The following is a 41,020-nucleotide window of genomic DNA, read 5'->3' as shown; positions in this document are numbered from 1 at the left end:
GAGACGCTGGCGCACAACGAGAAACACGGCCGCACCTGCCCCGCCATACGCGAAGGCCTGACCGCCTGGATCCACCATCTGCAAGGCCACAACGGACCCGTCGACGACCCCCTCGCCGACAAACTCTCCCGCGCCGCCAAAAGCGCCGATCCCATGACCGCGCTGTTCGGTGAAGGCGGGCCGATGGCGGGAGTCTGGACGTTCAAGCCGTGACGGGACCCGGTCAGCGGTAGAATTCGTCCTCGATGCGGGCGAGGGTTTCGAACCCGTCGCCGATGTGCTGGCGCATGGCGCGTTCGGCACCATCGGCGTCCCCGGCGAGAATCAGTGTAAGCATGGCCTGATGATCGGCGTTGGCGGTCTTCAGGCGCTCCTCGTCGTAGAAGCTTTCGAAAAGAAGGCGATGGATCGGCACGTTCAGCCGCTGGAGGTGATCGGCGATGACCTTGTTGCCCGATCCTTCGACGATCAGGCGATGCCATTCATTGTTGAGCCTGCCGAACCGGTCCGGCGCGCGTTCGCGCACGCAGGCGTCAAGCTGGTCCTGCAAGGCCTTGAGCCGGCCCAGCATGACGGCATCGGCATTCACGGTGAAATCGTGCGCCGCCATGCCTTCGAGCGCCATGCGCGCCCGATAGATCTGGCGCACCTCGTCAAGCGTGGAGCTGCGGACCGACGCGCCGCGAAATTCCTCGATCTCGACAAGGCCTTCGCCTTCGAGCCGCTTGAGCGCCTCGCGCACCTTCGACCGGCTCGCCCCGGTCTGGCGGATGATATCGACTTCGACCAGTCGCTGGCCCGGCACGAAGCGGCCGGTCCGGATGCGTTGACGGACCCAATCGGCGATTTCCTGCCCCGAAGGGGCGCGATCAATGGCTGCATCCTGGACCATGCGCAACCTTATCGCTGGTTATGGACGAAATTGTCAACAATATCGTTGTCCATTTTTCAGTTGTAAGCGCTTGCGGGATAGGTGATCACAGGGTTGCAAGAGCGGCGGATCGATCCGTCCGGGAGAGCATCGTGAAGGGAATCCGCAATCTTACGGGCGCCATCGTGGCGCTGGCAAGCGTGGCCACGTTCGTCGCTGGGCCCGTTGCTGCCGCCGCGGACGGCTATCCAGATGTCGTGCGCCAGTCGATCTACGTGCCGGTGCGCGATGGCACGAGGCTGGCGGTGAACATCTACCGGCCCGCCAGTGGTGCCACGGTTGCGCCTGAGCGTCTGCCGGTGATCTTCTCGTTCACGCCCTATCGAGCGCGCTTCAGGGACAAGGATGGCAAGGTCGTCGAACTTGCGCTTGATGATCGCCTCGCCATGCGCTCGCTGATCCGGGCGGGTTACGTTGTGGCCACCGCCGACATTCGCGGCAAGGGCGCTTCCTTCGGACACCGTCGGGGATTTCAGGATCGTACCGAGGCCTATGACGGTTACGATCTGGTCGAGTGGCTGGCGCGCCAGCCGTTCTCCACCGGCAAGGTGGGCATGATCGGATGTTCCTACCTCGGCGGATCGACGTTCCATACTGCCACGACAACCCCGCCGTCGCTCAAGGCCGTGTTCATCGGCGCTTCCGACCTCGACAAGTATGCCTTCGTGCGGCGCGGCGGCATCCCTGCGCAGTTCAACACCCGGCCTGACGAGCCTGCCGAAGTCGACCTCGCCAGCGTCCCGGTTGACGCCGACACGGATGGAGCGATGCTGAAGGCCGCCGTGGCCGAGCATGCCGCCAACACGCCGATGGCCCCGCTGTGGTACGGCATGCCTTATCGCGACAGCGTTTCGGCCTTCACCGGAAACGAGTTCTGGAACGAGGTCGGCACGTTCAACTACCTGGACCGCATCCGTGCCGCAGGCATCGCCACCTACTTCTGGAGCAACTGGCAGGACGAGCCGACAGCGCAGGCCCTGATCAGCGCCGCCAACATGCCGGGCTCAAGGTTCCTTGCCGGGCCCGGAAGCCATTGCGTGCCGCCGCCGGGGTTCGACTTTACCGGTGAGGTCACGCGCTATTTCGACCACGCTCTGAAAGGCGCGGCCAATGGCATGGAGTCTGCCCCGCGCGCGACCTACTGGCTCGAAGGCAAGGACGGGAAGGGGGGGTATGTTCGCTCCAACCTGCTGCCGGGCGAGGGGGCCAAGCCGGTGTCCTGGTTCCTTGAAGAGGGGAAGAGCGGCACGGCGCGATCGGTGAATGATGGTCTCCTCCGCGCCTCGGCGGGCGCACGCGGCGCGGATCGCTTCACGGTCAATTACGATCTTCCAGACCCCGAGTACTTCGCGTTCTGGGCCCAGCCGATGGACGCCAATGGCCTGTCCTATACCACGCCCGCGCTGACTGCGCCGGTGAAGCTGGTGGGCTTCCCCGTGGCGCGGCTGGCGGTTTCGACCGACAAGACTGACGCAAACGTCTTCGTCTACCTCGATCAGGTCGATGCCAGCGGCAAGGCCGAGGTCGTGGCGTTCGGGCGGCTCGCGCTTTCGCACCGCAAGGAGGGCAAGGCCCCCTACGACACGATGGGCTTGCCGTGGCATTCGGGAATGATGGCCGATGTCGTGCCGGTTCGGCCCGGTCAGGTCGTGCGCGTCAACATCGACATGACGCCGGTGTCGCGCGTGGTGCCAGCAGGCGCGCGGCTGCGGCTGACCGTGGCGGGGGCCGATCCGCGCCAGCGCAATCTCAAGGACATTCGCCAGAACCCGGCGCCGGTCATCACCGTGCATCGCGGCGGCGCCAATGCATCCCGGCTCGATCTGCCGGTAAACGACTGAGTTCTTTTTGAAATGCAAAGCCGCATCGACGGCTCAGGGAAGGAGTAGGGGATTATGAAGGGCAAGAGGATCGGGGCCTCGCGGGCCATGCTGAAGCTGGGGTGCTGCGCGCTGGCGATCACGCTTTCGGGTGCGGCCTTCGCGCAGGAGGCGGCGCAGGATACACCTGAAGAGGGCGCGGCCAGCAACGCCGAGATCATCGTCACCGGCAGCCGCGTGCGCGGCGAGGCGCCGGTCGGCTCCACCGTCACGACGCTGGGTCGCAAGGAGATCGAGGCTTCGAGCCAGGTCACCGTCGACCGCATGATCAAGGAGATCCCGCAGGTCTTCGACCTCGGCGTGTCCGAGAACTCGCGCGGACAATCGGGCGGCAGCGGCAACATCACCTATGGCAACTCGGTCAACCTGCGCGGCATCGGACCTTATGCCACGCTGGTGCTGGTCGATGGCCACCGCGTGACCAACAACAGCCGCTCGATCGATCCTTCGGTCATTCCTTCGCTGGGCATCGAGCGCGTGGAAGTGGTCGCCGATGGCGCTTCGGCGATCTACGGGTCCGACGCGGTGGCGGGCGTGGTCAACCTGATCCCGCGCCGCTCGCTCGATGGTGGCGAAGTGTTTGCCCGCACCGGCATCTCCAGCCGGGGCGACTTCCATGAATATACCTTGGGCGCAGCGCTGGGCAAAGTGTTCGAACGCGGCCAGATCATGGTCGCCTACGAGCATGTCGAACGCTCAAACCTTTCGGGCGACGACCGTGATTTCTTCACCAGCGACCAGCGTCGCTTTGGCGGCGGCGATTATCGCATCGTCCGCTGCGCGCCGGGCAATATCAACGCCAACGGCACGACTTATGCGATTCCCTCCAGCGGGGTGACGCAGGCCACCGCAGGAAGCCTCACTGCCGGTTCGCTCAACAAGTGCGACGAGCTCGACAATCAGGACCTGATCCCGCGCCAGAAGTATGACTCGGTCAACAGCACTGGCCGCTACGAACTGACCGACTGGCTCGACGTGTTCTACGACGGGTTCTATTCCAAGCGCTCGTTCTATCGCATCTCGGCCTATTCGAATGCGCGCCTGACGGTGCCGCAGACCAATGCCTTCTTCGTGCGGCCCGATGGCTTTACCGGCTCGAGCTACACGCTCGACTACAACTTCCGGAACGACCTGCCGACCAACGATTCCTATGGCTACGCCCGTTCTTGGCAGATCACGCCGGGGATCAAGGCAAAGCTGCCCGGAGGCTGGGAAGCCGAGGCCCTGTTTGGTTATGGCAAGACCAATGATTTCTCGGGCTCCTACTTCGGCGTGAACAATGCAGCCCTCAACGCCGCGCTCGCCAGCAGCAATCCCGCGACGGCGTTCGATCCCTATGGCCTCGGTCGCACCAGCCAGGCCGTGCTTGATGGCATCGCCAACCAGATCTTTCTTGCGCCGACAAATGGCCGCCTGCGTACGTACGAAGCGCGGCTCAACGGCGGGCTCTTCGCGCTGCCGGGCGGCGAAGTGAAGCTGGCGACGGGGTATGAGCGGCAGGACTTCAAGGTCGCGCTCGGCTCCGCACGCGGCGCGCCGACGAATCCGATCACCTTCCGCAACTTCGGCCGCAAGGTTGATTCGTTCTATGGCGAGCTGTTCATTCCCGTGTTCGGGCCGGACAATGCCATGCCCGGGTTCCAGCGGCTCGAGATCAATGCCGCGGTCCGTCATGACAAGTACAGCGATGTCGGCAGCACGACCAATCCCAAGTTCGGCGTGAACTGGGTGCCGGTCGACGGGATCAAGCTGCGCGGCAGCTATGGCACATCGTTCCGCGCGCCGACGATCCCCGAGATCTACGGCAATTCCAACAACCTGTTCGGCCAGTCCTACCAGAACCCGGCGGGCGGCGCGCCGTTGCAGGGCTATGCCCTTTCGGGCCCGAACCTCGATCTGAAGCCCGAGACGGCGACGTCATGGTCGGTCGGTGCGGACTTCGAACCGACCCGCAATCTGCGCTTCTCGGTCACCTACTGGGACGTGAACTACAAGAACCAGGTGCTGGCGAACCTCTCCAACCTCGCCATCCTTGGCACCGAGGCGCAGTATGCAGGAACGGGCATCATCCTGCGCGGCACCGATGCCGCGACGCGCGTGCAGCAGCTGCTGGCGCAAGGCGTGACGCTGGCGGGCGGGTCTTTCCCCGGTGGCAACCCGGCCAACGTGACCCTGTTCGTCGACGGGCGCAGCCAGAACCTTGGCGTCTCGATCACCCGTGGCATCGATTTCACCGCCACGTGGCGCGCCGAACTGGGCAGCGAGGATGCGCTGACCTTCAACGCTTCGGGCACTTACCTCACCAAGTACCGCGTGGCGCTGACGCCCAAGGCGCCGCTGATCGATCGGCTGGACTTCATCTTCAACCCGCTCAAGTTCAAGGCGCGGGGCAGCGTGACCTGGGATCACGGTCCGTTCAGCGCGCGTGTGCAGGCGATCCATGTCGGTGGCTACTTCAACAACCTGACGGTCGGCGGCCAGAACGTGAAGAGCTACACCCCGGTTGACCTCAACCTCACGTTCCGCATCGGCGACCAGCAGGCAAGTGGGTTCTTCGAGAAGGGGATGACGCTCGGCCTCGAAGTGCGGAACGTGTTCGACACCGATCCGCCTTACGTGAACCTTGCGCCAAGCGGCAACGGCAGCGGCGGTTATGATGCCACCGCCAGCGATCCCATCGGGCGGCTGTTTGCGGTAAGCCTGCGCAAGTCGTTCTGAGAACTGAAGGGTCGCAAGTGCGCAAGGCGATTACCATGGTGCTGGCGGGGGACCTCGTGCTCGACGAGCCCGATGCCCCCTACTGGCTGGCAGGAATTGCCCCGGCGCTGAAGGAGGCCGACCTTGCGGTGGGCCACCTCGAGGTGCCGCACACCGGGCGGGGACAGGAGCTGCAAGGCGACGTTCCCGCGCCGGGCGCGCCGCCTTCGAATGTTGCCGCCATCGCTGCGGCGGGGTTTCACATGCTGAGCCTTGCCGGAAACCACATTGCCGATTGCGGGGCAGAAGGAATCGCTGACACGCTGTCCCTCATGGCCGAGGCAGGTCTCGTCGGATCGGGCGCAGGACTGTCGCTGGTCGAGGCGCGCAAGCCGGCGATGGTCGAGCGCTGCGGCATGCGCATTGCCCTGCTCAGCTACAACTGCGTCGGGCCTGAAAACAGCTGGGCTGGCGATGCCCAGGCAGGTTGCGCCTATCTGCGGATCGAAACTGCAGATGGTGGACCGATCGCCCCTGCCGCCGATCTTGTCGTTGTGACGGATCAGGCGCTCGAAGTGCTCCGCAAGGATATCGCGGCGGTGCGCGAAAGCGCGGACGTGATCATGGTCGCGCTACACAAGGGGGTGGTCCACACGCCCGCCCGCCTGGCCCCCTACGAGCGTGCGATCAGCCACGCAGCCATCGAGGCCGGGGCGGACGTCGTCATCGGGCATCACGCGCATATCGTTCGCGGGATCGAATTCCATCAGGGCAAGCTGATCTTCCATGGCCTTGGCAATGGTTGCGTCGTGACGAGTGCGCTGAGCCCGGCGCAGGACCACCCGGCGCGGCGCGAATGGGCCGAACGGCGCAAGGCACTGTTCGGTTTCGAACCGGACCCGGCCTTTACCCTCGCGCCGTTTCATCCGGAGGCGGTCAATGCCATGCTCGGGCGGCTGACAATCCATGAAGATGGCCGGATCGAAGCCGGGATCATCCCGGTGGACGTTCTGGCACCCGGAAGGCCCGTTCTGGCCGAAGGCGAGAGGAAATCCGAGATCGCCCGCTATATCGAAGACATCACGCGGAAGGCCGGTCTGCCGCCGATCACCATCGCCGCTGACGGCACGGTGCGCGCATGATCGGGGTGCGCAACGCCATCACCCTGCTCGGCGGGGTCGCGCTGCTGGGAGCAACAGCAACGGATACTGTTGCGGTGATCGGCCGCCATGTCGGCCTGCCGCTGCGGGGCTCCATCGAACTGGTCCAGTTCTTTGTCCTCGTTGACGGATCGCTGGCCTTGCTGGTGGCAACTGCGGAGCGGGCGCACGCCAAGGTGCATCTGGTGGTGGACCGCATGGGCGATGCCGGGAAGGCCGCCATGGCGCGGCTTTCGGGCCTGCTGGGCGCGGTGTTCTTTGCCGGGCTTCTCGCCGGGTCGTTGTGGCTCATGGCCGATCTGTGGAGCGGGCACGAGGAGAGCGAACTGCTCGGCATCTCGTGGCGCTGGATGCGGCTGTTCGCCAACCTGGCATTGCTGGCGACGACCGCAGTGCTGCTCGCGCAAGCCGTCAGGGGGCGCAAGTGATGTTTGCGACGCCCGCGACCGGCGTGATCGGTGTCCTGATCCTCTTTGCGCTGCTGTTGTCGGGCCTGCCGATCGGCGTGGCGCTGGGCCTCGTCGGGCTTGGCGGGCTGTGCCTTGTGCTCGGCCTTGAACCCGCACTGATCAAGGGCGGGGTAGTGCTGGTCGATACGCTGACCCGTTATGAACTGGGCACGCTGCCGCTGTTCATGTTCATGGCGCACCTGTTCTTCTCTTCCAACGCCAGCCGCGATCTGTTCGATGCGGCGGCGAAGCTGGTCGGCCATCGGCGCGGCGGGCTGGCCTATGCCTCGGTCGGCGGGTGCGCAGGCTTCGGTGCGATCAACGGATCGAGCCTGGCCACGGCAGCGACCATCGGCCTTGTTGCCCTGCCAGAAATGCGCAAGCGCGGCTATTCGGACGCACTGGCGACCGGGACTGTCGCGGCGGGCGGCACGCTGGGCCAGATGATCCCGCCTTCGGGCGCGCTGATCGTGTTCGGGATCATTGCCGAACAGTCCATCGGCAAACTGTTTACCGCAGCAATCGTGCCGGGGCTGACGCAGGCGCTGCTCTATTGCGCGGTCATCTGGATCGCCGTGCGCCTGCGCCCGCATATTGCCCCGGCCAGCGACCGCGCATCGTGGGCAGAGCGGTGGCAGGCCATCGGCAGGATCGCCGATATGATCTTGCTGATCGCGCTGGTCATCGGCGGCATTGCGCTCGGCTGGTTCAGCCCGTCCGAGGCCGCGTCGATCGGTGCAGCGGGCGCGCTCGCCATCGCGGCGTGGCGCAAGCGCCTCAATCGCGCCATGCTGATGCAGGCCTTCGAGGAAACGCTGCGCACGAGCGGGCTGATCCTCATGGTCATCATTGGCGCCCTGGTCTTCTCGGTCTTCGTTTCGGTTACAGGGCTGACCGACGCCATCGGCGCCTGGGTCACCGGCCTTGGCCTCGGCACGATACCCACGCTGATCCTTGTTGCGGTGATCCTGCTGCTGCTGGGTTCGGTGCTCGATGGCCTTGCGCTGATGCTTCTGACCACGCCGATCCTGCTGCCGGTGGTCGAAGGCGTGGGCATGTCTGCCATCTGGTTCGGCATCTTCCTGTGCCGCGCGATGGAAATCGGCTTCGTTCATCCGCCCTTGGGCATGAACCTGTTCGTGATCCAGGGCGTGGCCAAGGACGTTTCGATCAACCGCATCTTCAAGGGCGTGCTGCCGTTCCTGGCGAGCGACCTTTTGCACCTGCTCATCCTGATCCTGTTCCCCGCGTTGGCGCTGGGGCTGCCCGAATTGCTTGGAAACTGACGATGTTTGCTTATGCCGGACCAAACTTGCCGCATGACCTGTTGGAGGCGACCAGGCGCAATGCCGGACCGCTGACGTGGAACGTGGATCGCGCCATGCCCGCGGCGGACCGCTGGCTGGAAAGCAAGTTCGCGCCGTGGACCCGGTCGGTGCTGCAGGACTGGGCCGACGGCGCGCTCGACCATCTCGAGGCGGTCGTGTTCTCGCGCGCCGACGATAGTGCGCAGCGCCTATATTACTACCTGTGCGAGTTGCGCCGATCCGGCGCGATCAAGGGCCCGGAACCGCTGGTGCTGGATATTGCCAAAAGCCAGAGGCCTAGCAGTATCGCCCGCGACGAGGTGGCGCTGCGCAAGCTGGCGGAGCGGCTGGGCGTGGGCGAGGCGGCGCTGTCTGCGGCCATCGTTGCCGGCAACGCAGCCCGCGCAAAGCCGGGCATTCCGTCCGCCGAGGGCAAGGTATGCCTGATTGCCGGGAGTCCGCTGCCCGATGAGCGCATGCATCGCATGATCGAGCGCGAGGGCTGGACCGCAACCGGTCGCACGCTGGCCGACGAGTGGCAGGACGCAGGGCTGCTGGTGGAAGAGATCGGAAATCCCTTTGCCGCGGTTGCCCGCCAGCTTCATGCCCTTCGCCTCGACACGCGCGGCTTTTTCGATCGCTCCGGTGCGCTCACCGAAAGGGCTCTGGCGGTTGGCGCAAAAGCGGCTGTGCTGTGGCTGATCGAGGAGGACGACACGACCGTGTGGCACCTGCCTGCGATGCGCGCAGCGCTGGCGGCGCAGGGCCTGCCAGTCATGGTCGCCACCCGGCGCGACTGGTCGTGCCGTGACGGGATCGATGCCGAAATCACTGCCTTTCTCGCAGGAGTGGCCGCATGAAGCTGCTCAGCGGACACCGCGTTGCCGTACTCGGCGGCATGGCGGATCGCGCGCTCGCACGCTTCCTGGCATCGCTTGGTGCGGAACTGGGCGGGCCGGTCGAAGGCGCGTCGTTCGTGATCGATGACCTTGGACTGGAAGGGCTTGAGGGCGTCAACATTCCGGAGACGGTGGTGCATGTTTCGGTCACGCCGTTCGGTTCGGGCGGGCCACGCTCGGCCTGGAAGGGCGGCGAACTGGTCGCCTCGGCGATGGGCGGGGCCTTGCGGGTCACAGGCGAACCCGGCCTGCCCCCGGTCAAGGAGGCGGGCGACGCCTGCACCTTCCACGCCGACATGGTGGCCGCCTCGGGCGCGTTGGCGGCGCACTATGCACGTGGAAGCCACGGGAAGGGCCAGCACGTCGATGTTTCGATCCAGCAAGTCGCCTTCAGCCGCAATTTCAACGGCGTACTGGTCTGGCAGTTTGACGAGCGCAAGCTGGTCCGCGTTGGCGGCGCACTCGCCTATGGCAAGGCGACGGTGCGGGCGATCTGGCGGCTCGCCGATGGCTGGTGCTTCCATTCGCTGATGACCGGGCGCCTCGGCGCGCCCGCCAACCAGGCGCTGTCAGACTGGATCGACGAAGCGGGCATGCCCAATCCCATGGCTGGGACGGACTGGCTTTCCTACAACCGCTCCACTCTCCCTGCTGAAACCCGCAGCCTGTGGGAAGCGGCCATCGCCGCATTTTTCCTCTCGCGCACCAAGCACGAGATCGCGACCGAAGGCTTGCGGCGCGGGATCAACGCCTGCGTTGCCAACGAACCGGCAGACGTGCTGGCGGACCCGCATCTTGCCGCGCGGGGCTTCTTCGACACGGCGGATGGCCTGCCCGAACGCTTCGCTGCGTTCCGTGAAGGCAGCGCGCAAGTTGCCGCGCCCGCCATCCACACCGGCACCCGTCCGGGGCCGCTTTCGGGCGTGAAGGTGCTCGATTTCGCGTGGGCGCTGGTCGGTTCGATCACCACCAAGACACTGGGCGACCTTGGCGCGGAAATCGTCAAGATCGAGACGCGGACCAGGCCCGATCTGGCCCGTCTGGACGTGCAAGTCTCGGCCTCGAAGCCCGGCAACTGGGACGACAAGCCGTGGTTTTCGCACCTCAACACCTCCAAGCGCAGCCTTTCGCTCAACATGAAGAAGGCCGAGGCCCGCGAGCTGATCGATCCCCTGATCGACTGGGCCGACGTGGTGGTCGAGAACTTCTCGCCCGGCACGATGGCCAAGCTGGGTCTGGATTACGACAGCCTTGCGGCGCGCAACCCCGGGATCGTGATGGTCTCGGGCAGCGTGTTCGGCCAGACCGGGCCGATGGCGCAGGAATGGGGCGTCGATGGCACCGGCGGGGCGCTCTCGGGCCGCACTTACCTGACCGGCTGGCCGGATCGCGATCCGGTTATCCCCGGCGCGGTCCCGTTCGGCGACGTGATCGTGCCCTATGTCATGGCGGCAGGGGTCGCCGGCGCGCTGCAATATCGGCGCGAGACCGGGCGCGGCTGCCATATCGATGCTTCGATGTACGAGATCTGCGTCCAGCAGATGCGCGATTATCTTGAACAGGCCAAGCGGGGCGAGCGGCCGCAGCGCATGGGCAATGCCGATGCGCGGGTGTTCTGGCAGGACGTGCTCCCCGCGGCGGGCGAGGACCGCTGGGTGGCGGTCTCCTGCCCGACCGCGGCTGACCATGCGAAGCTTCTGGCGATCACTGGCGCCGATCCCGCCGCATGGACGGCATTTCGCGAGGACCACGCCATCGCCGCCGAGCTTCAGGCCCACGGCATCGCCTGCGGCGTGGTGCAGGATTGCGAGGACATGATCGAGCGCGACGCCCAGTTGATCGGGCGCGGCGCGCTGGTCACGCTCGACCATCCCCTGCTCGGTCCCTTCGGCCACATCGCCACGCCGCTGCGCTTCTCGCGCGATCGGTTCCAACCCTTCCGCGCGCCCGGCATGGGCGAGCATGTCCATGAAATCGCGCGCGATCTGTGCGGCCTGTCAGAGGCCCGGATTGCCGAACTCGAACAGGCAGGAGTCTTCCAGTGAGCGCCGAACCCATCACGAAACCCTCGGGCCAGCGCAGCCGCAAGGACCTTGCCTGCACCGCCGCTGCGAGCGCCTACCAGAAGCAGTTCGGAGCAGACCTCAGGCGCCGCGTCGTCGACGAGGGCGAGCCTTTTGCCATCGTCCAGGCCGATACGCCGCACGAAATATTCCACGTGATGGACATACCGATCATCACCAACCAGTGGTGGTCGGCCTACATCTCGGCCAAGCAGCTCTCGAACCATTATTTCGAGGTGATGGCGCAGGCCGGTTACCCGAAGAACAGCTGCAAGTACTGCTCGCTCGGCCTTGCCTGCACGCTGGCTAACGACCCCAGGACCGCGCCATGGGGCGGCTTGCCAAAGCCCACGGTGCTTGTCGCGCGGATGACCTGCGATTGCATCCAGCACGTGTTCGGGCAGTGGGCCGATGCGCTGGGCAGCGAATTCTTCCCGATGGAAGCCCCCGCGTGGGAGCACAAGGATCCGCGCTGGTTCGCCCATTCGAAGGACCAGTGGGAACAGGTCTATGACGCGGATCGCATCGCGCTGGCCGTTTCGGAAATGCGCGACCTGATTGCGCTGCTGGAGAACCGCACCGGTCGCAAGTTCGATGAGGAAAAGCTCCACTACCTGATGGAGCGCATCAACGAGCAGGAAGGCTATATCTGGCAAGCGGCGCAGGCCATCGGCAAGGCACGGCCGTGCCCGGTCTCGATCGCAGAGCAGATGCCCAACACGATGATTCCGCAGTGGCATCGCGGCTCCGACTGGGCGGTGGGGCATGCCAAGCGCTTTCGCGACGAGGTGATGGAGCGCATTGCCGCGGGCGAGGGCACCGCTGCGAATGAGAAGATTCGCCTGATGTGGATCGGCGCGGGCGTGTGGCACGATCCCGGCTTCTATCAGGCGCTGGAAGAGCGCATGGGCGCGGTCTTCGTCTGGTCGATGTACATGCCCTTTGCAGGTCCGCAGTACATCCGCGAAGTGCAGGGTCGCCCGATGGAGGCGCTGGCCAGCCGCATCTGCTCGATGAACGAGGTGCTGCACCTGCCGCCATGGATGAACGGCTGGATGACTAGCGAAGCAGAGCGCTGCGGCATCGATGCTTGCGTTGTCCTGCTGCCACCGGAGAACCGCCTGTCGCAATCCGGCACCAAGATCACCGCCGAGGCGCTGGAAAAGGCAGGCGTGCCGGTGCTGATGATCGACGCCGACATGGTCGATGCCGCCAATTGGGATCATGACAGGATGGTCGGCATGGTGGCGGAGTTCCTGCAGAAGCGAGAGCTCGCGTGAGGCTCTTCGCCGCCCTGCTGATCCTGCTCCTGGCGGCCTGCGCGCGCCCGGTCGATCCGGGCGTGACCGAACTGACTTATGCCTCGCCCTACAGCCCCAACCATCCGTTTTCCAAGGCCGACCAGGAATGGATGGCCTTTGTCGAAAAGCGCTCGGACGGGCGCATCCGGATCAGGCCGGTATGGTCGGGCGCGCTGCTTTCATCGGACATGTCGATGGAGGAACTGCGCCACGGCGTGGCCGATATCGGCCTGATCACGCCGATCTACGTGCGCGGCGGCACGCACCTCATCCGCATCCAGTCGGGCTTCTATCAGGGCGCGGACAGCGTGGAATCGCAGGTTGCGCTCTATGGGTGCATCGCCAGCGCCAATCCGCAGGTCGGGCATGAACTGGCAGGGCTCAAGGTGCTTGCGGTGCAGGGCGGCACGCTGCCCGGTCTCGTTACGGCCAACCGGCAGGTGCGCAGTCTGGATGACATCAAGGGCCTGCGCATCCGTGCGCCGACCGAACTCCTGAGCGTGCTGGACTCCCTCGGTGCGGACCCCGTCAACATGCCGATGGGCGAAGTCTACTCTGCCATGGCCAAGGGCGTGATCGACGGCGTGATCGCGCCGGAAGACACCTTCAAGTCGCTGCACTTTGCCGAAATCTCGAAGCACTTCTACCAGATCGCCGTGCCCCGAGGTGCCTATCCAGCGCGCGCGATGAGCGAGAAGCGCTGGAACGCCTTGTCCGAGGCTGATCGTCAGGTCCTGACCGATGGCATCGTCGTGTGGGAAGCGGCGCTGGCTCGCCAGGTTCGCGCCGCGGTCGAGAAGGGCAAGGCCGAAGCCGTGGCGGCCAAGGTCACCTTCAACCCTGCCAGCGTGGCAGACCAGCAGCGCTTCGACGCAATCTACCTGCGCGATTCAGAAGCCAATGCGCGCGGCCTTGCCGCCTATGGCATCGATGGCGAGGCTGCATTCCGTTCCGCCCGCGCAGCGGTGAAGGGACGGGACCGGATTACCTGCGGGAGTGGCACATGAAGAAGATGACATCCTTCCTGCTGGGCCTCGCGCTCGGCATCGCCCCGCTCACAGCAGAGGCGCAGAGTGCCCGGACGATCGGTATGCCTGCTGGTTCCGGCGGAATGCCTGCCATTGCGCAAGGCCGCGCCGATGCGCCGGGTTACACCATCTACCGCCCCGCAAAGTGGCCGAGCAAGCGCTTGCCACTGGTGCTGTGGGGCAATGGCGGCTGCCGCGACAACGGCCTGTCGGCCAGCCATTTCCTGCGTGAGATAGCCAGCCACGGCTATCTGGTCGTTGCCAATGGCACCCCGCGCGAGGAGCGGCCGGTGCTTGCCGCACTTCCTCCCGCAAACGGCCCGCGCCCGACAGGGGCTCCGCCGGCCCGCGCAACGCCGGACGAAACGCAGGTGAGCCAGTTGCTCGGCGCGATCGACTGGGTCAGGGGCAGCGATCTCGCGCCCCATGCCGATCTTTCACGCATTGCCGTCATGGGGCACTCCTGCGGCGGCCTGCAAGCCCTTGCAGCCGGTGCCGATCCACGCATCGGCGCGGTCGTCGCCTTCAACAGCGGAGTCTATGTGCGCGCAGGCTCGGGCCTGAGCGGCGTTGGCATTACCAAGGACGATCTCGCCAGGCTGCACACGCCCGTTGCCTACATCCTCGGCGGGCCTGACGACATTGCCTACCCCAACGGGTCTGACGATGTGTCGCGCATTGCCCATGTGCCGGTGTTCTTCGCCAACTCGGCCATCGGCCATGGCGGCACCTTCGGCCTTGCCAATGGTGGCGATTATGGCCGCATCGGCGCGGCCTGGCTCGATTGGCAATTGAAACGCAAGGCCAAGGCGGGCGCGATGTTTACCGGCCCCGACTGCGGGCTGTGCAAGGACAAGCAATGGACCGTGGTCCGCAAGCAATTTCCGGAGAAGCCATGATTTCGCCTCCAGCCACCGGCCCGCTCTCCGGCATCCGGATTGCCGACTTCAGCCACGTCATGGCTGGGCCTTACGCTTCGCACCTGCTGCGGATGATGGGGGCCGAGGTCATCAAGATCGAGCCCAAGGGCGGAGATGGCTTCCGCAACTATGGCGCTGACCGGCGCTACGACGGGATGTCGCCCGCGTTCATCGCTGCCAATGCCGGCAAGAAGTCGATCGCGCTCGATCTCAAGGACGAGGCCGATCTTGCCATTGCCCGGGGCGTGATCGCCCGGTCCGACGTCTTGCTCGAAAACTTCCGGCCCGGCGTCATGGCGCGGCTCGGTCTTGGCTACGAGGCTGCGTGCGATCTGCGTCCCGACCTGATATACTGCTCGGTTTCCGGCTATGGCCAGGAAGGCCCGCACCGCGATTGGCCGGCCATCGACAATATCGTGCAGGCCACCAGTGGCATGATGATGCTGAGTGGCGACGAGGGTGATCCGCCGGTGCGCGTGGGCTTCCCCATCGTCGATACGCTGACCGGACAGACCGCCGCCATGGCGATCCTCGGCGCGCTCATGCAGCGCGAGCGTGGCGGTGGGGGCAGCAAGCTCGATGTATCGATGTTCGATGCCAGCCTCGCCTTCATGACCTCGGCGCTGACTCCGTTCCTCGTGACCGGCAAGCCGATGAGCCGCATGGGCAACACCGGCTATAGCGGATTGCCGACGGCGTCGCTGTTCACCACGCGCGATGGGCGGCAGATCTCGCTCGGCGTAGTCCAGCCGCCGCAGTTCGCTGCACTCGCGCGCGAACTCGGACACGAGGACTGGCTGGCCGATGAACGCTTTGCCACGCCCGACGCCCGCCGCGCCAATTTCGATGCCATGCACGCCGCTCTCTCGGCCGTGTTCGCCACGGGCGATGCCGCTGATTGGGAGCAGCGCCTGAGCAATGCAGGCATTCCCTGCGGCATGGTGCGTCGCGTGGACGAGGCTGGGGCGCTTGCAGGCAAGGGCGCACTGGTGGATCTTCAGATTCCCGGTCTCCCCCAGGAATGCGTTCAAATTCCCGGCCCCGGCTACCGTGTGGCGGGGCAGGCGGGTCCGACGCTTGCCGCACCGCCCCGTCTAGATGCAGACCGTGCCGATATTCTCGCGTGGCTGGCGCAGGAGCCAGTGGCGTGAAGCTGCGTCTGCTGCTCGCCCCTCTGGCGATGCTTGCCGCTCCGCTCGTCGCGCAGGATGCAGCGCCCGTTTCGCGCATGATCGAGGGCACACTTGCCAGCGGGGCGAAATGGCAGGCACTGGTTCCGGCAAACTTCAACGGCAGCCTGCTGTTGTGGAGCCACGGCTACTCCCCTCGCATCGACCCGGCCGAACCCGCGCCTGCGCAGTACCGTGATCTGCTGCTCGCCAAGGGTTATGCGCTGGTGGCGTCAGACTATGGCGCGGGCGGGTGGTCGCTCGAACAGGCTGTGCCCGCGCAGCGCGCCACCGTCGAGGCCTTTGTCGCGCGCGAAGGGCGCCCGGCACGCGTGCTAGCCTGGGGGTCGTCAATGGGCGGCCTCATTTCCACCGCGCTGGCCGAGCAGGACAGGCCGGTGATCGACGGCGCTCTCGCGATGTGTCCTTCGATCGGCGGCGCGGTCGGCATGATGAACATGGGGCTGGACGGGGCTTTTGCCACTGCCACCCTGATCGCGCCCAATTCCGGGCTGTCGCTGGTCAACGTCGCTGACGACATGGCCAATGGCCGCAAGGCCATGGCGGCAATCGATGCTGCCCGTCAAACCCGCGAAGGCAGGGCGCGGATCGCACTGGCGGGTGTGCTCGGCGGCATTCCCGGCTGGACCCGGCCCGAGCGTCCCGAGCCGGCCGACGACGATGGCGAAGCGCAGGTTGACGAGATCGCCGCGACGCTGGTCATGGGCACCTTCATGCCGCGCAATGATCAGGAGAGCCGCGCGGGCGGCGTCTTCTCGTGGAACACCGGCGTGAACTACGCCCGGCAATTGGATCGTTCGGGACGTCGGCCCTTCGTGGAGGCGATGTATCGCAAGGCCGGGCTGAGCCTGAGCCGCGATCTCGCCACGCTTGCCCGCGCCCCAAGGGTCAGCGCCAAGCCATCAGCCGTGCGCTACATGCTTGATAACTATACGCCATCAGCCCGCCCGCGCGTGCCACTGGTGTCGCTGCAGGCTGTGGGCGATGGGCTGACCTCACCTTCGCTGCAGCGCGCCTATGCCGACGCTGCGCCGCCTGCGATGATGCAGCCGCTCTGGCACAAGGGAGCGGGGCACTGCCGCTTGCCGCCCGAACAGGTCCTTGCGGCGATTGCGCATCTTGAACAGCGCGTCGCTTCGGGCAAGTGGCCAGCGCGTCCGACCCAGTTCGTCGATCACACGCCGCCACCGATGTTGCGTCCGTGCCTGCGGCAGGAGGGCCCGTCCGGCCCGCGCTGCCGCTAGGCACCAGGCGCGCCCGTGTCAGTCGATCCCTTTCTTCTCGATTGTCCAGCCGGGCACGACGCACAAGCGGCAGTTGCTGCCGGTAAAGCTGCGCGCCGCAGTCTTGTCGCCGCGCAGTTGCCACTCCAGCCAGTCGACCGACAGCGCCGCCACCGCACCACCGTTTGCCGTGCGGAACGTGCCACCGTGGCCCACGGGCAGTTGAACCATGGCAGCCGGCACCTTGTCGATCCGCTTGAAATCATCGGTGCCGTTGGGAAAGGCGATGTCGTCCGGCCCGCCCAGGACATAAAGCACCGGCGTGTGCAGTTTCTCGAGCATCGCCTTGTTCACGGTGATGCCGCGGATCGGGTTGGTGCCGTCGGTAAACACGCCGCTGTTGTGTACCAGTACGGTGCGGATGCGCGGATCGGGCGCCACTTCGAGCGCCTGCAGGCCGCCGCAGCTGTGCCCGGCCACGGCCAGCGCCTTGTCGTCGATCCTGCCGTAGAGCGCGCTTCCAGCCTTGGCGTTCTCGGCCAGTGCCCAGTCGAGGCCCGCCTTCACGTCGGCACTGGTTGTTGCAACTGGCGGCAACTGGCCGGATTTTTCCGGCGCCCGCGGTTCGCGCTTTTTTGTCGCGCCCGGGCCGTTCATGATGTCGCCGGGCGCAATCACTACATAGCCATGGCTGGCAATCTCGATCAGGTGCTGCCGCGCACTGGCGCCATCGGCACTGCACCCGCCATTGCCCCAGACAAGCACCCCCAGCGCCTTGGCTTTCGCAAGGTCCGCCGGTCGATAGATCACATGCGCGGGCAGGGCGGGATCTTGCGTCATCACTGCCAGATAGGGCCCGGTGCCGGGTCCATTCGGCATCGTGTCGAAGCTGTTGGGCTGGTCTTGCGCGGCCAGCGGCGCTGCCATCATGGCCATGCCGAGCGCTGCGCCCATGATGTGATGTCTGCTCAAGCGATCCTCCTTCTCTTGCACCGCACATTTGTCTGACAGGTTCTGCAATGCAAGCGCTTGCGTAAAACGTTTGCCGCCTTTAAGCAATGGACCATAACAATGAAGGGAGAGACGTGATTCACACTGTTCTGGCCACTGGCGATCTCGCGATGGACCGCGATGATTACGACGCCTGCTTTGCCGGGACGGCGGCTGTCCTGCGCGCTGCGGACGTGGTGTTCGGCCAGCTCGAGACCAGCTTTGCCGAAAAGGGTGTCCGTCTGCCTCAGGCGCGCCATGCCGTGCTCGCCAGGCCCGAAGGTGCAGCCGCTCTGGGTCGCGCCGGGTTCGATGTGATCTCCATGGCCGGCAACCACGTGATGGACTGGGGACACGAAGCCTTCTTCGAAACGCGCAGGCACCTTGAAAAGGCGGGCATGAGCGTGGTCGGGGCCGGGGCCAACATTGCCGAGGCTCGCCGACCGGTGATCCGCTCGCTGGGCGATGGAACGCGCGTGGCCTTCCTCGCCTATTCCAGCATTCTCCCGCATTCCTACTGGGCTGACGAGCGTCGGCCCGGTTGCGCCCCGATGCGCGCCTTCACTGTCTATGAGCAGATCGAGCACGATCAGCCAGGCACCCCGGCGCGAGTCCACACCTATCCCCACCGCGAAGACCTCGCCGCAATGGAGGCAGACATCCGCGCCGCGAAACAGCAGGCCGACGTCGTCCTCGTCTCGCACCACTGGGGCATCCACTTCGTCCGTGCAGTGATTGCCGATTACCAGCGCGATGTTGCCCGCGCCGCGATTGCCGCCGGGGCCGATGCGATCTTCGGCGGCCATGCCCACATCCTCAAGGGCTGCGAGCTGATCGACGGCAAGCCGGTGTTCTATTCGCTGTGCAATTTCGCCACCGATCTTGCGATGGACGAGGCCCACGCCAATTCGAAGAGTTTCAACGAGATCCGCGTCCTTGCCGAAGAGTGGGAGCCGGATTTCGAAAGTCTCTACAACTTCCCGAAGGCCGCGCGCCTGTCCATGATCGCGCGGCTCGAAATCGCCGGTGGCAAGGTGCTGCGCGCGGGCTTGCTGCCGCTTGTCATCGGCCGCGATGCCGTGCCGCGCCTGGCCGAGCCGGGCAGCGAAGACCATGCCGCGGTGGTTGACTATCTGGCCGCCGTCACGCGGGAAGCCGGGCTCAACGCCGCGTACCGCGAAGACGCAGGCATGGTCGTGCTGGAGCAGGCAGCATGAAGCCGCGCGCCGCCGCATTTCCCCTCGAAGGCTACGTCCTGCTTTACCTGCTGGCGTACCTGCCGAACGTGATCGTGACCAAGCTGGTCACCTCGCAGCCGCACGCCGGGCTTGGCCGTCCGCTCACCGGCCTCGAAACCCTGCCCGCGTCGCTGATCATCAACATGGTGCTGACCTGGGGCTTCATCTGGCTGTCGGGCTGGCACCGTGATGCCAACAAAGTCTCGTTGGGGCCGGTCCGCTTGCCGTTCCCGGCATTCTACACCTTCCTTTCCGGCCTCGGCACTTCGCTGGTGCTGTTCACCGTGCCGCTCAGCTTCACCATCCCCAATGTCAGCATCCCGTTCATCCAGCTGGTCATGCGCGGCGACATCCTGATCATCGCGCCGCTGGTCGACGTGATGTTCGGCCGCCGCGTGCGCTGGTGGAGCTGGACTGCGCTGGCAATGGTCCTGTTCGCGCTGGTCATAACCCTGTCCGACCGGGGTGGCCTCAAGCTCCCACCGATCGCGATCCTCACCGTCGTGCTCTACACGCTGGGATATTTCCTGCGCCTGTTCGTAATGACGAAGATCTCCAAGAGCGGTGACCCGGCCTCGGTAAGGCGCTATTTCGTCGAGGAAAAGATGATCGCGCTGCCGATGTCGGTCGTGATTCTGGGTGTCATCTCGGCCAGCGGCATCGGCGGCCAATCGGGTGAGCTTGCCTGGGGCTTTATCGGCGTGTGGAGCGATCCGGTGCTGCTCGACCTCTTCTGGATCGGCGCCACGCTCACCGTGATTTCCGTGCTGGCCATCATCATCCTGCTCGACCCGCGCGAGAACGCCTACTGCGTGCCTTTGGAGCGCGCGGCGAGTCTTGTCGCCGGGATTGGCGGTTCGGTCCTGCTCGCATGGTTCTGGGGCCTGAAGATGCCGCGCGATGCCGAATTGATCGGCGCGGGCGTGCTGGTCGGCGCCATTGTCCTGCTCTCGCTCGCCCCGCGCCTTTCCGCGCATCGGCAAGCGCGAAGCGAAACTGCCTGAATTGAACGATTTGCCCGGCGGAGTGCGTTGGGCCGTGAAGATACAAATGGGAGACTGAAGATGGGGAACCGGAACTCTTTCAAGGTGTTGCTTGCAGCAACATCTGCAATCGCTTGCATCGCATCTGCTCATGCGCAGGAGACGCAGAATTCAGCTGCGGACGCGCCCGAAGACCAGTCCATTATCGTCACCGGCAGCCGCATCCGCGGCATAGCCCCGGTCGGTTCGAACGTCATCGCCATCGGCGCGGACGACATCGCGCAGGAGCCGGTCACCTCGACGAATGACTTGCTCCGCCGCGTGCCGCAAGTCGTGTCGCTCGGCGCCAACCGCAACGGCGGCTCGGCTCAGAATGGTGCGGCCAACGCCACGCGCGGTGCCGGTATCAACCTGCGCGGCATCTCCACCAACGCCACGCTGCTGCTGTATGATGGCCGCCGCTTCCCGCCGCAGGGCACGCAAGGCCAGTACACCGATCCCTCGGTCCTGCCGGCCATCGCGCTCGAGCGGGTCGAGGTTGTCGCCGATGGTGCCTCGGCGGTCTATGGCTCCGATGCCATTGCCGGCGTCGTCAACTTCATTCTGCGCCGCAACTTCGATGGCGTAGAGGTGCGCGCCCGCGCCGGGATCGCCGAGGGCGGATACACCGAAAAGCAGTTCGCTGGAATCTTCGGCAAGAAGTGGGATGGCGGTTCGGCCATGATCGCCGCCGAATACACCGACAACACCCACCTGCGCGGCTACGATCTCGATTTCTACCAGGACGATAACCGCAACCGGGGTGGACGCGATCTGCGCGTGCAGAACTGCAATCCCGGCACGATCAGCCTTGGCGGCAAGACTTACGCGATTCCGCAGGGCGGGGTAACAGCGGCCAATGTCGGCTCGCTCGTCGCTGGCACTGCCAACCGCTGCTTCTACAACGCGCTGGATACCGTAATTCCCGAACAGAAGCGCTACAACGTCACGGCTGCCGTCTCGCAGGACGTGGGCGAGAGCGTGCGCCTGTTCGCCGACGGGTTCTATTCCTATCGCAACGGTACCATTGCCGGCATCAACAACATCAGCGCCACGGTGCGCAACACCAACCCGTTCTTCGTTACCCCTGTTCCGGGCACCACGCAGCAGACGGTCCTGTGGTCGATGGTCCCGACGCTGGGGCCTGACTTCAACCCCTACCACGGTGAATCCTGGAACGTCGTCGGCGGGATCGAGGCCAAGCTGGTCGGCGATTTCAAGGCGACCGCCTATTACGCCCACGGCGAGTCCGAGGACGTGGCCGATCGCCGCCTCGGCGTGAACACCGCCGCACTCAACGCTGCCCTTGCCGATACAAACCCGGCCACAGCGCTCAATGTCTTCGGCGGGCCGAACAACCCCGCCACTCTGGCGAAGATCCGCGACAATCTGTTCGTGATCACCGGCCGCACCAAGCTAGACGTTGCCAACGTCCAGCTCGATGGCTCGCTGTTCGACCTTCCCGGTGGCGCCGTCCGCGTGGCCCTTGGCGGCGAATACCGCGAGGAATACACCTACACCGACCTGCTCACCGGGCAGGCCGCCACTCCGCGCCGCACTGCCGATTCCGGCACACGTAACGTGAAGGCAGTGTTCGGCGAGCTCTTCGTGCCGATCGTCGGCAGCGGCAATGCGATGCCGGGGATAGAGCAGCTCTCGCTGTCGATCGCGGGTCGCCACGAAAAGTACAGCGATTTCGGCAGCACCACCAATCCGAAGATCGGCCTCACCTGGAAGCCGGTCGAATCTCTGACCCTGCGTGGCAGCTATGGCACGTCCTTCCGCGCGCCGACCTTCACCGAGGTCTCGACCATCGCGGGCGGGGCGGGGCTCTACTATGATACGCTGCCGGGTGCCTCGGGCAACCTCACCGGCATCGGCATTGCGGGCGGCAATCCGGGGCTCAAGCCCGAGACCGCGACGACCTGGTCTGTTGGCGCGGAATTCCGCCCGATCAGCGCGGTGCGCCTGTCGCTGACCTATTTCGACATCGACTACAAGGATCAGATCCAGGCTCTTCGCGGCACGCCAGGTATCCTCACCAACCCGCTATATGCCTCGTTCGTGAAGCTGAATCCGACGCAGGCCGAAGTCGACGCACTGATTGCCTCAGGGCTACCGATCAATAACACAATCAACGCCAACGCCGTGCAGTTCATCGTCGATGGACGCCGCCAGAATCTCGGCCGTTCGCGCGTGCGTGGCATCGATTTCGCGGCCTATGCCAACTGGGATGTCGGCGCGGTGAAGTTCGATGCGGGCGTTTCGGGCACCTACTATACCAAGTACCTGTTCCAGGCGCTGCCCGGCGCTGCCGTATCCAATGTCATCGGGCTCATCAACTTCCCGCAGAAGTTCCGTTCGCAGGCGGATATCGGTGCGAAGGTTGGCATCTTCTCCGGCCGCCTGACCTGGAATCACCTGGCTGCCTACACCAACACCACGGTCACGCCGGTGCAGAAGGTCTCGAACTACGATACCTTCGACCTTGGCCTCAACGTCGAGGTGAACGAGCATCTGCGCATCGGCTTTGACGTGCGTAACCTGCTGAACGAGGATCCGCCGTTCGTCGATACCTCGCGCGGCTACGATCCGCAGTCCGCCAACCCGATCCCGCGCATGTTCTCGATGACGGCAGGCGTGAAGTTCTGATGGCGGCGCTGCTATCGCTCCTGGCGGCGGCCACGATTGCCAGCGCCAGCCCCGGCGATTGCAGCGCGCTTGAGGGCGCCAGCGGGGACGTGGTGGTCGAAAAGGCCACCGCGATCCCCGCAGGCGTTGCCTTCAGGCCCGATGACAAGACCACCTTCTACAAGTCCGTTCCCGTCAATGCGCCGTTCTGCCGGGTCGAGGGCAGGATCGAGGGCACCATCGGCTTTGAACTTTGGCTGCCGATGGCGTGGAACGGGCGCTTGCTCGGTGCGGGCGTCGGCGGTGATGCCGGGGTGTTCAACTACCTGGACATGAGCCTGCGCGTCGCCCAGGGCTTCGCCACCGTCACAACCGACAGCGGCCACAAGGTGACCGAGGCCCACTGGATGCGTGCGCCCAAGGCCCGAACCGATTACGAACATCGCGCGGTTCACCTGACGGCACAGGCCGCAAAGGCGCTCGCTGCCCGGTTCTATGCAAGGCCAGTCGAACGCAGCTACTTCACCGGCTGCTCGGGCGGCGGCCGACAGGCGCTCAAGGAAATGCAGGTTCACCCGCTCGATTATGACGGCGTGATTGCAGGTGCGCCGGGGCCTAACATGCCGCTGCAATCGGTGCGGATGATGTGGTTCGCGCTCGAAGCACAGCGCAAGCCGGCGGCCGCGCTCAGTGACGCTGATTGGTCGCTCTACGAGAACGCGGTGACCCGCGCCTGCGATCCGCTGGACGGCAAGGTCGACGGGATCATCACTAACCCCTTGCAATGCCGCTTCCGCACGGCGACGCTCCTGTGCAAGCCGGGGCAGGCCGAAGGCTGCCTGACCGCGCCCAAGCTTGCCATGCTCAAGGCCGTCATTGCACCATTGCGCGACGAACGGGGCAGGGCGATGGACCGGGGCCTGTTCCCCGCTGTCCGCACGCGCCCCGGCCCGCCGTCGCCGCTGTTGCGCGCGATGTGGGCCGACGCCGCGCACGATGATCCCGAATGGGATGCGCTGACCTTCAGCCGCACCGGTGATCTTGCCACGATCAACCGCCTGATGCCGCAGTTGCGGGCTGACAGCACGGAGATCAGCCCTTTCCTCTCAGCCGGGCACCGCGCGATCATTTATCAGGGCTGGCAGGACCCATCGACCAACGCCGGGCCGACGCTCGAATATTACGGCGCGCTGGCCCGCGATAACGGCGGTCTGGCGAAGCTGTCCGAAGCCGTGCGCCTCTTCATGGTCCCCGGCATGTACCATTGCCGTGGTGGTCCGGGAGCGGACACATTTGGCGCTTCCGGTCATGCGCCGATCAGCGAAGATCCGGCCAGCGACATGCTTTGGGCGCTGATCCGCTGGGTCGAGGAAGGCATCGCCCCCGCGCGCATCGAGGCGCGCAAGATTGCCGATGGCACAAGCTTCACGCGCCCGATCTGCGCTTTCCCCGCATCGGCCCGGCTTGAGCGTGGCCAGTGGACCTGCCGCCACGATCCCGCCCTGCTGGCATGGCCCTCTGCCCGGCTGAAACGATGACTGAAACTCTCAGCGACCTGCTCTGCCGCCACATCGCCACGGCCCGATGGGAAAGCCTGCCCGATCGTGCCCGGGACGGCGCACGCAGCGTCGCGCTCGACGCCATCGGCGTGATGCACGCGGCCAGTGGCTTGGCGCCCGAGGCCGCACCGTTCATCGCGCTGGCCCGTGCCAACGGGGCAGGGCCGTGCTCGATCATCGGGACGCCGCATCGTGTCCAGCCGCTTGGCGCAGCGCTTGCCAATGGCGCGCTGGCCCACGCGGTCGATTATGAGGACGCCTTCGATCGCGCCCCGGCACACCCAAATGCGTCTCTCGTCCCCGTCCTGCTTGCGCTCGCCCAATCAGAAGGCCCGGTCGATGGCCGCCGCTTCCTCACGGCGCTGGCCGTTGGCGGCGATGTGGCCTGCCGGATTGCGCTTTCGCTACGCCAGCCGATGGAGCAGGGTGGCTGGTACCCCCCGCCGATCGTTGCGGCATTCGGCGCGGTGGCGGGGGCGGCCAATCTGCTGGGCCTGTCCCCTCAGCAGACCAAGGATGCCCTTTCGCTGACCTTGTGCCAGGTGACGATGCCGGGCGAGATCAAGCACAGCCGCCGCACCACCTTGCGCGCGGTGCGCGAAGCCTTTCCGGCCCAGGCCGCGCTGACCGCCGCATTGCTGGCGCGCGAAGGCGTTCCCGGCTTCGAAGAGCCGCTCGAGGGCAAGTCCGCCTTTTTCGCACTCTACGCTGGCCGACAGTTCGATCCGGCTGACCTGACGGACCGCCTCGGCACCCACTATTGGGGCAGCGAGTTGACCTTCAAGCCGTGGCCGTCCTGCCGCGGCACGCACCCGTTCATCGAAATGGCGCTGGACCTATCCGCGCGCCACGGCATCAGGCAGTCCAGCATCGAACGCGTCGAAGTCAGCGTCGATGCCATCCAGTCAATGCTCGTAGAGCCGCTGGCCCGCAAGCAGGCGCCCGAGACGGCGATTGACGCCAAGTTCTCGGTTCCCTTCACCACCGCGCTGGCCCTGGTGCGCGGCGCGGTGCGGCTTGACGATTTCGACGCCGCCAGCCTCACCGATCCCGAAGTTCTGGCCATGGCCGCCCGCGTCCAGGCCACGGTGGAGCATCGGCCAGAATGGCAACCCGGCGTGGGCGGCGCGATGCGGATCGTGACGGACGATGGCGAAAGCCATCACGCCTGGCTCGAGAACGCGCTGGGCTGCCCTGCGCGGCCACTCTCCCCGGAAGCTCAAAGCGCCAAGTTCATCGATTGCGTCGGGCGTGCAGCCGTCCCCGTCATGCCCGAGGCCGCCAGCCGCCTTGCCGATGCGATCCTCGGGCTAGATACTCTGGCTGACGTTGGCGCGCTGTTTCAGCCGACGGAGTAAGTGCCCTCGGCGGCGAGACAAGCCGGTCGGATAGCCAGAACCTCGATCGCCTCGGCCTTGCCACCGAAGTCGACAAGCTCGCCTTCCTCGGCCTCCATCATCGCCCGTGCCAGCGGCGCGGACCATGCGATCAGCCCGGCGGCGGGATCGGCCTCGTCATCGCCGACGATGGTGATCCACCGCGCCTTGCCGTTGAGACGATACTGGACCGAGCAGCCGAATGCCACGGTGTCGCCATCGGGAGCGGGCATCAACTCGGCCGTTGCTGCGCGCGTGCTCCAGTAGCGCTGTTCGCGCCGCGCCTTCTTGATCATTGCCTCATCCGCGCCCTCGGCTACCAGAGCCTGCACCTTGTCTTCGCAAGCCTCCACCTGCGTCCGGATCAACGCCAGTCCCCGCTCGGTCACCAGATTCGGCCCCGGCGGGATCGGCAGTTCGAACACCGGTTCAAGATGTTCGTCATCACTTTCCCGGCGAAACGCGACGCTCATGCACAAAACTCCAAACAGGCTGGCTTCCGATTGGCGGTCCTGCCAAAGGACCGCCTATGGCACAGGCAACCCGGGCAACGAAAGCGCTCGAACAGGCCGGTATCCGGTTCGAACTGCGCAGCTACGAATATGATCCCGATGCGGACTCCATCGGGCAAGCCGCCGCGTCCGCGCTGGGCGTGGAACCGGCGCAGGTGTTCAAGACGCTGATGGTGCTGATCGACGGCAAGCCCGCCTGTGCCATCGCGCCCAGTGACGGCGAGGTTTCCATGAAGCGCGTCGCGGCAGCGCTGGGGGCAAAGTCTGCAACGATGATGCGTCCCGGCGATGCCGAACGCCTCACCGGCTACAAGGTCGGCGGGATCAGCCCGTTCGGCCAGATGAAACGCGTGGCCGTGGCGATCGACGAGACCGCGCTTCTATGGGACGCGATCTTCATCAACGGTGGCCAGCGCGGCCTGCAGGTGCATCTGGCCGGAACGGACGCGGCGCGCTTGCTGGACGCGGTCGTCGCCGATATCAGCGCGGCCTAGCCTCGCGCCGACGCCAGCCGTGAACGCGCCAGTGCGCAGCACAATGCCGTCGATGTCGTGATAACCAGCGCCACAGCCAGCCGCAGCGGATCTATGGGCGCAAACAGCCCCAGCACGCTCATCGCCGAGCCGCTTGCCAGCATCTGCAGCGCGCCTGCGAGGCTGGTTGCCGTGGCGGCAAGGCCGGGTTCGGCAAAGCCCACTGCGTTGAAGGCAACAGGTCCGGCAAGGCCCGCTCCAAGACCCAGCAGCATGATCGGCGCGATCAGTAGCCCGACACCTTCGATCCCCACCAGCGCCAGCACCAGCGCAATCCCCGCGCCCAGAGCAGAACTGCCCGTGCCGATGATCAGAGCACTCGAACGCCGCTCCACCGGCACGACCAGACGCGTCCCGACGATGCTTGCGGCGGCCACCCACAGCAGCGCGGTGCCGGCTTCGCCCGAGGACAGGCCGAAACGGTGGACCAGCAGGAAGGGGGCGGCACCAAGGAACATGAACAATCCGCTACTGGCGGCGCCCAAGGTAGCCGCCGTGAGCACGAATTGCCGGTTTCTTGCCAGCTTGGCGTAGGAAGCGATCAGTCCGCTGCGCGCGCTTGCCACTCCGGCCTGAACCGTTTCCGGCAGGCGCCAGAAGGCCGCTGCCAGCGTGGCCGCTCCGCTCAGCGCAAGCAGGGCGAAGACGGCGCGCCACCCGGCAAGATCGGCCAGGCTTCCGCCGATCACGGGGGCAACCGCGGGAGATATCAGCACAATGGTCATCAAGGTCGCCTGCGCGCCGGCTGCGCGGTCCTTGCCGAACAAGTCGCCGACCATGACCCGGGCAGTCACGACGCCGAAGGCCCCGCCTGCTGCTTGCATGGCGCGTGCGGCAAGCAGCAGGCCAGTGGTCGTTGCCAGCGCCCCCGCCAGTGCCCCGGCAATGAACAGCATCAGGCCCGCCAGCATGACCGGTCGTCGTCCAAGGCGGTCGATCATGGGGCCGGCCAGCAATTGGCCCGATCCTAGCCCGGCAAGGTAGATGCTCACCACTTGCTGCGCCTTGGCTTCGCCGATTGCCAGATCGGCTGCGATCAGGGGCAGCGCCGGCACCAGCATGTGGATGGCGATCGATCCGGTGGCCGCAATCGCCGCCAGGGTCACGATAATTGCCCAGTAGTCTCGTCTCGTGCTCAACACTTCACGCTCTCACGTCCCTTGGTCCATATGCCGCGCCCAAACGAATGATAGCGCTTGCATGCGCTTGAATGCGTGCTTATGCAACCGATCATGACCGATCGCCTGCAGGATTTCGATCCGGAACTTCCGGAAGACTTTGACAGCCCCCATGCCGAATATGCGCGCCTGCGCCAGCAGTGCCCAGTTGCCTGGACAGAAGGCCTCGGCAGCTTCTGGGCAGTGACGCGGTACGAAGACGTAAAGCGTGTGGCGTCGGATTCTGCCACCTTCATCACCTCGGTCCAGAATGTGATTCCGAAAGTCGCCTATACCGGGCGCCGGCCGCCGTTGCACCTCGATCCGCCCGAGCACACGCCATATCGGAAGGCGCTCAATCCCCTGCTCTCGCTCGATCGGGCCGAAACCTTCGCCCCGCGTGCCCGCGAACTGACCCGTGCCCTGCTGGCGCCGATGGTGTCCCGGGGAGGCGGAGATATCTGCGTCGAACTGTCCAGCTATCTTCCGGTTCACGTGTTCGGCGAATGGATGCGCATTCCCGAGGACTGGCTCGATACGCTCCATGACAATGGCCGCGCTTTCATCCTTGCCGTGCATTCCAACAAGCCCGAGGTGATGAAGGAGACTTCGCTCCGCCTTTATGACATGGCCCGCGCCCTGATCGCGCTGCGCCACGAACACCCGCAGGATCCGGCGCTCGATCCCACCAGCGCGCTGCTTCAGGCGCGGCACGAAGGCGAGCCATTGCCCGACGAATTGCTGGTCGGCACCGTCCGGCAGGTCCTTGTCGTCGGCATGGTCGCGCCCATGGTGATGATCGGCAACATCTGCGTGCATCTCTCGCGTGACAAGGCGCTGCAGCAGAAACTGCGGTGTGACCCTTCGCTCATCTCCGCGGCAATAGAAGAGTTTCTCCGGCTGTACACGCCCTATCGCGGCTTTGCGCGAACCGCTGTCTGCCCGGTGGACCTCGGCGGTCGTACCATCGAACCGGGCGAGGCGATTGCGCTGATCTATGCCTCGGCCAATCGGGATGAGGCCGTGTTCCCCAACCCTGACGAGTTCATTCTGGATCGGCCCAACATCGCCCAGCACCTTGCCTTCGGGCGCGGCCCGCACAACTGCCCGGGCATTCATCTGGGCCGCATGCAGCTGCGCGTCGCGCTCGAGGAAATCTTGGGCGCAACCAGCGAGTTCGAACTTTCCGGGCCGGTCACGGTCAGCCGCTGGCCAGAGATCGGCGCGCTATCCGTGCCACTGCGGTTCGCCTGATCTGGCAAAAGAGAGCGATTGCATCATCGGCCGGGATCGCGCTAGCGTGGGCGGGATGAGCGCACCGATCGACAAGACGCCGACCCTGGACGATGTGGCTCTGATGGCCGGGGTATCGACCGCGACCGTCAGCCGCTTCGTCAACAATCCCGAGGTCGTGGCAAAGGGTACGGCAGAGCGCATCCGTGCTGCGATCGCTGCAACCGGTTACATTCCCAATCTGCTGGCGGGCGGTCTGGCCTCGAGCCGGTCGAAGATGGTCGCGGTGCTGATTCCGTATCTCACCGACTCGATCTTCAACGATACGATCCAGGCCATGGTCGAAGAACTTTCAGCAGCAGGGACAACGGTCATGCTCGGCCTGACCGGCGTTTCGGAGAAGCGCACCGAGGACCTGATCCGCGCGGCCCTCAGCCGCCGGGTCGACGCGATCATCTTCACCGGGCCGGTCACGCCGCAGGTCGATGCCATGGTGCGGCGCAGCCCGGCCTTGTTCATCCAGATGTGGGACCTGCCTGAAGACCCCATCGGCATGGCGGTCGGCTTTTCGCACCATGCCGCCGGGCGTGACATCGCACGCTTCCTGATGTCGCGCGGCTATCGCCGTCCGCATGTCGTCACCGCCGAAGGTGCACGCGCCAATATGCGACGCGCCGGTTTCGTCGAGGAATGGCAGGCAACCGGGCACGAGCCGCCCAGTGAATCCTGCGTGCAGGTGCCCTCGAGCTTTGGGCACGCCCGCCGCATCTTTGCCGAGGTCCGCCGTTTGCCCGAGATGCCCGACGTCGTGGTCTGCGGCTCGGACTATCTCGCGCAAGGCGTCATCGTCGAGGCGCTGGCCGCCGGGCTGCGCGTGCCTGAAGACATTGCCGTGGTCGGCTTTGGCAACAGCTCGATCGCCGGGGAGATGCGCCCCACGATCACCTCGGTCGAGGTGGACGGTGCCCGGATCGCGCGCGAGGCCATCGCCGCCATCCGCAAGCACCGCCCGAACCAACCCCCGGCAGAGCGGTGGGTCGATGTCGGCTTCCGCCTAGTCGCCCGCGAAAGCGCCTAGCGCGTAAGGTAGCCGCCTTCCACCGCAAGGCTGTGCCCGGTGACATAGCTCGCCGCGTCCGAACACAGCCACGCGCTGGCCTCTGCCACTTCTTCCGGTTTGCCGAAGCGACCGAACAGGCTGAGCGCGGGGGCGAACTCTTCCTCGGTGAAGCCGGTCGTCTCCAGCGCACCGCGCAGCATCGGCGTGTCGATCGCGCCGGGCAGGACCGCGTTCACGCGGATGCCCTTGCCGGCATATTCAAGACTGCCGGTCTTGGTCAGGCCGATCACGCCATGCTTGGCGGCAACATAGGCCGCGTTATTGGGCTGCGGGCGGAACGAGCTGACTGAGCCGATATTGACGATCGAGCCCGAGGAACCCTGCGCAAGCAACTGGCGAATCTCGTATTTCATGCAGAGCATGACCGAGCGCAGGTCGACGTTCAGCACCTTGTCGAACACTGCCATGTCAGCTTCATGGATCGGCAGGACATCGGGTGTGATCGCAGCGTTGTTAACCGCGCAATCGAGCCTGCCGAACGTGGCGACCGTTTCCGCCACCAGCGCCTCGACCTGGGCCTCGTCGGCCACGTCCGTGCGCACGGCATGGGCGCTGCCTCCAGCCTCGCGGATCGCGGCGACAGTGGCCGCAGCGGTGTCTGCGTTGATGTCCGAGACGATGACCTTTGCCCCACGCGCGGCGAGGAGGCGCGCGGTTGCCGCGCCCATGCCCACGCCCGCGCCGGTAACGATGGCGACCTTGCCTTCAAGCGATACGAGGTTCGGATTCACGATGTAGCTCCCTGTGCGATCCACGTGCGGATCTTGGCCATGTCGGTTTCGTTCAACGGCGCTCCGCCGAAAGGCATGCGCGCGCCCTGTCCGCCATGATCGTTATGCGTACCTTCCAGCTTCATCACCAGATAGGACTTGTCCGGGGCGCCCGGTGCCACCCGCATGATCGCAGGCGCCCCTTCCGAAGGCTTGCCGACAAGGAAGCCGATCGCCGCATCGCCAACCAGCGACATGCCCCCTGCCTCTTCGCCGGTCAGATGGCAGGTTGCACAGTTCTGCTCCAGGATCGGCACAATATCCGTTTGATACGAGACGGTTGGCGCAAGTTGTTCAGCACGTGCCGAGAAGGCGAGAGCGAGCAGGGCAGCGCCGCCCAGGGCAAGCTGTTTCATGCCGACACCGCGTGCCGTCCGGCGATGTAGCCGAAAGTCACCGCAGGACCGATCGTGCCGCCAGCGCCGAGATAGGCCTGGCCCGTCGGCGCGGCGATGCAGTTGCCGGCAGCATAGAGGCCCGGGATGGGTTGCCCGTTTGCAGCCAGCACTTGCGCATCGGCATTGATCTGCGGACCTCCCGCCGTATCGAGTGTGCCGGGTGCGAGCACGATCGCGTAATAAGGTCCTTTTGCAGAAAACGGGTGCATCGTATTGTTCGGGAACGGGTTTTCAGGTTGGCTGGTGCCTTGCCGACGCGCCGAGAACAACAAGTGCCATTCGCGGTCGTACAGGTACTTGCCCCGCCCGAATTCGGGATCGACGCCCTTCTTGGCGTAAGCATTAAAGTTCGTGATGGATTGCTTTGCATTTACTGCAAATTCTGCGCTGAGCCTCACGCCACCGGTCCGGTCCTGCCACGCTGCCAGCTGTGCGTCGATACCGGCGAAGACCTCGTCCCACGTCTGTCCTTCGACCAGATGTGGCTGCTCTGCTTTGTTCACCGGGAAGGGGAAGGCCCCACCGAAGGCATCGATGCTGCGCTGGTCGAACAGCATGAACATCAGATGGTTGGGGTATTCCTCGTGCGCCGGGTCGTACCAGAAGTGGGCCTGCGTGCGGTCGTTGTAATCGCGCTTCTCGTTGACCACGCGCTTGCCGTACTTGTTGACGAGGATCATCGAATCCCCCGGCAGAACGAAGGCGCCAAGGCCGATCCCGCGCGTCTTGAGCGCCTCGCCCAGCACGACCTGCGTCCGCCAGCCAAGCCCCATGTTGCCCATCATCGCGCCCGCTTCCTGCGCGATCGGAATAAAGTCTCCGGTCGAACCCGGCAGCGAGCATGAGCCGTAGACGGCGGGCTGGTGGACATCGCACAACTGCACGTTGTGGCTGTAACCACCGGTGCCAAAGACCACGCCCTTGTTCGCCTTGATACGGATGGTCTTGTCACCCTGCTTGGCCTCGGCCCCGATCACCCGGCCCGATCCATCCTTGACCAGCCGGGTAACGCGGGTCCGCGTGAGGATCGGCACGCCCTTGGCCTTCAGATATGCATGCATCTGCGAGGCAAGGCTGCCGCCGCCCTGGGTCGAGCCCGAACCCACCGCCGGTTCCAGCGCGCGGCCGGTCGGCACCTTGTTCTCGGGCAGATGGTCGGCATAGTCCGGGGCGGGCTTGTCCACCTGGAACAGGCGGAACTGCTTGAACTGCACCGCGCCCAGCTCACGCAGGTGATCTACCGCGGCAGAGCCATGGTCATAGAAGGCCTCGACCACGCGGTAACGGTTTTCATCAAGGCCCAGCGTCGGGCTGTTAGGGTTGTACTGGCGCGGATAGCCATAGCGCACGACGTAGCGCAGCGCATCGGCCTTGGGGTCCTCGATGCCCTGTTCGCGAAAGATGAAGTGGTTGAAGATCCACGTGACGCCGCCTGATTTGGCGGTGGTGCCGCCAAGGATCGGCATCTTCTCGAGCATCATCACCTTCGCGCCTGCCGCAAGGGCCGTGACTGCCGCCGTACCTGCCGCCGCGCCAGAGCCGACGCACAGCACGTCGCATTCATGGTCCCACCCCGAAGCGGGCGCGTCTGCGGCCTGTGCGGCGGTGGCGATGCCGCCGGTTGCTGCCGCCGCCGCTGCAACGCCTGCACCGGCGAGCAGCTGACGCCGGTCGATCCCCTTTTGCTGGGTCATGTCACGTTTCTCCCGTCGTCTCTTGCCATGGTTGCGGGGCGCTCACCGCCGCCCCGCGATGTAATCGTTGATCACCTCGTGGAACCGCCGCACCCGGTTTTCCTGCCGTGCCAGATAGGCGTCATCGTGCCCGAGTGAGTGCAGGCCCTGCTGCTGCGTCACGGCCACGTCGAGATCCTGGATGAGGAAGTCGCCCTGCGGGATCTCTGCGCTGTAGGCGTCAAAGTCGCCGCTCTGATGCTCGGCTTCCTTCCACGGGCGCAGTCCATAAAGCGTCGGCACATCCGCGCCCCCGGCCACTTCCGGCGCAAGATACCAGTAGTCGAAGGTTGACCAGTTGGGATCTTCCATGTCCGGTTCGGTGCGGAATACGTGGAGTCCTTCGGGCGTGCCGGTCAGCGTCAGGTTCGGGAAGCAAGTGTGGTGGAACTGGTCGGTCAGCTCGTCATCGGCCAGCTTTTCGAAGTGCTTGTAGCCCCGCTCCGGCCCGAGCTTGCGCCGCGCCTGCTGCAGCGCGAGGCGGCCTTCCTGTGCGCGTCCTTCGAAGTCTGCGGGATCGAGGTCCCACTCCTTGAGCACTTGCGCCCACAGCGGTTTCATCTGCTGCGCGTCCTGATAGCGGCTCGAAGGCTGCAGCTTCTCGATCATGCGATTGTGCCCGGTCGGGTACATTTCGAACACGGTGGTCGAGTAGTGATCGTCGATCATGCCCTCGAACTGCGGGTGGACCGCAGGGATGTGGTAGGCTTCGTTGAAGTTGTCGGAAGCGAACTTCCAGTTGGTGTTGACCCGCAGCGTGCGCCACACCACGCGCTTCCAGCTGGCGAGATCGCGATTTCCGAGCAGCGTGGGGATGGGATCGAGGTATTCCAGCAGCGGCACGGCATTGGGATCGAAGCTGTAGAAGATGAAGCCGCCCCAGGTCTCGCAGGGCACTTCCTTCATGCGCAACTTGCCGCAGGGGGAGCCCTGCGGGAAATCCTCTTCGTCCTGCACCCAGTCCAGCGCGCCGTTTATGTTCCACTTCCAGCCGTGGTAGGGGCAAGTGAAATGCTCGCCCACGCCGCCTTCCTCAACGGTGACAAGGCGGTTGCCACGGTGGCGGCAGACATTGTGGAAGGCGCGGATGCCGCCATCCTTCTGGCGCACCATGATGACCGACTGGCGCATGAAGTTGTGGGTGATGAAATCGCCCGCTTCCTCGAGCTGGCTTTCCCGCCCGCCGACGTGCCACACGCGCTTCCACATGTGCTCCCATTCCAGCGCGGCGAAGTCCTTCGACCAGTAGCGGTCACCGGTGATGGCATCGCCGCGCGGTTCGGGGAACTGCGCGCTGGCGTGGGTGGGGTAGGGGGCATCGACTTCGGGGACCTGGATATAGGTGGCCATGGTAAAGCGCTCCTGTAACCGGCGATCTCCCCGAGCGCCGGATGGGGTTTGTTTTCTTGCTTTTTCTAAGTTACTTTGCGTTATCGAGCGTGCCCGAGAGCGGCATCAGGAAGTCCATGGTGTAGCGCGTGGCCTTCCAGCCTGCTCCGGCGCGACGGACTTCGAAATAGTAGCGACCGTTGACGGTCACGGCGCGGCCGTCCTTGCCCACGCCCATGCCGATCACATAGGCGCGCATCGAAGCGGTATCGCCTTCGTAGCCGGTCAGCGCGAAGTTGGTCAGGTAGTGGGCGTGGTGCTCCATGTTGGCGAAGACGTTGGTGAAGAACTCGCGGATGCCGGCGTGGCCGACCTGCGGGGTCAGGCCAATGCCCGAGAGATCGAACACCGCGTCCTCGGTAAAGACGTCGAGCACCGCGTCGATGTCGCTGACGGTATCGACCGCATGGGCATAGGCGATCATCAGGTCCTGAATCGCCAGGCGATCCTCGATAGGGCAATTCATTGTCGTGTCCTTTCAGATACTTATTATCTTTGTTGGATGTTTCCCCGGGGAAACATCGCTTGGAACATTACGTGAACATATTAATCGAACAGGGGCCGTATCGGGTCGGTCACGCCGTCCCAATCGGCGGCGCCCTGCGCGATGCGGGTGAAGGCGGAGGTCTGGTTATAGTCCTCTTCGACAATCTCGATCATGCAGCCGAGCGCCGGTACCGTGTCGACGTAGCAGAAGCGCATCGCGCCGAACTTGCCGTCGATGGCCACGGCAAAGCCCTGGTCGACATAGCGCTGGCGGCAGGCATCGTAGTCGGCGGTGTAAATGCAGAAATGGTGGAAGCCGGTCTGGCCCTTGGCGATGGTATCGCGATAGGCGCTGGGGCGGTCGCAGTGCTGCTGGATCAGTTCGATCTGCACGCCGCCGGACTGGGCGAGGGCAACGGAGAAGTCGATGCCTTCGGAAGGTGCGCCCCGATAGGTCGCCTCGGCCAGTTCGATGTGCGGGACCATGAAGAACGGCCCGATTCCGGTTGCCGCGATCCACGCCTTTGCCGCCTCTTCCACGTCCTCGACGATGAAGGCTGCCTGCATGACGTGCGGGCCGGTTTGGCCGGGGGTGATGGTGATGTTGCTCATTCCTTGTCCCTCTCCAAGGCGCAAAACCTTCCTGCTCCCCCGCGCAGGCGGGGGGCCTCAGTCGTTTTACGCTGTCGTTCCGTAGCAACACCGGGGCCCCCGCCTGCGCGGGAGCGCCAGTGATCAGATCACTCCCGCGCTGCCGTCGGATGCCCCAGCACCATGTCGTTCAGCTTTTCATGGAACCGCTGGACGCGCTTTTCCTGGCCCGGCAGCAGGCAGCCCTTGAAGCCGCGCGAATTGAGGCCCTGCTGCTGCGTGGTGCCGATCGACAGGTCCTGATCCGCAACAAAGCCCAATGAAACGCCGTCGCCATAGACCGAATGGCGCGCGATCGCGTCGTGCCGGAGGGGCGCAGGGCCGACGGGCGTGACGACTTCGGCCATCTTCGCGTTGGGCGGATAGAGGCACCAGTGCTGGAACACGCACTTTTCGGGGTCCGTCGGGTGCGGTTCGGTGCGCAGGATCTGGCACTGTTCGGGCGACATCGTGATCGTCAGGTTCGGGAACAGCGTGCAGTGGAAGTAGTCCACCAGCTGCTGGTCGGTCATCGACGAGTAGTCGTAGCCCGCGTCGGCCCCGCGCTCGCGCTTGGCCTTGATCACGGCCTCGCGGATGTCGGCGGTGCGGCCACGGTATTCCTTGGGATCGATGCCCCAGGCTTCCGCGGCTTCGTAGAGGCCCGGCGGCACGTCGCCGCTCACGTAGTCCTTGCGGCTGGTGGCCTGGTGGCCGATCATCCACATCGCGTTGTGGCCGTTCTCGTACATCTCGAACACGGTGGTCGGCAGGCCATCGTTGATGAAGGTGGCAAGTTCGGGGTGGATCGTCGGGAGGTGGTAGCTCTCGTTGAAGTTGTCGCGGATGATCTTCCAGTTGAAGTCGCAGTCCGCCGAGACATTGAGCACGCGCACCCAGTTGTCGAGCTTGTAGCCGGCGAGCCGCTCGGTATAGGGCCACAACCATTCGTGCAGAGGGGCGACGTCATCGTCCATGCACCAGAACACGAACGGGCCCCAGGTGTCGCAGCGCAGTTCGGACAGGGTAACCTTGCCGCATGGGTTGCCGCCGGCAAAGTCGTCCGGGTCCTGCACGTGGACCAGCGTGCCATCGGGATCGAACTGCCAACCGTGATAGCCGCAGGTCAGGCGCGGGGCGGAACCGACATCGCCCAGCACCAGGCGGTTACCGCGATGGGGGCAGGTGTTGTAGAACGCCTTTACGGAACCGTCGGCCTGTTTGACCATGACGACCGATTCCTTGCCGAAGTTGTGGCGGATGAAATCGCCCTCTTCCTCAAGATCGGCCAGCACGCCGCCAAGGTGCCAGACCTTGGGCCAGAGGTGCTTGTTCTCCAGCTCCATCCATTCACGGGTGATGTAGCGATCAGCGGTGATCGTGTCGCCGCGCACGGCAACGTCGAACTCCGGGGAATAGCGGGAAATCTTGTCCTGAGCGGTCATTTCGGCGTCCTCTGATACTGTCTCAGACCGGCCAGTCTCGGGTCTGGCTGAAGTCCGTTCCGCGCCGTCCCGGCCGGACCAGCGGATTGCCTTCAAGGAATCCGTCGGCTGCCGGGTCGGTACGCGCCCAGTCCACTATTTCGCGGCGGCGACTGATACGCCACTCCCCATTCTTGCAGGTATACTCGTCGACATAGCGTCCGGCGACGACGAGGTCCTTGGGCTCGCCGTCCTCGCGGATGCGGTGCCAGGCGTAGAAGTAGACTTCGCCGCTGGCCTCGTCGCCCCGCACGCTGATCTGTGCCTGCCCGATGATGTGCTGGCTGCCATCGAGATCGGCGAGGAACCCTTGCGCGAAGCTGACAAACTCGTCGGCGCTGCCCTGCATGAGCCCGCAATCGACCCAGGCGTCATCATGGAAGGCGCTGCGGTGCAGTTCGGGGTCCAAACGGTCCTGCCCGCGCATGTAGCGGCACAGCGCATCATGGATGTCGCGGCGGGCGCAGAGGTCGCGCAACTGGGCTTCGATGTCAAAGGCCATCAGGCTTCGCCCGCCAGATACTTGTCGACGACCATCTGGAAGTGGCGGATGCGCGATTCCTGATAGTTGCCGAGCTGCTGAACGCCTGTCGCGCTGGCGCGGAAGCCCTGCTGCTGGGCGCGCAGGTTGTCGGTGTCCTGATCGTAGACGTGGCCCATGGCGGGATCGAAGCCGGGAGCGGTGGCGTAGCTCTGGTCCTCGGCGACGTGGAAGGGCTCGGCCGGTTCCGGCGCCGGCCCACCTTCGGGATTTGGGCGCAGGAACAGGATTTCGAACAGGGTGCGGTTAGGGTCGGTTCCGATCGGGCGGAAGCGATAGACCATCGGCAGCGACAGGCCCGGGAACAGCACCATGTTGGGGAAGACATGGTATTCGATGGTGTCGATCATCTCGCTGTCCGAGACCTTCGACAGATCGCAGCCATAGGCCTCGCCCATGACCTTGCGCAGATGGCGGGCCATCACGGTTCGGGCGGTTTCCCCGGGGCCGACGGTGAGGCCCTCGCCACGGGAATCCTTGTCGCCAAGGATCATCGTGGCGAGGAGCTCTTCCTCGCTGAGGGGGGTGGCGAGGTGCGGGGAGTTGACGCCGCTGGCGGCATAGAACCGGGTCACGTGGTCCGAATGGCAATCGTACTGCACGTTGGCATCGCCCACGCCCTTCAGCAGCTGGGGATGGGTTTCGAGCACGTGGTAGGATTCGAGGAAGGCTTCCTGCGCGGTCTTCCAGTTGCAGGGCAATTCCTTCGCCACGTGAACCGCGACGTGGCGCCGGGCGATGTCCCAGTCCTTGAAGTGCTCGGGCAGGGGGGCGAGGTATTCCTCGAGGCTCTCACCGCCTAATTGGGGACCCTCGGCGCTCGGATTGATGAAGATGAACCCGCCCCAATGGCCGACGCGCGCTTCGGGGAGGTTGGCCATCTTCGGATCGATATGCCTGAAGTCCCAGGCGCAGGGCACGGAAGCGAGCGTACCGTCGTTGTTCCACGTCCAGCCGTGGTAGGGGCAGCGCAAGTTGTCGCCCGAGCCGACGCCTTCGCCACGCTTGAACTTGGTCGAGCGGTGGAGGCAGGAGTTGACGAAGGCGCGGACCGACATGTCGTCCTGCCGGACGACGACCCAGGAGAGGTGGGCGACTTCGTAGGTGTAGTAGTCGCCCGGCTCGGGGATGTGGTCCTCGCGGCAGACCCACTGCCAGGTGCGCTTCCAGATGCGCTCGATCTCGGACTCGAAGATCGACTGGTCGAAGTAGCGGTTCACGCTGACCGGTTCGCTGCCGAGATAGACAGGCTCTTCCATGGTCAGCACGGCGGGCGGGGGAAGCGCATCGGCCGCAACGATCTGCTGGACGCTCGGGGCGTCCGGGCAGCGGATTGCGGCGAGGTCATCCGCAACGGCGGGCTCGGGCAGTCCGTGGGGGTTGATCGCGTCCAGCATCAGGCTCTCCGGGACTGCCTTCATTAAAACCGGCAGTGTTGCCTGTTTTATGGACGCAGGCGCGAGTCGGCTCAACCTAGCGGTTGCGCTAGGTTCGGGCGTGGATGCACAGAAAGCGGGACCCCGGGTCGTTGCCCGGGGTGACGATCAACGCAGGACGGTCTTGCGGTTCAAGGAGTCCAGACCAGCTCTACCCGCCGCAGCGCGCCGACGATGCCGGGGACGGGGGACAGGTCGGAGCCTTCGCCCAGAGCGAATTCGGGGATGCGCTTCAGCCATTCCTCAAGCGTGATCGCCACTTCCTTGCGGGCGAGTTCCTGCCCCGGGCACATGTGCGGGCCGGAGCCGAAGGCTGAGTGGCGGGCGCGCTTGCGGGCGGGGTCGATGGCCAGGGGATCGGGATTGACGCGCGGGTCAAGCCCGTGGACTTGCGTGGGGATGGCGATCATGTCGCCCGCCTTCAGGGCGACACCATGGAAATCGGCGATGTCATGGCGCACTTCGCGGGCGATCGAGACGAGGCCGAAGCGGCGGAACAGTTCGTGGACGACCGGCGCGATATCGCTGCCGCGCTGCTTCAGATCGGCGCGCAGGGCCGGGTTTTCCGCCAGCTCGCGCATGATGAACCCGAGCACGTTGACGACAGTGTCAAGCCCCGCGATCAGCACCTGCGTGACGATGGACAGGGCCTCGTCGCGGCTCAGCGTGCGGCCTTCGCCAAGATCGGCATGGAGCATGGCGCTGATCATGTCCTCGCCGGGACGTTCGCGCCGGGCATCCACCAGAGGGCCGACATAGTCGAAGAACACCGCCTTGGCCTCGTCAAAGGTCATGTCCATGCCCGGCCTTGTCATGCATTCGGCCCAGTGGCGGATCTTCGGAGCTTCTGCCGCATCGATGCCGACCAGTGCCATGAATACCCGGATCGGGAACTGTTCGGCATAGTCCGCGGTGAAGTTGCAGTGGCCCTTGTGCGCGAAGCTGTCGATCAGGTCGATGGCGGTCTGGCGGATGCTTTCGGACAGGCCGCGAATGGCGCCGGGATTGAGATGGGCGTTGAGCAGCTGGCGATAGGGGCGATGTTCGGGCGGATCGATGGTGGTGGGAATGAGGCCGTGCATCTCGCCCACCGACTTTGGCAGGACAATCACACGTGAGGAGAAGCGTTCGGGATCGGACTGGACTTCCTGCAGGGCCTCGCCGCCCAGCGCAATCCAGTGGCCTTCGTTACGCGGCGTCCAGACGACGGCAGGATTGTCGGCAGAAAGCGCAGACCAGGCCCGATGGAAGCCTTGGGCTTCAAGCCCGGGCGGCAGATAGATGTCGATATCGACCACACGATCTGCGGGGACGTGCGACGGGCGCTGCATGACCTGATCCTCTCCTGATCCTTTTGCGATGATCATGCGGGACAGCAGGCCCTGGCGCGCTTGGCGTTTTGGATAGGTCGAGGAGGCCTGAACCTAGTGCGGTGCTCCGGGGGCGAATGGGAAGCGTTGCTGCTTGTACCACGCAAGGTCGTGCGCGGGCGGTGGTGAACCGGTGGGTAGGGGCAGGTGGTTGAGCGACATCCAGTAGGCGAGGCTGGCATCGCGCCACCAGCGCGCCTCGCGGGCCTGAATGCCGAGGTAGGCGTCAGTCTTGGCCCAACGCTCGGCATCCACGCGCGATTTCAGCGTGGCCCACTGTTTGCGCATGGCTTCAACTTCGGCAACGCCATGATCATAGCGGCGGACCATGGCCGACCACAGCGTCTCTCCACCGGGCATCGGA

General features: G+C 65.2%; 35 protein-coding genes and 1 pseudogene (1 of these 36 running past the window's edge). 21 read left to right on the top strand and 15 right to left on the bottom strand.

Annotated elements, in window-relative coordinates:
• Positions 1–213, top strand: a pseudogene (locus tag AC1Q5P_RS14535) (mannitol dehydrogenase family protein); the annotation flags it as partial.
• A gap of 10 nt (positions 214–223) precedes the next feature.
• On the opposite strand, the gene AC1Q5P_RS14530 reads toward AC1Q5P_RS14535, so the two are convergent.
• The gene (locus AC1Q5P_RS14530) at positions 224–892 is read right to left on the bottom strand and encodes a GntR family transcriptional regulator (protein WP_492519300.1); all 669 of its coding nucleotides are present in this window, start codon (positions 890–892) and stop codon (positions 224–226) included.
• Positions 893–1,023: 131 nt separating this feature from the next.
• Here AC1Q5P_RS14530 and AC1Q5P_RS14525 point away from each other — a divergent pair, with 131 nt between their 5' ends.
• Genes AC1Q5P_RS14525 through AC1Q5P_RS14470 form a run of 12 tightly spaced genes read left to right on the top strand, consistent with a single transcriptional unit; the run spans position 1,024 to position 17,069 of the window.
• Entirely contained in the window at positions 1,024–2,772 is a 1,749-nt protein-coding gene (locus AC1Q5P_RS14525; RefSeq protein ID WP_492519299.1) for a CocE/NonD family hydrolase, read from the top strand.
• 54 nt (positions 2,773–2,826) lie between these two features.
• The gene (locus tag AC1Q5P_RS14520) at positions 2,827–5,529 is read left to right on the top strand and encodes a TonB-dependent receptor domain-containing protein (protein ID WP_492478427.1); all 2,703 of its coding nucleotides are present in this window, start codon (positions 2,827–2,829) and stop codon (positions 5,527–5,529) included.
• 17 nt (positions 5,530–5,546) lie between these two features.
• On the top strand, positions 5,547–6,650 hold the full coding sequence (locus tag AC1Q5P_RS14515) for a CapA family protein (RefSeq protein WP_492519298.1): 1,104 nt from the start codon (positions 5,547–5,549) through the stop codon (positions 6,648–6,650).
• On the top strand, positions 6,647–7,096 hold the full coding sequence (locus AC1Q5P_RS14510) for a TRAP transporter small permease (protein WP_492519297.1): 450 nt from the start codon (positions 6,647–6,649) through the stop codon (positions 7,094–7,096). Before AC1Q5P_RS14515 ends, AC1Q5P_RS14510 begins: the two co-directional genes overlap by 4 nt.
• A complete protein-coding gene (locus AC1Q5P_RS14505; protein ID WP_492519296.1) occupies positions 7,096–8,403 on the top strand; it encodes a TRAP transporter large permease in 1,308 nt (435 codons plus the stop codon). The genes AC1Q5P_RS14510 and AC1Q5P_RS14505 overlap by 1 nt, the downstream gene beginning before the upstream one ends.
• Before the next feature lie 41 nt (positions 8,404–8,444).
• A complete protein-coding gene (locus AC1Q5P_RS14500; protein ID WP_236727182.1) occupies positions 8,445–9,284 on the top strand; it encodes a hypothetical protein in 840 nt (279 codons plus the stop codon).
• Positions 9,281–11,368 (top strand): CaiB/BaiF CoA-transferase family protein, encoded by a 2,088-nt coding sequence (locus AC1Q5P_RS14495; RefSeq protein WP_492519295.1) that lies wholly within the window; start codon positions 9,281–9,283, stop codon positions 11,366–11,368. The genes AC1Q5P_RS14500 and AC1Q5P_RS14495 overlap by 4 nt, the downstream gene beginning before the upstream one ends.
• A complete protein-coding gene (locus AC1Q5P_RS14490; protein WP_492519294.1) occupies positions 11,365–12,666 on the top strand; it encodes a 2-hydroxyacyl-CoA dehydratase subunit D in 1,302 nt (433 codons plus the stop codon). Before AC1Q5P_RS14495 ends, AC1Q5P_RS14490 begins: the two co-directional genes overlap by 4 nt.
• Positions 12,663–13,694: a TRAP transporter substrate-binding protein DctP gene (gene dctP, locus AC1Q5P_RS14485; RefSeq protein WP_039336793.1), complete on the top strand. Its 1,032-nt coding sequence runs from the start codon at positions 12,663–12,665 to the stop codon at positions 13,692–13,694. Before AC1Q5P_RS14490 ends, dctP begins: the two co-directional genes overlap by 4 nt.
• Positions 13,691–14,614 carry an alpha/beta hydrolase gene (locus AC1Q5P_RS14480; protein WP_492519293.1) on the top strand — a complete coding sequence of 308 codons (924 nt, stop codon included), beginning with the start codon at positions 13,691–13,693 and terminating at the stop codon, positions 14,612–14,614. The genes dctP and AC1Q5P_RS14480 overlap by 4 nt, the downstream gene beginning before the upstream one ends.
• On the top strand, positions 14,611–15,786 hold the full coding sequence (locus AC1Q5P_RS14475; RefSeq protein ID WP_492519292.1) for a CaiB/BaiF CoA transferase family protein: 1,176 nt from the start codon (positions 14,611–14,613) through the stop codon (positions 15,784–15,786). The genes AC1Q5P_RS14480 and AC1Q5P_RS14475 overlap by 4 nt, the downstream gene beginning before the upstream one ends.
• Positions 15,783–17,069, top strand: coding sequence for an alpha/beta fold hydrolase (locus AC1Q5P_RS14470; RefSeq protein WP_492519291.1), 1,287 nt, complete (start codon positions 15,783–15,785; stop codon positions 17,067–17,069). The genes AC1Q5P_RS14475 and AC1Q5P_RS14470 overlap by 4 nt, the downstream gene beginning before the upstream one ends.
• 18 nt (positions 17,070–17,087) lie before the next feature.
• Here AC1Q5P_RS14470 and AC1Q5P_RS14465 read toward each other — a convergent pair whose 3' ends face one another.
• On the bottom strand, positions 17,088–18,020 hold the full coding sequence (locus tag AC1Q5P_RS14465) for an alpha/beta hydrolase (protein WP_492519290.1): 933 nt from the start codon (positions 18,018–18,020) through the stop codon (positions 17,088–17,090).
• 113 nt (positions 18,021–18,133) lie between these two features.
• Between AC1Q5P_RS14465 and AC1Q5P_RS14460 the strand changes: the two genes are divergently transcribed.
• The 5 genes from AC1Q5P_RS14460 to AC1Q5P_RS14440 are packed head-to-tail and all read left to right on the top strand — an operon-like array spanning position 18,134 to position 25,846.
• A complete protein-coding gene (locus tag AC1Q5P_RS14460) occupies positions 18,134–19,255 on the top strand; it encodes a CapA family protein (RefSeq protein WP_492519289.1) in 1,122 nt (373 codons plus the stop codon).
• Complete coding sequence (locus AC1Q5P_RS14455) at positions 19,252–20,280, top strand: hypothetical protein (protein ID WP_492519288.1); 1,029 nt, start codon at positions 19,252–19,254, stop codon at positions 20,278–20,280. Before AC1Q5P_RS14460 ends, AC1Q5P_RS14455 begins: the two co-directional genes overlap by 4 nt.
• 60 nt (positions 20,281–20,340) lie before the next feature.
• Positions 20,341–22,950 carry a TonB-dependent receptor gene (locus AC1Q5P_RS14450; RefSeq protein ID WP_492478416.1) on the top strand — a complete coding sequence of 870 codons (2,610 nt, stop codon included), beginning with the start codon at positions 20,341–20,343 and terminating at the stop codon, positions 22,948–22,950.
• The gene (locus tag AC1Q5P_RS14445) at positions 22,950–24,467 is read left to right on the top strand and encodes a tannase/feruloyl esterase family alpha/beta hydrolase (RefSeq protein ID WP_492519287.1); all 1,518 of its coding nucleotides are present in this window, start codon (positions 22,950–22,952) and stop codon (positions 24,465–24,467) included. The genes AC1Q5P_RS14450 and AC1Q5P_RS14445 overlap by 1 nt, the downstream gene beginning before the upstream one ends.
• Complete coding sequence (locus tag AC1Q5P_RS14440) at positions 24,464–25,846, top strand: MmgE/PrpD family protein (protein WP_492519286.1); 1,383 nt, start codon at positions 24,464–24,466, stop codon at positions 25,844–25,846. Before AC1Q5P_RS14445 ends, AC1Q5P_RS14440 begins: the two co-directional genes overlap by 4 nt.
• Here AC1Q5P_RS14440 and AC1Q5P_RS14435 read toward each other — a convergent pair.
• A complete protein-coding gene (locus AC1Q5P_RS14435) occupies positions 25,831–26,337 on the bottom strand; it encodes a GreA/GreB family elongation factor (RefSeq protein ID WP_492519285.1) in 507 nt (168 codons plus the stop codon). The genes AC1Q5P_RS14440 and AC1Q5P_RS14435 overlap by 16 nt on opposite strands.
• 56 nt (positions 26,338–26,393) lie before the next feature.
• On the opposite strand from AC1Q5P_RS14435, the gene ybaK reads away from it, so the two are divergent.
• On the top strand, positions 26,394–26,870 hold the full coding sequence (gene ybaK, locus AC1Q5P_RS14430; protein ID WP_492519284.1) for a Cys-tRNA(Pro) deacylase: 477 nt from the start codon (positions 26,394–26,396) through the stop codon (positions 26,868–26,870).
• Here ybaK and AC1Q5P_RS14425 read toward each other — a convergent pair.
• Positions 26,867–28,048: an MFS transporter gene (locus AC1Q5P_RS14425; RefSeq protein WP_492519283.1), complete on the bottom strand. Its 1,182-nt coding sequence runs from the start codon at positions 28,046–28,048 to the stop codon at positions 26,867–26,869. The genes ybaK and AC1Q5P_RS14425 overlap by 4 nt on opposite strands.
• 93 nt (positions 28,049–28,141) lie before the next feature.
• Between AC1Q5P_RS14425 and AC1Q5P_RS14420 the strand changes: the two genes are divergently transcribed.
• Both AC1Q5P_RS14420 and AC1Q5P_RS14415 read left to right on the top strand, forming a co-directional pair.
• Positions 28,142–29,320 carry a cytochrome P450 gene (locus AC1Q5P_RS14420; protein WP_492519282.1) on the top strand — a complete coding sequence of 393 codons (1,179 nt, stop codon included), beginning with the start codon at positions 28,142–28,144 and terminating at the stop codon, positions 29,318–29,320.
• A gap of 55 nt (positions 29,321–29,375) precedes the next feature.
• Entirely contained in the window at positions 29,376–30,377 is a 1,002-nt protein-coding gene (locus AC1Q5P_RS14415; RefSeq protein ID WP_492478409.1) for a LacI family DNA-binding transcriptional regulator, read from the top strand.
• On the opposite strand, the gene AC1Q5P_RS14410 is transcribed toward AC1Q5P_RS14415, so the two are convergent.
• From AC1Q5P_RS14410 to AC1Q5P_RS14360, 11 genes are all read right to left on the bottom strand, one after another.
• Complete coding sequence (locus AC1Q5P_RS14410) at positions 30,374–31,150, bottom strand: SDR family NAD(P)-dependent oxidoreductase (protein WP_492478408.1); 777 nt, start codon at positions 31,148–31,150, stop codon at positions 30,374–30,376. The genes AC1Q5P_RS14415 and AC1Q5P_RS14410 overlap by 4 nt on opposite strands.
• Positions 31,147–31,545, bottom strand: coding sequence for a c-type cytochrome (locus AC1Q5P_RS14405; RefSeq protein WP_492478407.1), 399 nt, complete (start codon positions 31,543–31,545; stop codon positions 31,147–31,149). Before AC1Q5P_RS14405 ends, AC1Q5P_RS14410 begins: the two co-directional genes overlap by 4 nt.
• On the bottom strand, positions 31,542–33,281 hold the full coding sequence (locus AC1Q5P_RS14400; RefSeq protein WP_492519281.1) for an FAD-dependent oxidoreductase: 1,740 nt from the start codon (positions 33,279–33,281) through the stop codon (positions 31,542–31,544). Before AC1Q5P_RS14400 ends, AC1Q5P_RS14405 begins: the two co-directional genes overlap by 4 nt.
• 42 nt (positions 33,282–33,323) lie before the next feature.
• Positions 33,324–34,670 (bottom strand): aromatic ring-hydroxylating oxygenase subunit alpha, encoded by a 1,347-nt coding sequence (locus AC1Q5P_RS14395; RefSeq protein WP_492519280.1) that lies wholly within the window; start codon positions 34,668–34,670, stop codon positions 33,324–33,326.
• A gap of 70 nt (positions 34,671–34,740) precedes the next feature.
• Positions 34,741–35,175, bottom strand: a complete 435-nt coding sequence (locus AC1Q5P_RS14390) for a nuclear transport factor 2 family protein (RefSeq protein WP_039336769.1) — start codon at positions 35,173–35,175, stop codon at positions 34,741–34,743.
• A gap of 80 nt (positions 35,176–35,255) precedes the next feature.
• On the bottom strand, positions 35,256–35,807 hold the full coding sequence (locus AC1Q5P_RS14385) for a VOC family protein (RefSeq protein WP_492519279.1): 552 nt from the start codon (positions 35,805–35,807) through the stop codon (positions 35,256–35,258).
• Between the two features lie 128 nt (positions 35,808–35,935).
• On the bottom strand, positions 35,936–37,270 hold the full coding sequence (locus tag AC1Q5P_RS14380; RefSeq protein WP_039336767.1) for an aromatic ring-hydroxylating oxygenase subunit alpha: 1,335 nt from the start codon (positions 37,268–37,270) through the stop codon (positions 35,936–35,938).
• Between the two features lie 22 nt (positions 37,271–37,292).
• Positions 37,293–37,811, bottom strand: a complete 519-nt coding sequence (locus tag AC1Q5P_RS14375) for a nuclear transport factor 2 family protein (protein ID WP_492519278.1) — start codon at positions 37,809–37,811, stop codon at positions 37,293–37,295.
• Complete coding sequence (locus AC1Q5P_RS14370; RefSeq protein WP_492519277.1) at positions 37,811–39,271, bottom strand: aromatic ring-hydroxylating oxygenase subunit alpha; 1,461 nt, start codon at positions 39,269–39,271, stop codon at positions 37,811–37,813. Before AC1Q5P_RS14370 ends, AC1Q5P_RS14375 begins: the two co-directional genes overlap by 1 nt.
• A gap of 146 nt (positions 39,272–39,417) precedes the next feature.
• The gene (locus tag AC1Q5P_RS14365; RefSeq protein ID WP_492519276.1) at positions 39,418–40,617 is read right to left on the bottom strand and encodes a cytochrome P450; all 1,200 of its coding nucleotides are present in this window, start codon (positions 40,615–40,617) and stop codon (positions 39,418–39,420) included.
• 93 nt (positions 40,618–40,710) lie between these two features.
• Positions 40,711–41,020 carry the 3' portion of an alpha-glucuronidase family glycosyl hydrolase gene (locus tag AC1Q5P_RS14360; protein WP_492519275.1) on the bottom strand. Its footprint extends 1,760 nt past the window's final position, so only the last 310 of its 2,070 coding nucleotides appear in the window; its start codon lies beyond the right edge, outside the window; the stop codon is at positions 40,711–40,713.

This window comes from Novosphingobium sp. GW835-FHT14H07 (assembly GCF_058793515.1).
Note: the sequence above shows the minus strand (reverse complement) of the source record. Positions and strands in the feature narration are given on the sequence as shown.

Bases quoted from the DNA above. Each gene is read 5' to 3' on its own strand.
- AC1Q5P_RS14530 (WP_492519300.1), bottom strand. From the start codon at position 892: ATGGTCCAGGATGCAGCCATTGATCGCGCCCCTTCGGGGCAGGAAATC.
- AC1Q5P_RS14520 (WP_492478427.1), top strand. From the start codon at position 2,827: ATGAAGGGCAAGAGGATCGGGGCCTCGCGGGCCATGCTGAAGCTGGGG.
- AC1Q5P_RS14510 (WP_492519297.1), top strand. From the start codon at position 6,647: ATGATCGGGGTGCGCAACGCCATCACCCTGCTCGGCGGGGTCGCGCTG.
- AC1Q5P_RS14505 (WP_492519296.1), top strand. From the start codon at position 7,096: ATGTTTGCGACGCCCGCGACCGGCGTGATCGGTGTCCTGATCCTCTTT.
- AC1Q5P_RS14495 (WP_492519295.1), top strand. From the start codon at position 9,281: ATGAAGCTGCTCAGCGGACACCGCGTTGCCGTACTCGGCGGCATGGCG.
- AC1Q5P_RS14480 (WP_492519293.1), top strand. From the start codon at position 13,691: ATGAAGAAGATGACATCCTTCCTGCTGGGCCTCGCGCTCGGCATCGCC.
- AC1Q5P_RS14475 (WP_492519292.1), top strand. From the start codon at position 14,611: ATGATTTCGCCTCCAGCCACCGGCCCGCTCTCCGGCATCCGGATTGCC.
- AC1Q5P_RS14455 (WP_492519288.1), top strand. From the start codon at position 19,252: ATGAAGCCGCGCGCCGCCGCATTTCCCCTCGAAGGCTACGTCCTGCTT.
- AC1Q5P_RS14450 (WP_492478416.1), top strand. From the start codon at position 20,341: ATGGGGAACCGGAACTCTTTCAAGGTGTTGCTTGCAGCAACATCTGCA.
- AC1Q5P_RS14445 (WP_492519287.1), top strand. From the start codon at position 22,950: ATGGCGGCGCTGCTATCGCTCCTGGCGGCGGCCACGATTGCCAGCGCC.
- AC1Q5P_RS14440 (WP_492519286.1), top strand. From the start codon at position 24,464: ATGACTGAAACTCTCAGCGACCTGCTCTGCCGCCACATCGCCACGGCC.
- AC1Q5P_RS14435 (WP_492519285.1), bottom strand. From the start codon at position 26,337: ATGAGCGTCGCGTTTCGCCGGGAAAGTGATGACGAACATCTTGAACCG.
- ybaK (WP_492519284.1), top strand. From the start codon at position 26,394: ATGGCACAGGCAACCCGGGCAACGAAAGCGCTCGAACAGGCCGGTATC.
- AC1Q5P_RS14420 (WP_492519282.1), top strand. From the start codon at position 28,142: ATGACCGATCGCCTGCAGGATTTCGATCCGGAACTTCCGGAAGACTTT.
- AC1Q5P_RS14415 (WP_492478409.1), top strand. From the start codon at position 29,376: ATGAGCGCACCGATCGACAAGACGCCGACCCTGGACGATGTGGCTCTG.
- AC1Q5P_RS14405 (WP_492478407.1), bottom strand. From the start codon at position 31,545: ATGAAACAGCTTGCCCTGGGCGGCGCTGCCCTGCTCGCTCTCGCCTTC.
- AC1Q5P_RS14400 (WP_492519281.1), bottom strand. From the start codon at position 33,281: ATGACCCAGCAAAAGGGGATCGACCGGCGTCAGCTGCTCGCCGGTGCA.
- AC1Q5P_RS14395 (WP_492519280.1), bottom strand. From the start codon at position 34,670: ATGGCCACCTATATCCAGGTCCCCGAAGTCGATGCCCCCTACCCCACC.
- AC1Q5P_RS14390 (WP_039336769.1), bottom strand. From the start codon at position 35,175: ATGAATTGCCCTATCGAGGATCGCCTGGCGATTCAGGACCTGATGATC.
- AC1Q5P_RS14385 (WP_492519279.1), bottom strand. From the start codon at position 35,807: ATGAGCAACATCACCATCACCCCCGGCCAAACCGGCCCGCACGTCATG.
- AC1Q5P_RS14380 (WP_039336767.1), bottom strand. From the start codon at position 37,270: ATGACCGCTCAGGACAAGATTTCCCGCTATTCCCCGGAGTTCGACGTT.
- AC1Q5P_RS14375 (WP_492519278.1), bottom strand. From the start codon at position 37,811: ATGGCCTTTGACATCGAAGCCCAGTTGCGCGACCTCTGCGCCCGCCGC.
- AC1Q5P_RS14370 (WP_492519277.1), bottom strand. From the start codon at position 39,271: ATGAAGGCAGTCCCGGAGAGCCTGATGCTGGACGCGATCAACCCCCAC.
- AC1Q5P_RS14365 (WP_492519276.1), bottom strand. From the start codon at position 40,617: ATGCAGCGCCCGTCGCACGTCCCCGCAGATCGTGTGGTCGATATCGAC.